Annotated in this window: 67 protein-coding genes; 57 read left to right on the top strand and 10 right to left on the bottom strand. The window is 40.6% G+C overall.

Annotated elements, in window-relative coordinates; translation table 11 throughout:
- Positions 1-1696: 1696 nt before the first annotated feature.
- Positions 1697-2908: an MFS transporter gene (locus tag D3H55_RS16940; RefSeq protein ID WP_119548503.1), complete on the bottom strand. Its 1212-nt coding sequence runs from the start codon at positions 2906-2908 to the stop codon at positions 1697-1699.
- A complete protein-coding gene (locus D3H55_RS16935) occupies positions 2905-3948 on the bottom strand; it encodes an ArsR/SmtB family transcription factor (RefSeq protein WP_119548502.1) in 1044 nt (347 codons plus the stop codon). Before D3H55_RS16935 ends, D3H55_RS16940 begins: the two co-directional genes overlap by 4 nt.
- Before the next feature lie 207 nt (positions 3949-4155).
- Between D3H55_RS16935 and D3H55_RS16930 the strand changes: the two genes are divergently transcribed.
- From D3H55_RS16930 to D3H55_RS16875, 11 genes are all read left to right on the top strand, one after another.
- The gene (locus D3H55_RS16930) at positions 4156-4713 is read left to right on the top strand and encodes a sigma-70 family RNA polymerase sigma factor (RefSeq protein ID WP_119548501.1); all 558 of its coding nucleotides are present in this window, start codon (positions 4156-4158) and stop codon (positions 4711-4713) included.
- The gene (locus D3H55_RS16925) at positions 4685-5380 is read left to right on the top strand and encodes a hypothetical protein (RefSeq protein WP_119548500.1); all 696 of its coding nucleotides are present in this window, start codon (positions 4685-4687) and stop codon (positions 5378-5380) included. Before D3H55_RS16930 ends, D3H55_RS16925 begins: the two co-directional genes overlap by 29 nt.
- Positions 5381-5392: 12 nt before the next feature.
- Positions 5393-6319, top strand: a complete 927-nt coding sequence (locus D3H55_RS16920; protein ID WP_119548499.1) for an ABC transporter permease subunit — start codon at positions 5393-5395, stop codon at positions 6317-6319.
- Between the two features lie 5 nt (positions 6320-6324).
- Positions 6325-7335, top strand: coding sequence for an ABC transporter permease subunit (locus D3H55_RS16915; protein WP_168413151.1), 1011 nt, complete (start codon positions 6325-6327; stop codon positions 7333-7335).
- Positions 7332-7811 carry a hypothetical protein gene (locus D3H55_RS16910; RefSeq protein ID WP_119548497.1) on the top strand — a complete coding sequence of 160 codons (480 nt, stop codon included), beginning with the start codon at positions 7332-7334 and terminating at the stop codon, positions 7809-7811. The genes D3H55_RS16915 and D3H55_RS16910 overlap by 4 nt, the downstream gene beginning before the upstream one ends.
- A gap of 127 nt (positions 7812-7938) precedes the next feature.
- Positions 7939-10092: a penicillin-binding protein gene (locus tag D3H55_RS16905; protein WP_119548496.1), complete on the top strand. Its 2154-nt coding sequence runs from the start codon at positions 7939-7941 to the stop codon at positions 10090-10092.
- Between the two features lie 304 nt (positions 10093-10396).
- A complete protein-coding gene (locus tag D3H55_RS16895; RefSeq protein ID WP_119548494.1) occupies positions 10397-11239 on the top strand; it encodes a GNAT family N-acetyltransferase in 843 nt (280 codons plus the stop codon).
- Between the two features lie 9 nt (positions 11240-11248).
- Complete coding sequence (locus tag D3H55_RS16890) at positions 11249-11887, top strand: DUF3108 domain-containing protein (RefSeq protein ID WP_168413150.1); 639 nt, start codon at positions 11249-11251, stop codon at positions 11885-11887.
- 248 nt (positions 11888-12135) lie between these two features.
- Positions 12136-12399 (top strand): hypothetical protein, encoded by a 264-nt coding sequence (locus tag D3H55_RS24440; protein ID WP_119548492.1) that lies wholly within the window; start codon positions 12136-12138, stop codon positions 12397-12399.
- 327 nt (positions 12400-12726) lie between these two features.
- The gene (locus tag D3H55_RS16880) at positions 12727-13440 is read left to right on the top strand and encodes a DUF2711 family protein (protein ID WP_119548491.1); all 714 of its coding nucleotides are present in this window, start codon (positions 12727-12729) and stop codon (positions 13438-13440) included.
- A 211-nt stretch (positions 13441-13651) separates the two neighbouring features.
- Positions 13652-14563, top strand: a complete 912-nt coding sequence (locus D3H55_RS16875) for a GNAT family N-acetyltransferase (RefSeq protein ID WP_119548490.1) — start codon at positions 13652-13654, stop codon at positions 14561-14563.
- Positions 14564-14583: 20 nt separating this feature from the next.
- Here the strand turns inward: D3H55_RS16875 and D3H55_RS16870 are convergent, their stop codons facing one another.
- Entirely contained in the window at positions 14584-14787 is a 204-nt protein-coding gene (locus D3H55_RS16870; RefSeq protein WP_119548489.1) for an ATPase, read from the bottom strand.
- A 472-nt stretch (positions 14788-15259) separates the two neighbouring features.
- Between D3H55_RS16870 and D3H55_RS16865 the strand changes: the two genes are divergently transcribed.
- Positions 15260-15772, top strand: a complete 513-nt coding sequence (locus D3H55_RS16865; RefSeq protein ID WP_119548488.1) for an SRPBCC domain-containing protein — start codon at positions 15260-15262, stop codon at positions 15770-15772.
- Between the two features lie 110 nt (positions 15773-15882).
- Here the strand turns inward: D3H55_RS16865 and D3H55_RS16860 are convergent, their stop codons facing one another.
- Complete coding sequence (locus tag D3H55_RS16860; protein ID WP_119548487.1) at positions 15883-16341, bottom strand: NUDIX hydrolase; 459 nt, start codon at positions 16339-16341, stop codon at positions 15883-15885.
- Between the two features lie 183 nt (positions 16342-16524).
- Between D3H55_RS16860 and D3H55_RS16855 the strand changes: the two genes are divergently transcribed.
- From D3H55_RS16855 to D3H55_RS16825, 7 genes are all read left to right on the top strand, one after another.
- Positions 16525-18105, top strand: coding sequence for a histidine kinase N-terminal 7TM domain-containing diguanylate cyclase (locus D3H55_RS16855; protein ID WP_119548486.1), 1581 nt, complete (start codon positions 16525-16527; stop codon positions 18103-18105).
- 498 nt (positions 18106-18603) lie between these two features.
- Positions 18604-19032 (top strand): YwqH-like family protein, encoded by a 429-nt coding sequence (locus D3H55_RS16850; protein WP_119548485.1) that lies wholly within the window; start codon positions 18604-18606, stop codon positions 19030-19032.
- Positions 19032-19331 (top strand): DUF5344 family protein, encoded by a 300-nt coding sequence (locus D3H55_RS16845; protein WP_119548484.1) that lies wholly within the window; start codon positions 19032-19034, stop codon positions 19329-19331. Before D3H55_RS16850 ends, D3H55_RS16845 begins: the two co-directional genes overlap by 1 nt.
- A gap of 20 nt (positions 19332-19351) precedes the next feature.
- Complete coding sequence (locus D3H55_RS16840) at positions 19352-21184, top strand: T7SS effector LXG polymorphic toxin (RefSeq protein ID WP_240628621.1); 1833 nt, start codon at positions 19352-19354, stop codon at positions 21182-21184.
- Positions 21185-21193: 9 nt separating this feature from the next.
- On the top strand, positions 21194-21823 hold the full coding sequence (locus D3H55_RS16835) for a hypothetical protein (RefSeq protein ID WP_119548483.1): 630 nt from the start codon (positions 21194-21196) through the stop codon (positions 21821-21823).
- A gap of 268 nt (positions 21824-22091) precedes the next feature.
- The gene (locus D3H55_RS16830; protein ID WP_119548482.1) at positions 22092-22481 is read left to right on the top strand and encodes a UCP033725 family protein; all 390 of its coding nucleotides are present in this window, start codon (positions 22092-22094) and stop codon (positions 22479-22481) included.
- Between the two features lie 300 nt (positions 22482-22781).
- Positions 22782-23192, top strand: coding sequence for a UCP033725 family protein (locus tag D3H55_RS16825; RefSeq protein ID WP_119548481.1), 411 nt, complete (start codon positions 22782-22784; stop codon positions 23190-23192).
- Positions 23193-23649: 457 nt separating this feature from the next.
- On the opposite strand, the gene istB is transcribed toward D3H55_RS16825, so the two are convergent.
- Together istB and istA are read right to left on the bottom strand one after the other, a co-directional pair.
- The gene (gene istB, locus D3H55_RS16820) at positions 23650-24414 is read right to left on the bottom strand and encodes an IS21-like element IS643 family helper ATPase IstB (RefSeq protein ID WP_119548521.1); all 765 of its coding nucleotides are present in this window, start codon (positions 24412-24414) and stop codon (positions 23650-23652) included.
- A complete protein-coding gene (gene istA / locus D3H55_RS16815) occupies positions 24414-25958 on the bottom strand; it encodes an IS21 family transposase (RefSeq protein WP_119548520.1) in 1545 nt (514 codons plus the stop codon). Before istA ends, istB begins: the two co-directional genes overlap by 1 nt.
- A 325-nt stretch (positions 25959-26283) precedes the next feature.
- On the opposite strand from istA, the gene D3H55_RS16810 reads away from it, so the two are divergent.
- From D3H55_RS16810 to D3H55_RS16670, 31 genes are all read left to right on the top strand, one after another.
- Complete coding sequence (locus D3H55_RS16810) at positions 26284-26628, top strand: hypothetical protein (protein WP_119548480.1); 345 nt, start codon at positions 26284-26286, stop codon at positions 26626-26628.
- 215 nt (positions 26629-26843) lie between these two features.
- Positions 26844-27632: an NUDIX domain-containing protein gene (locus tag D3H55_RS16805; protein ID WP_119548479.1), complete on the top strand. Its 789-nt coding sequence runs from the start codon at positions 26844-26846 to the stop codon at positions 27630-27632.
- 62 nt (positions 27633-27694) lie between these two features.
- Entirely contained in the window at positions 27695-28261 is a 567-nt protein-coding gene (locus tag D3H55_RS16800) for a cysteine hydrolase family protein (RefSeq protein WP_119548478.1), read from the top strand.
- 6 nt (positions 28262-28267) lie between these two features.
- The gene (gene pnuC, locus D3H55_RS16795) at positions 28268-28957 is read left to right on the top strand and encodes a nicotinamide riboside transporter PnuC (protein WP_119548477.1); all 690 of its coding nucleotides are present in this window, start codon (positions 28268-28270) and stop codon (positions 28955-28957) included.
- Positions 28954-29991, top strand: coding sequence for a multifunctional transcriptional regulator/nicotinamide-nucleotide adenylyltransferase/ribosylnicotinamide kinase NadR (gene nadR / locus D3H55_RS16790; RefSeq protein ID WP_119548476.1), 1038 nt, complete (start codon positions 28954-28956; stop codon positions 29989-29991). Before pnuC ends, nadR begins: the two co-directional genes overlap by 4 nt.
- A gap of 45 nt (positions 29992-30036) precedes the next feature.
- Entirely contained in the window at positions 30037-30348 is a 312-nt protein-coding gene (locus tag D3H55_RS16785; protein WP_168413149.1) for an Imm59 family immunity protein, read from the top strand.
- A 41-nt stretch (positions 30349-30389) separates the two neighbouring features.
- Positions 30390-30650, top strand: coding sequence for a hypothetical protein (locus tag D3H55_RS16780; RefSeq protein WP_119548474.1), 261 nt, complete (start codon positions 30390-30392; stop codon positions 30648-30650).
- A 74-nt stretch (positions 30651-30724) separates the two neighbouring features.
- The gene (locus tag D3H55_RS16775) at positions 30725-31060 is read left to right on the top strand and encodes a hypothetical protein (protein WP_240628620.1); all 336 of its coding nucleotides are present in this window, start codon (positions 30725-30727) and stop codon (positions 31058-31060) included.
- A gap of 94 nt (positions 31061-31154) precedes the next feature.
- Positions 31155-31793, top strand: coding sequence for a hypothetical protein (locus tag D3H55_RS25030; protein WP_240628619.1), 639 nt, complete (start codon positions 31155-31157; stop codon positions 31791-31793).
- Positions 31794-31835: 42 nt separating this feature from the next.
- Positions 31836-32213, top strand: coding sequence for a hypothetical protein (locus D3H55_RS16765; protein ID WP_168413148.1), 378 nt, complete (start codon positions 31836-31838; stop codon positions 32211-32213).
- A gap of 110 nt (positions 32214-32323) precedes the next feature.
- Positions 32324-32860, top strand: coding sequence for a hypothetical protein (locus D3H55_RS16760; RefSeq protein WP_119548472.1), 537 nt, complete (start codon positions 32324-32326; stop codon positions 32858-32860).
- Positions 32861-32900: 40 nt separating this feature from the next.
- Positions 32901-33323, top strand: a complete 423-nt coding sequence (locus tag D3H55_RS16755) for a UCP033725 family protein (RefSeq protein WP_119548471.1) — start codon at positions 32901-32903, stop codon at positions 33321-33323.
- Positions 33324-33366: 43 nt separating this feature from the next.
- The gene (locus D3H55_RS16750; RefSeq protein WP_119548470.1) at positions 33367-33972 is read left to right on the top strand and encodes a hypothetical protein; all 606 of its coding nucleotides are present in this window, start codon (positions 33367-33369) and stop codon (positions 33970-33972) included.
- A gap of 86 nt (positions 33973-34058) precedes the next feature.
- Positions 34059-34403 carry a hypothetical protein gene (locus D3H55_RS16745; protein WP_119548469.1) on the top strand — a complete coding sequence of 115 codons (345 nt, stop codon included), beginning with the start codon at positions 34059-34061 and terminating at the stop codon, positions 34401-34403.
- 78 nt (positions 34404-34481) lie between these two features.
- The gene (locus D3H55_RS16740; RefSeq protein ID WP_119548468.1) at positions 34482-34748 is read left to right on the top strand and encodes a hypothetical protein; all 267 of its coding nucleotides are present in this window, start codon (positions 34482-34484) and stop codon (positions 34746-34748) included.
- A 51-nt stretch (positions 34749-34799) separates the two neighbouring features.
- Positions 34800-35678: an aminoglycoside phosphotransferase family protein gene (locus D3H55_RS16735; RefSeq protein WP_119548467.1), complete on the top strand. Its 879-nt coding sequence runs from the start codon at positions 34800-34802 to the stop codon at positions 35676-35678.
- Positions 35679-35996: 318 nt separating this feature from the next.
- On the top strand, positions 35997-36653 hold the full coding sequence (locus tag D3H55_RS16730; RefSeq protein ID WP_119548466.1) for a hypothetical protein: 657 nt from the start codon (positions 35997-35999) through the stop codon (positions 36651-36653).
- Positions 36654-36748: 95 nt separating this feature from the next.
- Positions 36749-37915 (top strand): DUF418 domain-containing protein, encoded by a 1167-nt coding sequence (locus tag D3H55_RS16725; RefSeq protein ID WP_119548465.1) that lies wholly within the window; start codon positions 36749-36751, stop codon positions 37913-37915.
- A 66-nt stretch (positions 37916-37981) separates the two neighbouring features.
- Positions 37982-38542 (top strand): hypothetical protein, encoded by a 561-nt coding sequence (locus D3H55_RS16720; RefSeq protein WP_119548464.1) that lies wholly within the window; start codon positions 37982-37984, stop codon positions 38540-38542.
- Between the two features lie 65 nt (positions 38543-38607).
- The gene (locus D3H55_RS16715) at positions 38608-40020 is read left to right on the top strand and encodes a bifunctional metallophosphatase/5'-nucleotidase (RefSeq protein ID WP_168413147.1); all 1413 of its coding nucleotides are present in this window, start codon (positions 38608-38610) and stop codon (positions 40018-40020) included.
- Positions 40021-40090: 70 nt separating this feature from the next.
- Positions 40091-41095, top strand: a complete 1005-nt coding sequence (locus tag D3H55_RS16710; RefSeq protein ID WP_119548462.1) for a serine hydrolase domain-containing protein — start codon at positions 40091-40093, stop codon at positions 41093-41095.
- A gap of 345 nt (positions 41096-41440) precedes the next feature.
- Positions 41441-42652, top strand: a complete 1212-nt coding sequence (locus tag D3H55_RS16705) for an MFS transporter (RefSeq protein ID WP_168413146.1) — start codon at positions 41441-41443, stop codon at positions 42650-42652.
- A 116-nt stretch (positions 42653-42768) separates the two neighbouring features.
- Positions 42769-43137, top strand: coding sequence for a hypothetical protein (locus tag D3H55_RS16700; protein WP_119548460.1), 369 nt, complete (start codon positions 42769-42771; stop codon positions 43135-43137).
- Between the two features lie 28 nt (positions 43138-43165).
- Positions 43166-43492 carry a DUF3221 domain-containing protein gene (locus D3H55_RS16695; protein WP_119548459.1) on the top strand — a complete coding sequence of 109 codons (327 nt, stop codon included), beginning with the start codon at positions 43166-43168 and terminating at the stop codon, positions 43490-43492.
- A gap of 44 nt (positions 43493-43536) precedes the next feature.
- Positions 43537-43773, top strand: coding sequence for a hypothetical protein (locus D3H55_RS16690; RefSeq protein WP_168413145.1), 237 nt, complete (start codon positions 43537-43539; stop codon positions 43771-43773).
- 18 nt (positions 43774-43791) lie between these two features.
- Complete coding sequence (locus D3H55_RS16685; RefSeq protein ID WP_119548457.1) at positions 43792-44010, top strand: hypothetical protein; 219 nt, start codon at positions 43792-43794, stop codon at positions 44008-44010.
- Between the two features lie 15 nt (positions 44011-44025).
- Positions 44026-44190, top strand: a complete 165-nt coding sequence (locus D3H55_RS24435; RefSeq protein ID WP_168413144.1) for a hypothetical protein — start codon at positions 44026-44028, stop codon at positions 44188-44190.
- Positions 44191-44202: 12 nt separating this feature from the next.
- A complete protein-coding gene (locus D3H55_RS24430) occupies positions 44203-44358 on the top strand; it encodes a hypothetical protein (RefSeq protein ID WP_168413143.1) in 156 nt (51 codons plus the stop codon).
- Between the two features lie 28 nt (positions 44359-44386).
- A complete protein-coding gene (locus tag D3H55_RS16680; protein ID WP_119548456.1) occupies positions 44387-44893 on the top strand; it encodes a DUF1648 domain-containing protein in 507 nt (168 codons plus the stop codon).
- A gap of 19 nt (positions 44894-44912) precedes the next feature.
- Positions 44913-45176, top strand: a complete 264-nt coding sequence (locus tag D3H55_RS16675; protein WP_119548455.1) for a hypothetical protein — start codon at positions 44913-44915, stop codon at positions 45174-45176.
- Between the two features lie 89 nt (positions 45177-45265).
- Positions 45266-45790, top strand: a complete 525-nt coding sequence (locus D3H55_RS16670; protein WP_168413142.1) for a DUF421 domain-containing protein — start codon at positions 45266-45268, stop codon at positions 45788-45790.
- Positions 45791-45806: 16 nt separating this feature from the next.
- Here D3H55_RS16670 and D3H55_RS16665 read toward each other — a convergent pair whose 3' ends face one another.
- Positions 45807-46055, bottom strand: coding sequence for a hypothetical protein (locus D3H55_RS16665; protein ID WP_240628618.1), 249 nt, complete (start codon positions 46053-46055; stop codon positions 45807-45809).
- Between the two features lie 37 nt (positions 46056-46092).
- Positions 46093-46854 carry a phosphotransferase family protein gene (locus D3H55_RS16660; RefSeq protein WP_119548452.1) on the bottom strand — a complete coding sequence of 254 codons (762 nt, stop codon included), beginning with the start codon at positions 46852-46854 and terminating at the stop codon, positions 46093-46095.
- Between the two features lie 274 nt (positions 46855-47128).
- On the opposite strand from D3H55_RS16660, the gene helD reads away from it, so the two are divergent.
- Complete coding sequence (gene helD, locus D3H55_RS16655; protein ID WP_119548451.1) at positions 47129-49444, top strand: RNA polymerase recycling motor HelD; 2316 nt, start codon at positions 47129-47131, stop codon at positions 49442-49444.
- 179 nt (positions 49445-49623) lie between these two features.
- Here the strand turns inward: helD and D3H55_RS24425 are convergent, their stop codons facing one another.
- Both D3H55_RS24425 and D3H55_RS16645 read right to left on the bottom strand, forming a co-directional pair.
- Positions 49624-50199 carry a hypothetical protein gene (locus D3H55_RS24425; protein ID WP_168413141.1) on the bottom strand — a complete coding sequence of 192 codons (576 nt, stop codon included), beginning with the start codon at positions 50197-50199 and terminating at the stop codon, positions 49624-49626.
- Positions 50200-50389: 190 nt separating this feature from the next.
- A complete protein-coding gene (locus tag D3H55_RS16645; RefSeq protein WP_119548450.1) occupies positions 50390-50755 on the bottom strand; it encodes a hypothetical protein in 366 nt (121 codons plus the stop codon).
- A 96-nt stretch (positions 50756-50851) separates the two neighbouring features.
- Between D3H55_RS16645 and D3H55_RS16640 the strand changes: the two genes are divergently transcribed.
- From D3H55_RS16640 to D3H55_RS16620, 6 genes are all read left to right on the top strand, one after another.
- Positions 50852-51055, top strand: a complete 204-nt coding sequence (locus D3H55_RS16640) for a hypothetical protein (protein WP_119548449.1) — start codon at positions 50852-50854, stop codon at positions 51053-51055.
- A 190-nt stretch (positions 51056-51245) separates the two neighbouring features.
- Positions 51246-51932, top strand: a complete 687-nt coding sequence (locus tag D3H55_RS16635) for a response regulator transcription factor (protein WP_119548448.1) — start codon at positions 51246-51248, stop codon at positions 51930-51932.
- Position 51933: 1 nt separating this feature from the next.
- Positions 51934-52938: a sensor histidine kinase gene (locus D3H55_RS16630; protein WP_119548447.1), complete on the top strand. Its 1005-nt coding sequence runs from the start codon at positions 51934-51936 to the stop codon at positions 52936-52938.
- 113 nt (positions 52939-53051) lie between these two features.
- Positions 53052-53189, top strand: a complete 138-nt coding sequence (locus D3H55_RS24420; protein WP_168413140.1) for a hypothetical protein — start codon at positions 53052-53054, stop codon at positions 53187-53189.
- A 591-nt stretch (positions 53190-53780) separates the two neighbouring features.
- On the top strand, positions 53781-54464 hold the full coding sequence (locus D3H55_RS16625) for an ABC transporter ATP-binding protein (protein WP_119548446.1): 684 nt from the start codon (positions 53781-53783) through the stop codon (positions 54462-54464).
- On the top strand, positions 54461-57043 hold the full coding sequence (locus D3H55_RS16620) for an ABC transporter permease (protein ID WP_119548445.1): 2583 nt from the start codon (positions 54461-54463) through the stop codon (positions 57041-57043). Before D3H55_RS16625 ends, D3H55_RS16620 begins: the two co-directional genes overlap by 4 nt.
- The last annotated feature ends 24 nt before the right edge of the window (positions 57044-57067 follow it).

Genomic DNA, 57067 nt, shown 5'->3' with positions numbered 1-57067 from the left:
AAAGGGAGGTTTCAAGTTATAAAACACTATTTTAGCATTCATTTCCATATGGATTTTGATATGCTGGGATATAAATTGAGAGATTTTTAGAATACTAATTTAGTATATGGTGGTTTTTTGCAGCAGACCAGTTAATACCTTAGAGCGTTTAAGATGTCCAACAGATAGGCCTGGAACCTATAAGGTTAGTAATCACTTAATGTACCGTTATTGTGTGTGGTTTCAGGTTTTGTTGGCCAAAATAAAATTAATGGGCCAGGATCCACATGAATCCAGCATCAAACCGGCCTATTTAGACTCTAGTTGGGCCGGCAGCCCGGAGAATCCAGCATCCCACCGGCCTATTCATGCTCTATTTGGGGCAGGGTCCCGGAGAACCCAGCATCTCAACGGCCCATTTATGCCCTAATTGGGCCAGCATCCCCGAGAACCCAGCATCTCAACGGCCTATTTATGCTCTAATTGAGCCAAGATACCTCAGAACCCAGCATTGCACCGGCCCATTTACGCTCTAATTGGGCCTGCATTCAAGAGATGCCAGCAACTCAACGGACCATTTAAGTCCTAATTGGCCCAGCATCCAAGAGATGCCAGCAACTCAACGGACCATTTAAGCTCTAATTGGCCCAGCATCCAAGAGATGCCAGCAACTCAACGGCCCATTTATGCCCTAATTGGGCCAACATTCAAGAGAACCCAGCAACTCAACGGCCCATTTAAGCCCTAATTGGCCCAACATTCAAGAGAACCCAGCAACTCAACGGCCCATTTAAGCCCTAATTGAGCGAGCATTCAAGAGAACCCAGCAGATCAACGGCCCATTTATGCCCTAATTGGCCCAGCATCCAAGAGATGCCAGCAACTCAACGGCCCATTTAAGCCCTAATTGGGCCAACATTCAAGAGAACCCAGCAGCTCAATGGCCCATTTAAGCCCTAATTGGGCCAGCATCCAAGAGATGTCAGCAACACAACGGCCCATTTAAGCCCTGATTGGGCCGGCATCACAGAGAACCCAGCATCGCACCGGACCATTTAGGCTCTGATTGACCAAGCATTCCGTAGAATTCCTACCATCAAAGACTCGCACTCAAATCACTCAAAACTTTGTTATTCTTATATTTAATGAAGGGAGAAATGACGTTGAACCATCAAACCTTGCTTGGAAAAGTCCTTTTTTGGCTGGGATTTTTATTGTTTATATTTGGTTTTATCTTCAATTCATCTGTAGGAATTATAGAAGATGGACCGGAATTCTTCCCAACGATCTCTATTCCGGCTATTATTGCGGGAATCATTTTGATTGTACTTTCTAATTTCTTTAAAAAAAGGAATCGTATATAGGTAGTTGTCCTAAGATATTCACCGAATCTGCAACCAGCCATTTACATTCATTTGAATTGCAGAGCGTTAAACTTTTACACTGACTCTGAATCGGTGAGTTCCTGTACCTGCGATTCTGTTGGTTATTGTTTCATGTTTTGGCATTGTGCCTTGAGATCGTTGATTAACGTTTCATAAAGCCAGTTTACAAAATCACTCCAATCCATTTGAATCCTCCTCTCAAGTTATTTACTATTTCTATTTAGTATATGAATTCAGCTTAAGATAGGGAGGGCGTATCTGCCGAATCAATAGGAATATTGCTAGATTTAATAAACGGTCAGGCACAAACTTACTGTGCCTGACCGTTTTCGTTACCCTGCCTTCTTAAGCTGTTCTCGGGGCCGGGTGAAGGAGGAAAATAGATAATATAATCCAGGTATTGCGATGATCAGTCCAATCATCAAGTATGCCTGGCGTGTCGTAACCGGCAGAAGGGTTGAAGAGGCAAACAGGACTCCCAGAGGCATAGTAATTCTGATGAACAGGAGTCTGACGCTGCTTAGCTGGGTAAGACGGTCCCTTGGTGCTTCCCGCTGGAAAATTGCCGAATTTTGAGCATTGAAAAGCGGGAACAAGATCCCGCCAAACAATTCACAAAGCCAGGCAAGAGGGATGGAATGGACAAAGAAGAGCAGCACAAATGAGAAGCCGCCTCCTGCTAAGCCAAGATACATGGTATGAGGGTTCTTGGGAAGCCTGTTAAGCAAAAGCATGCCGAGAGCATACCCGACAGGAAAAGCTCCTGAAAAAATTGCGTATTCCCATGACTGCCCCTGAAGGTCTCTCCGAATGTAAGGGATACTCAGTACCAATGTAGTCCCAACAGCAAACTGTACGGTGGACGTCAATATCGTAAGCCGCATTAACTGAGGAAATTGAAAGAATGTTCTATAGCCTTCCCGCATTTCCTTCCACCAAAATTTCTTTGTCCATACGGCGGCCTCTTTCGTATTCGAAGGTGGAATTTGAGAGAGTGCAATGTAGCTTGCCAGAAACATAGCAGCTGAAATGCCGTAAATGAAAGGAAGCGGCATGAAGATGAGCAGCAGGGAGGTCACCCCGGGAGCAAGGAAGCTCATCAACCTGATGGTGCCGTCCAGCAGCCCATTGGCGTTTTCCAGTTCTTCATCCCTACATAACTGTGGAAGAAGCGAAAAGGATAGACTGGCATAAATAGGCTGCATCAAGCCCAAAAAGCATTGCAGTACAATCAATCCCAGGATAACTGCAGATTGAGAGCCCAGCAAATACCCCAACAAAGGCAGTAAATAGGAGAATGCCCGTATCAATTGAATGTTCTTTAACACTCTTTCCTTGATTACATGATTCAAAAAAGGGGCACTGATGCCTTGTAAGATTAGTGAAGGAAGAAAGTATACCAGCCATAGTGCACCCATCCACTCTTTGGATCCTGTCAGTTCAAAAAGCAGCAGGCCATTGATGATTCCTCCCGCTGCCCCGCCAAATTCAGAAACGATCTCTCCTGTCCAAAGAGCTTTAAAAGACCTGGAAAACTTCTTCATTCCTTAACATCCAGGAAATGAGTCAGCTTCTCAGAAAACGACTGAACCTGTTCAGGGTTTACTGAATAAATTCCTTTCTCCACGGAAACAAACCTGGCAGCTTTCAATAATGAAAGCTGATGGTGAAGACGTGTCTTAGAGGTTTTAAAGTGCATGCTTATATCCTGAAGGGACAGGGGTCCTTTCAATAGATGATAAAGTATCTTCAGCCTTAGTTCGTCTCCCAATGCTTTATGCCCGCGGACCAATTCGGCAGGAGGTTCACCAGGTTCTGTCAGGAACGCATCTTTAATTGGATAAAAAAACAGCTTCGTATCAAAAGTACGGTTTTCCAGGAGCCACGGCCGGTAGGAGACATGCGGAATCATTTTCACAGTCCACACGGAAGGCTCAGGAAGATATTTCACTCCGCCAGTCACCCGGTCAATTTCCTCAAATGGTTTTGAGAAATCAAGTGAACGATTCTGCTGCCCTTCAAATTCAAGAGCCCGCACCCATTTCTTCCAGCAGCCTTGCTGGCTGATCCAGCTGTGCCAGCCCTTTATAGTGCTTACGACAAGATCAGACATTTCCTTCTGGGAGTACTGGCCGAGTTTCTCAACATAGCCGCCAAAATATTCGTGATTGTCAAAAATAGCGGCATAGTCCTGAAATAATTCCTGCTTAGCATTCTCGGCAGCTGCATCTTTTCGAAGAGATTCATAATCTCTCCCTTTATAGGGCAGAAGGATTTCATAAAAGGAAGAAGGAGAAAGTGCAGCGAGCTTATTCGAAAATTCTTGAACGCTCTGTGCCTCAAACTCGTTCTGCAGCATAATCATCCCGTACCAGAAATTCGTCTTTTCTATTTCCTCAAGGAGAGTGACCAATGATTTCGGCATATCATCAGCGGCTGCAAGCCAGGTAGCATCCATCTCAAAAGTGTGCCGCAGTTCCCTGTGTGTATATCCTGCAATCCCCAGGATGACTTCCCAAATTGGGGACCATTGGACTTCCAAAGAAATGGATTCCACGGGAGCTTGCCCGGTAAGTCGTTTCATAACAAAAACCTCCTATGTATTTGCTGTCAACATTAATTCTAATATAGTTGAATTTAATATTCAATATTATTTGAATTATAAATTCTATACTGGTAACATTTCCAAAAACTGCAATAATTAATAGAGCAAAGGAATTTATAGAAAAATAAACAATTAAATTTTTTGAGTCGTCTAATAGATAGAAAGACTTGGGAGAGGAGGGGTGGAATGAGAGAGTGGTTTTCAACTCAGGAGGAATTCCTGGAATACCTATACGAACAGTTTAGCGATGACATCTACCGTTTGAATTTCACCTATGTGAAAAATAAGGAAGTTGCCGAAGATTTGGTACAGGAAGTCTTTATTAAATGCTACCGGAACTTTAACCAATTCAATGGGGACTCCAACTTAAAGACCTGGGTTTTCAGGATCGCCATTAATCAATGCAAGGATTATAGGAAAAGTGCTTATGCCAAATACGTTCTATTAAGCAGCAAGATATCCGAGCTAGCCTTAGGAAAGAATAAATCGCCTGAAGAAATAGTATTTGGTTCATACGAAAACACAGATTTGACTGAAAAAATCATGAAATTGCCTGAAAAGTATCGGGAAGTCTTGTTCCTGCATTACTTTCATCATCTAAAAATCAGGGAAATGGCAATCTCGCTTGGACTAAAAGATAACACCATTAAATCCAGAATGAAGAAAGCAAAGGAACTACTAAAAAAGATTTATTCTGAGGAAGGAGGCACGGCATATGGAGAGGGAACTAAATCAACTGGATAAAAAATCTTATTTGAATGATATGGCCATCAGCCCTTCAAGGAAGGAAGAAATGTTAAGGGAGATTAAAAAATCAAAGAATTCTCCCTTTAATCTTTACAAGCGGACCGCAGCTGGGCTTACTGGAGTCGCAGGCTTTCTGATCTTTATCGTATTTACTGCCGGCTTTCTACAGGATTCACCTCTTAACCAATTTTCGCAAAGCGAAAAGCAGACTTTGAATACCATTCATTTCAATAAACAATACCAGAGCCTTATCGGCCTTCCGAAAAAGGCTATCATAAGGGGAAGAAGCACACTTCCAGAAGGAACAGTCCTATTTGTGAAGGTGTACGAATCAAAAAAGTTTGATAAAACTATTGAAATAGAAAAAGCAATCATAAATGCCGATGGAAGTTATTCTGTTCTTCTGGATCGGGAAATCCCGGAGAGAGACTATTATCTGACCTTGGAATTATTACCGCACAAGCAAAACAAAGAGGTTAAGGAAATGATTGGAGACCATGGAATAAACCTTAAATACAGTACATGGATTGATGGTCTGGTTGATTACTATCATGAAGGTGAACTATTTAACGGCATCCGGATGTATGGAAAGATCTACGCGAATGATGAATGGACTGAGGGGCAAAAAACCTGGCTTGAGGATGATTTAGAAAACCTTGAATAGGAGAAGAAAACAATGAACTCTGGTACCAAAATTTCAAACTTTGATAAAAGAGACCGTTTAATCACCACGCTTCTTACTATGAGCAGAATATTCGCAGAAATAGTTATGACCATTCTGTTTATAATATTCATCATAGTTTTTGCCAAAACTTATTTTCTTCTATTTACCCCTCAATGGTTCTCGGTTTTCATCTATAGACTGAATGAATTGTTGATTCGGCTTATTCATTTTGAAGAAATCAGGATCCGGATTTCTGAATATAAAAACCTGGGGATTATGGAAGTGATCTTAGAACCATACCGATATACAGCTGTTTTAATTTCTTGCATCCTTTTTCTATCCATTTTGACTGGAGTCCTTTTGGCTTTCTTTGTTTCATTGCTGCCTGAAAGATGGCAGAGCATTGTACATAAGTTCATCTTTTTTATAGAATCCCTTCCGGATGTGGTCCTGATTTTTTCCATTCAGCTTTTCATCATCTGGGTCTACAAGAAATCTGCCGTCCTCTTGGTAAACCCCATAGGCGGGCCCGATGATGTGTATCTGCTGCCGATTCTTGTAACATCCATTCTTCCATCAGTGATCCTTTTTCAGATGACTGCAATGGCAATGGAAGAAGAAAGGAATAAAGCATATGTTGATTTTTCCTATTCCAAAGGACTCTCAAAGGGAGCAGTCTTGGCTTCTCATATTTTCAGGAACGTCTGTGTTACAGTCTTTTCAAAAATCCAATTTATTTTATGGTTCATCATTTCTAATCTGCTAATCATTGAAAACTTATTTAATATGAATGGGCTTTTCCGCTTCATTTACAAAAATCTTCATTCATCTGAGGTGCTGGCTGTGTGCCTGTTAATGATATTCCTGCCCTTATATTTCGCAGATTATATCGGCAAATGGGCGGCAAACAGGCTTGCAGGTGAAAGGAGTCTCTTATAGTCATGATGAAAAACAGAAAATTTTTGACAGGATTCACTTTCACAGCTCTTCTTCTACTTCTGAGTGTCTTGTATTCTATCTATCTGGATGCAATTCTGCCAAAGCCGCCGGAAATGATTTACGGAGAGAATCATATTCTATTGGACGCGCCGCCGTATCCTCCTGGTATACCGTTTATTTTCGGTGTAGACCGGTTTGGAGGAGATGTTTTCTGGATGGTGATCGATGGTGCTAAATATACGGTAACGATAGCAATGTCAGCTGCAATCTTAAGAGTTGCCTTCAGTGTCTTCGGAAGTATCTTTTATATCCTTTACCTGGGAAATCTCACTTTTATAATTGAATCCTTTATACGGGCCATCCGCTTCATTCCGGCAGTGATTTTGGCTATGATATTTTTCATATCTTCCAATACTCCAGATGTATCAGCAGGATGGTTGTTAGGGCAGCAGCTGATTATTTTGGTTTTCATAGGTGTGGTTCCACTTATGGGATTTCTAGGTGCTGAAGTACGAGTATTCATGGACAGTGACTTTATCTCCTGTTCAAGAACATTGGGGGCCAGTAAGTGGTGGTTGATAAAACATCATATACTAAAGCACCTCCAACCCAGGGCTTTTGTGTTATTTACACAGCAGGTCGTCCAGACACTATTACTGCTGGTGCATCTTGGTGTGTTTCAAATCCTGATTGGAAAAATAAAAGAAGTCACCAAATTCGATGGTCTTTATTCTGGAGAGAAGGTGACCATGTCGCTAACTAATGAATGGTCAGGATTAATTGGATTATCCTACCACGAATTGATGCTTGATAAATGGATCATCCTTGGGCCCTGTATAGGTTTTACGTTGACGATATATGCTTTCCGTTTAATGGGGAAAGGGTTGGAAGAGGTGCTGGCGGATTCTGCTAGTAGAGGAGTTAGAGTGAACAACTCAAGACAGTTAAACAAAGCACTTGCTCTAACGAAAGAACCTTTTGAACTGCTTTATAAAGAAAATAGGGGGAAAATATGAAGAAGATATTATTGTTTTTTTGTGTGGTAATGATTGGATTATCCGCCGGATGCAGTACTCCCAAGAAAGAGGTCCAGCTTGAGGGGCGCATTAAGACTGTGGGCAATCATGTCATCGTCAACGGTACCAGTTCACTCGAAGAAAACGCTGTTATCACTGTACAGCTGAAAGATATTGACTCACAGCAAGTAGAAAAGGAGACGGAAGTCAAAACGGACAAAGACGGCAACTATCAGGTTCAATTTGTGAGGGACCGGCTTGAAACACAATATGAGCTGAGTGTCGCTTTCAACCCTTCAGAACAAGACGAAGATATTAAAAAAATATATGGTGGAGAAGGGGAAAACATAGCTGCTTCCTCTATAGGATTCGATGAAGAATACCAGGGAATTAAGTTGTACGACCGGATCCTCCCTATCGGAGAAGGATCTGTCGGTCAGAAGACTAACCTGTCGGCTCAAATGCCAGAGTATTGAATTTGTTGTTGGCTGAAAAGTGTTTAAAACCAATTACAATCCCCGCAAAATTTCTCACATTATAGAATTAATTTCCTGAAAGTAGTAGACTAATGGTATAGGAAACTACTAGAAAAGGATGAGTATTATGAACGGGAGAAGAAAGGAAATAAGAATTGGTGCACTCGTTTTGTTCCTGACTTTTACAGCGGTCTTCCTCATTTTGTTTTCCCGGTTTACTTATATAGCCGTTTCGGGGGAAGTGGAGGGAGTCAACTTATCGGCCGAGGCATCGGAAAAATATTTGAAGAACAAAATCCTGGAGGCCGATAGAGGAACCATTTATGACAAAAATGGTGAAATCCTTGCGGAAGATTCATCAACTTTCAAATTGATTGCGATTCTTTCGGATACAGTCACGTCAGACCCCGATTCTCCACACCATGTGGTGGATAAGAAAAAAACCGCTTCGGTGCTTTCACAATACATAGATATGGAGCAAGGGGAAATTCTTGATCGTTTAAACAAAAAGGGCCCGTTCCAGGTCGAGTTTGGAACGGCAGGCAGAAATATTTCGCCTGTCACGAAAGAAAGTATTGAAAACGAGAAGCTGCCTGGTATCCTTTTTGAAACAGTAGCCAAGCGCACATATCCAAATGGGAACTTTGCCACCCACTTGGTCGGAATCTCCCAGCAAAAAGTTTCTGACGATGGAAAAGTCAAAAGCAATGGGATATTGGGCATAGAAAAAAGCTATAATGACCTGCTTGAAGGAAAAGATGGGAAAGTCGATTTTGAAAGTGACAAATGGGGCTATCTTCTTCCAGATTCGGATACCCATGTAAAAGAACCGAAGAACGGAAATGATATCTACCTGACGATTGATGAAAAAATCCAATCCTTTGTGGAAGAAGCATTGAATCATGTCACAGAGGTGTACCATCCTGTGAAGGCATTTGCGATAGTATCTGACCCGAAAACAGGGGAAATCCTTGCCGTGGCACAAAGACCATCCTTCAATCGAAATGTAACAGAAGGAGTAGAGAGCAGCTGGACGAATTTTACAATGCAAACTGCGTATGAACCGGGATCAACGATGAAGACCTTTTCTCTTGCCTCGGCAGTTGATGCAGGGGTCTTCAATCCCAATGCCACTTACAACTCCGGCGAATTCTTTGTTAAAGGAAACCCTCTTCCAATCAAAGACTGGAATGCCGGAGCAGGATGGGGTACCATCACTTACCTGCAGGGGGTGCAGCGCTCTTCGAACGTTGCCTTTGCAGAACTGCTTGATCAAATCGGCCAGGATAAGTACCGCGCTTATCTGGATCGTTTTGGTTTCGGGAAAAAAATCGGCTTGGAGTTAGAGAACGAATCCAGCGGCAGGATTCTTTATGACTATCCGATTGAACGCTACACCACGATATTCGGTCAAGGAACCACTGTCACTGCCATGCAGATGATACAAGCTGCCTCTGCAGTTGCAAATGACGGTAAGATGATGAAACCATATATGGTGGACAGGATTGTGGACGGCAGCAATGGAGAGATCGTCAAGCAGTCTGTCCCGACTTCCAGCGGGAATCCAATCAGCAAGGAATCCGCTAAAAAGACCAGGGAGTATCTTGAAACAACGGTGACATCCGATATAGGGACCGGCAAGCTGTTTGCCATCCCCGGCTATTCAGTCGCAGGGAAGTCCGGTACAGCACAGATTCCCAATCACGACGGAGCAGGATATATGGTCGGGCACGATAACTACCTGTTTTCATTTTTGGGTATGGCACCGGCTGACGACCCTAAGCTGGTGGTTTATGTAGGCATCCAGCAGCCTGATCTGGGAGGGAAATTAGGTTCCATTCCTGTTGCGGAAGTTTTCAACCCCGTCATGCAGAACAGCCTGAAGTATCTGAACATCGATACTGCGACTCCTGCTCAAAAGCTAAAGTCAATAGAAGTACCTGACTTGGAAGGCAAACCTGTTTCTGAAGCAGCAGCAACGCTGAAAGAAGCAGGGCTGAACCCGGTAATCATCGGCAACGGAAAAAAGGTAGCAGCACAGTCGTCTGCCGATGTGCTGCTGGAAAAAGAAAGAATCCTGCTGCTGACTGATGGCTCAGTAACTGTTCCAGATATGAAAGGCTGGTCGCTGAGGGATGTCCAAAAATTTGTCACGATGAGCGGCATTTCCATTGACATGAAAGGTGATGGCTATTTGACGAAACAAAGCCTCAAGCCTGGTTCTACAGTTGATGAGAAACAAACACTTACTGTTGAATTTGCTCCATTTGGAACTGAATAATAAATCAGCATGGCCAATCCGCTCCCGGGTTGGCCTTTTTTCTGAGGCTGTTTTTCGCAGTAATTATTGCTTTTGGAAAAATCTCAGGCGCCGGATTTTCCTCCTGCTTGCAAGGTTTTTCATTAAAAAGGGAAGCAGCTCTTATCTTTCTGATATACCAAGGTTTTTTCGGTGTATACCAGGAGATCTGATATGAAATAGATAGGGACAAAGTTTGCATAAACAGCCATTTTTAAAAAGGTGATTGTATATATTAGAATATTTTGAAATAATTGTAACTAACATGTCTTAAGGGGCGGAATGAATGATACGGAAATTGAAGGACGGAATAGATAAAGAAAGAGCAGCCGAAGTTGTTAATGAGTGGGGAACAGCGGAAGAGATAGGGAACATGGAAGAAGCAATAACGGGATCGCAGCCTTTTTTGGTATATGAACAGAATGGCTTAAAGGGATTAATTTTTTCCATACCAGATGAAAATGGAGAAGAGACGATATTCAGGATAAATCTATTCGTGGACCCTGCATCACGATTGCGAGGTAATGGTTCTAAATTATACAAAGAAATGGAGAAAGAAATTTCTAAAAGTAACCCTGACTTTGTAAGTGTTTACATAAATACTGAAATAGATAATCCAATCCCATTTGCTGAAAAAATGGGATTCAGTAAATGGTGGGGATCTCCTGAACTCATTTATAAGGGAGGAAGATTTCCTGAAGCAGATGTAAAGTTCGTAAAATATACGGAACGATTTTTCGAGGAGTTTGTTAAAGTTGTTCAGCATTCTTTCTATGAACTGCATGCAAAAAATGATTTGAAGCCCTATCTTGCTCCAGAAGATAGTGTGAAGAAATATAAATTAAATCGTAAAGAAAATGTTTACCTGATTCTGGATGGGGACAGAATCATTGCTTCAGTCACTACCGGAAAAGGTGAAGTGGATAACTTAATGGTCTCCCCGGAATACCAGGGAAAAGGGTATGGACGTAAAGCCCTTCAGTTTGCAATGAACAAGATGCTGGAAGAAGGATACGAAGAAATCCGCATTTGTTATGTAGAAGGCAACGAAGGAGCTGAAAAGCTCTACACTTCAATGGGGTTTCAACCATTGCACAATACCCAGGTGTATCGGAAGTTCCTGAAATGAACAGAGGAGTTGATCGAATTGATAACCTTAAGCGGGGAAGGATTAATTGAAACACAAGACAAGAAAGATATTTTCATTATCGAGAACGGATTGAAAAAAAGGGTTGGCTTCACGACTGAATCCCTACGGTTCATTCACTCAGATGGAAGGAATGCGATTGAAAGAATTCAACTATTGTCATCGGAGGTTTTAGGGAATCGGAAAGGGGTCACTGTGGTCGAAAAAGCCGCTTTTCAGCCGATATCGTTCACTGATTATGTTGATGAAATAATGAATCTAAAAGCGGAGTATAAGAATGGGATTGTAAATATAACAACCGAAGCTGGAGAAGTCTCCCGTTTTGATGCGACAGGATGTTTTGACAGTTTTTCAGTGGAACTCATTTTAAGGGCACTTCCTTTGGAGGCCGGATACTCTGCAGCATTCAAAGCTTTTAATGCGACAATAAAAGCCGTGGTTGAAATTAATTTAGAAGTATTACAATCAGAAAAAATACGTAAAAGCAAAGATGAACTTACTGATGCCTGGAAAGTGAAAACATGCTTTGGCGAAACTGTTCAATACTATTGGGTTGACCCTGTAAATAAAGAACTGCTTAAACAATCTTCTGATATCGGTAAGGGCGTAATATTGGAGTTTCGTCGGTGACTCGACTGAGAGATTTGAAAAGGAAACCCTTTAAAAAGATACTATTTCTGATAACTATTTTTCTAATCTTGCTATCTGCATCCTGCCAGCATGGGAAAGAAGATTCCGATACCTTTTCCGGTACCATCAGCAATGGCAAGCTGTTTGGCTATCACTATATTGTAATCTAGGAAGGCGAAGAATTTACATGGGAGGCAGGTTACAAAGACAGTTCACGCGTTATCCAGGAAACGCCAGCCAACCAAAACGTGTTAGATAGATTCCACTTTGCAGTTGAGGAAGGTAGATCGCAGCTGACAAAACTTGTTTTAGCCCTATCCTACTTATTAATCTCAGTTGCTATTGTAATCATTCTCTATATAAAAAAGATACAGTTATTGAAAGAAAGCGGCCCCTTCCTCGCTGTTTTCGCCGGGATTGCGATTTACATTGCGCTTGTGGCTTCTGTTAATCTAAACCATGCAATAGAGGATGTCAGGTATTTTTATGCTTTGTTGAATGGTGATGCATAATCCTGATAAGCACCCGGTTTATATTAACCTATTACAACTATAATGATGGAATAAGAGACAAACAATCATTTATAACTAAGATGATTTTTAAATGGTTTGATTAGCGGATAAACACCAGGTTATAGATAAGGGTTCGGTTTATAACAGGATGATTTACAGACAAACACCAGATTATAAGTATCCAACACATTGGTAATGCGGAAACCCAAGGAATAAACATTCCATTAGCTCTGCATATGGATACTGACATCATGATTAACATACATACCGAAGGAAATCGTTTAAATGCTGCTTCTAGCAGCACACTATGAAAGGGGGTAATGGTTTATGAAATTCTTCTATCCTCTTGGTGATGACTCTGAAAAAGACCCGTTGCTGAATGAACTGCCGGACCAATATAAGTTTGCAGCATCACTCTTCTTTCCTTTTGTTAAAATGCCTGATGGCTGGAAGTCCGAGGAAAGTTACGGCCATCATGCCTATTATCCAATTAGAGAGGATATCTTCAAGTACGGCAAGCCGATAGTATGGGAAGATTTAAGAAAGAAGTGCGGATTTTCCAGTATGGCGGAAATGTCGATTGCAGCGACAGCTCTATTGACAGGATGCATGGGTAGAGAGCTTTACCGGAGACCAGACTTGATGAATAGGTTGGAGAATGTGTTGGAAGAGGATGTGTATACTCCTTTTGAAGATAGTATCTCCATCCTTTTGATTGATGCTTTGATAAAGGTTTTGGTTTCTAAAGGTGCAAAAAGGCTGCGTTATCACACCCTTTATGATGAACAGGGGATTTGTGAGATAGAAGAAATCGATTTGGAAGCCAAATTGACCTTGTGTTCTGATCCCATTACGATTACCGATGAGAATGAGGATTTTGTATTGTCCTGTTTTTTCGATGAGTGGGCAGTCAAGTTCTTTGCAAAAGAAGACGCCACTAATGTCTTGGCTGAGAACGGCCTCGAAGGGATCATTTTCACTGATAAAACACCTATAGTGTGGGAAAATCACCCCTATCATGTAATAAAGAACACTACTTGAACCAAGTAGATCTTTAAAATGAATCCAAAAGAACCTCCCCTCAGTGGCTTTTACATTTAGACCTTGATCCTCAGATATTTCTGGTACCGTGCGAAAAAAGGGGCTATACAAGGACATTTGGAAGAAGGAAGGACTGTACGGGAAGGAGCGCATCTGGCTTAGAAATGTCGAGTCAGCACCGGTACTATACAATTATTGACCTTCAAAATACATGTTTAAACGAGGAGATCCAATGGCCATTACACATAGAAAATATAACAGTAGTGAAGATTATGAAAAGATCAGCAGGTTTTTGGTAGACTGCAACAGCTATTATGGAACCAGATTTGATGATAACCTGACTCTTTTTGAATTCCAGGCGGCGTTAGCTTCCGGTTTGGAGAGTCCACCTAAAAGCGTTGACGATATGCTGCAAAGGGTTATTCTTTGGTTTGATGGAGATCAACTGGTTGGCCTTCTTGAAGAAGGAGCGTTTTGTTTTGACCCTGAATACAGATTTCTCTTCAAAGAAGCTATAAGGATCAGAAAGGATATAAATCCTGATCACGAATGGGAAGTGTACGAGGGGGATGAAGACTTTGAGGCAGCCCTGGAGCAAAGTGGATATCAAAAAACAGGAGAGTATTGGGTCAGAAGGGACTTGAATCTAAAGGACGATATAGTTGAAGCCAACCTTCCCCATGGCTTTTTTTGTAAGAGTGTTCCGGATAGTAAAGAGCATGGTGAAGTCTATCAGGCTTATAAACTGTGTTATGGAATTCCATTCAATGAGGTTATCCTGAAGAATTTCTATGAAACTTCCACCTATAGAAAAGAGTTGGATTTAGTAGCGGTGGATGGGAATAATCATGTAGCGGCACTTTGCAGCGGAAGATATGACGAAGAGAGCAAACTCCTCACCATTGAGGCTGTGTCATGCTATCCTGATTTCCGGAACAGGGGGATCAGCAAAGCTTTATTGAGAGAACAATTGATGGCTGCCAAGGAACTTGGCGCCAATAGAGCGACAGTGTACACCGGAATGCCGGAAAAGTTCCCGGCACCGAATCAGCTTTATGAATCAGCAGGGTTTGACATGGTGGGGAAGCGGTTTGTTTGGAAACAGCAAACTTCTAAACTGTAAAACAAATGGTTTGAAAAAATTCAAGAAATTTTCTTCCTTTGCAAAGCTTTTTCAGATACAAACGATACTATAAATCCAACTATAATTGGGAAAAAAGCAACCTCAATATTAGAACGGCCTATCTTAAACATGAGATAAGGCAGATCAGCTAAGTAACCGAGCAGAAATAATGCTGCCATTGTCGCGACTCCAGCAGCCAGTGGAATCCAGGTGGTTTTCTTCATTGAAGCCCTCCAAATAAAATTTGTCCTAATGCTGCTTCATTGTTTTGAGTGATTATAAAGATACAAGAAGATCAACCTGAAGCTTAAAGGATGAATCCAGCCGATATCATTTATCAAGTGGGACTAAAATAAGAAAAGAATAACCAGAGAAAAAACTACTGAACTCTTTTACATGAAGTGCACACTAAACCCCGATTGTTCGTCTCCATTTTAGGAACGTTTTCTCGCAAGTCCATGCGTTCTCACGTTATTACGGAGCTGCAGCATAATCACTTCTTACTCTTCACCTCTTATTCTACAATCAATGACAGGTTGAGTCCATCTGGAAATGTGTGAAAATTGGATCACTTTTATTTACAGGCACGCTGATGGTTAAGTATAGTATAAGTAGGATTCAGAGGTTATCATCTTTTCAGTGTTCTTGTCAGCAGAATGATTAGTTCATCCTAATACTTTTTGGAGGATTAACAAGATGTCCAAAATGATTTCCAAAACAGACGGCAACATACTGATTTTGGAGCGTGAATTCAATGCACCCAAGGATTTGGTCTTTAACGCGTTTTCTAAGCCTGAACAACTTACCCAATGGTGGGGACCAAGTGGGTGGGTGCTGACCAGCTGCAGTCTGAATTTCACAGTTGATGGCACCTGGTATTATTGTACGAAATGCACAGATATCAACCAAGGTGATTTTTATGGAATCGAGTCATGGGGAATAGGGGTTTATACAGAGATCATCGAGGGTGAAAAGATAGTTTATACCGACTATTTCTCCAATGCCCATGGAAACGAATCCGATAAGATGCCTTCAACTAAAATAACGTTAACTTTTGAAGAAATCGGTGGAAAGACCAAATTGATCAACAGGGCAGAATATGGTTCAGCAGAAGCACTGAAAACCGTCCTGGAAATGGGAGTGGAGCAGGGGATCTCTGAGACTTGGGATCGTTTGGATAATCACCTGGATGCAATTCGCAAGCAATAAATAAGGAATAGAACAAAATTCAAACATGACTTTTTGAAATTAAATAGGGAAGGGGGCTATTGCCCCGTCCCTTATTTTCGTTGTCGTCCCAAACACTTATCTGCTTGCCACTAATAATAGTGGTTTGCTAAAAATTCATCTAATATGACTTTATGGCTTTTAACAATATTGGTTGGCAATTCGTCAGGATGAAAGAATTCGCACTGAATAGATTCAGTATGGTCAACTATTAATTCACCTTTAAAGTCTTCAGAATAGTAGGCAGCCGTAACTACATAAAACTCATCTCCATTTTCAGCTTTTATGTAGTTTTGGGGACCTGAATATACATTGATAAGCTTTAAGTTGTCTACACTAAGGCCCGTCTCTTCTAATACTTCTCGTTTAGCAGCGTCTTCAGTCGACTCCCCTAACTCCATTAATCCGCCCGTAATTCCCCATGAACCATGGGGAAACATTCGTTGCTGCAATAATAACCTGCCATCTTCGTCAATAATAATAGTCACCGAACCTGCAAATATCAAAGGTCTATGCCCTACAATCTCTCTTAAATCTTCTATATAGCCCACTGGATAATCCCCTTTCGCATAAAAGAATCATAGTAAACATAATACCATAAAAAGGAAATCCATCCTGTGATGATCACTTCACCAGAAATACTTTTTCATGGGTTATAGTAAAAATATGTAGTTATTTCCTTTCTGCCATTATATAATGAATTGAAAAAAATTCCTTCTATATGGGAGAACGATATGCCTGAAGAAATAGTTTTTTATATACTCCTGCTTGCCCTTGCCGGTTTGTTGAGCATAAGCCTAAGTATCTTTTCATACTTCAAACTCCGCGAGGCACCCGGCGGCAGGCAGTACGTGCTGGCCACATTGTTATCTGCAATCTTTGCCTTTACTTACATATTGGAACTTCTAAGCAGCAGCCTGGACGAAGCGAGGTTCTGGCTTGGCATTGAATACCTCGTGATGCCCTTCATCCCGGGATATCTCCTATGGATGTGTATGGAACTGGCCGGGATCAAATTAAGGCAGCGCCATCTATATGTGCTGTTCATCTTTCCGATCGTTACTGTATTTATGCATCATACCAACGGTCTTCATCATCTATATTACTCCTCCGTGGAATTGAGGACAGGTGTTCCGATCACTATTGTTGATTTGGAGTATGGGCCTTTTTTCTATGTCCACTCACTTTACTTGTTCCTATGCTTATCCATCAGTGTTGTGACTTTGTGTTTTCAACTGACTAAACCCCAGCTGCGATTCAGGTTGCAGGTCATTCTGATGATTGCAGGATTATTTGTTCCCGTTGCTGCCAATTACTTGTACCTGAATGAACTAAGCCCCTATGGAATTGACCTTGGACCTGTTTCCATGAGTGCTTCCTTCATTCTCCACGGCATCTCCCTGTTTTCCTATCAAATGTTCAACGTTTTGCCAATTGCGAGGGAAAAGGTTTTTGACAGTATGAGTGAAGGGGTAATCGTAGTGGATCATAATGGAGCGATTGTCGATTATAATCTTGCTATGAAGCTGATCCTCCCCCAATTACATCCGCTTATGATAGGGAAACCCATCCAGGCTGCAGTATCTATGAACAGCGGACTTGATATTCTATTAGACTCTGGAGTACCATGTGACTTTGAAAACGTGACAGGCACAGAGACAAAAAACTATCAAATACGCTTTTCTCCCGTCTTTCGAAAGGGCACCATATTAATAGGGAAAATCATTACCTTTACCGATATTACAGAAAGAGTGGCATTGCAGAACACGCTGAAGAAGCTTGCATCCTACGACGGCTTGACGCAGGTTTACAACAGGACGTACTTTCATGAAAAGGCCGAATCGAATCTGGGAACCGGAATCAACTCTATTATCCTATTTGATATCGACCATTTTAAAAAGGTGAACGATACGTACGGACATGAAATGGGGGACATTGTTCTCACCCAAATCGCTAAAACCGCAAAGAATCTTTTGAAACCGGATGATTTCATTGGCAGGTATGGGGGAGAGGAATTCATAGTCTTCCTTAAAGACAGAGAAGAAATAGATGCGTATCTCCTTGCCGATGTTATAAGGAAAGAAATCGCAGACAACCTTGTCACCAGTGACAATCATGTCATCCGTGTAACCTCGAGTTTTGGAGTTTCCTCTATTGAAAACAATTCCTCTTCAGCAAACGAGCGAATCAAAGAGGCAGCAGGCAGGGCGGATAAGGCATTATACACGGCCAAAAGAGAGGGACGTAACCGGGTGAAAACCTATAGAAGCAGCCTGGGGTCACTTCAAACGATGCAGGACTCCTTCCATCAATAAACAGAACCGTTAAGACGAGGTCTTGGCGGTTTTTTATTTTAGGCTGATGACTTAATAGAGCCGATACTTTGATGCCAGCCAGCCTAATTCCTTTCATTTACATACTCACTTCCTCGGCAGAAGTAAGTATGCAGGAAATGTTCACTCTTGGTCAAGCCCATAAAAAAGGCTTAACCTGCTTACGGGTAAATGTTATACATTATCTGTCACTCATAATGAAACTTTACAAACTCACAGATTGTCCAAATACATACTGTCCCTTATTTGCACTCAACTAATTAATATCACAAAAATACCTGAACAATTCCAAAGACTCATATATTTGCTAAAAGGTTTTACCTGAGCACGAATGCGGTATAAAAGAACGATGAAAAAATTCCTGTTTTTGTCATATCCTCTGTTCTGAATAGAAAGGGGACGAAAAGGGTGGTACTATATCAATAGAAATTGGAATTTAAAGGCTTTTAATTGGATTAATCTGTTAAGGGAGATGCCGATATGGGACTCTACAGTGAATTAAACAGCATTCAAAGCGTTATTCATTCCCGGTCGAGGGACATTCAGGAGAAGATATCACGGTTAAGGGAAGCAAAATACGCCATTATGAGCGAGCAAAGTCAACTTTTGAATGAAATAAAACAGATTCAGCAGCCAGAATTGCATACGAATTGGGTTGGTCCTAGATCGGATGACTATGATGCGGAACGGGAATCTGCCCTCCAGGCGATGAGAGAGATCGGACATGAAAACTATGATGAATATGTGAGTTCAATAGAATCAAAGATTCATTTGTTGGAAGCACAGCAGAGCGCAGTTTCCTTTTATGGGACACTGGCCAATGATGCTGAATATTTACTTTCCAAAGGTGAAGATTTTTATGAGCAGGTTTCTGATAAAATCAGTGACTTGAAAGGGAGGTTATTTTAATGAATGTCATTTCTGGTCCAGGAGGCGGTTCTGGACAGCAAATCAAACTGAACCATGCGGCCGTCATGGCGAAACTGAATGATGTCATCAACTCCCTTGAGCGGCTGCAGATGAACCCGCCTGCAGAGGGACAGCTTGGACGAAACAAGCTGGGTTATACAGATGCATGGATACAGCGTGAACAAAACATTCACCAATTGTTAAAAGAATATATCGCTGTAGTTGAAAAAAATGTTGAAGATACCAAGGCAAATGTAACCTCTTTAAAAGAACAAGATGAAGCGATAACGAGATCCTAACAGAAAGGCAGACGCGACCATTGAAAGTATATGAAGCCCCCACTTTACTCGACGCTATGTCCGCACGCCAAAGCGAATACGAGACATTAAGAGACCAACTTCTCACACTGAAAAATTCTTTTCAAGCGATTGTCGAACTCGATGATGAATTCCAGGGAAAAGGTGCCGATGCCATCAAAGGCTTCTATGGAGCTCAGATCGATGTGGTCGACATATGGATTCAACTAACTGAAAGCAACATCGCGTTTTTCAATGGCATTCATGGTGACGCTGAAGGACGCAACCTCAGCCGCGAAACGGTCGAGCTCCCATTCCTGGAAGAGAACCTTCACCAAAGTGAAAGACGTTCAGATCAAATGATCGATGCTCAGCAACAGGAGCTGCGAAATATTCTTGGCCGGATAAGAGATATCCATCCATTGAATGTCTTTTCGAGAGATCGTTTCGATTCTCATCTTGAACAAGCAAGAAGGAAGCGAGAGGATACACTTGACTCCGTGAATCGTTTTGATGAAGAATTAAAAAAGGAATACCAGCATTTAGAAAGCAGTGAGCAAATGATCACTGTGTTGATGAGGCAGTTAATGGAATCCTCCAAGCAAGGGAATCAAATATCACCGCTGTATTTCAACGCAGCTGCTTACTATTCCAGCGATGCCTATCAGCTCACCGACGATATCACCGCCCAAACAGATTCTTATTTGAAATTCAAGGAAGCACAACAGGAAGCAAGAGAACCCAAGCCGACCCCTGAAGAAGACGTGAATGAAAACCCCGTCATGGAATCGCTCAACAGCTTTAAGGAAATCGCACAGGATTTCTGGGGAGGGATGGAGAATAGAAACGAGAAGAAGTTTGACTCCATCTACGATTTCGGCAATTATGTAACCATCGGAGCTCTTGATGCTGGAAAAGACATGTGGAAGGGTATGGAAGACCGTGCAGACGTTGCCCTGGATTCCCCTTCGAACTTTATCAACTACCTGACGATGGGCGGTGTGGACCTCTTCAATGGAGCTGTAAATCCCGACGACCCCTTCTCAAAAGAACATTGGATGAACAGTTTTAGTCTGGGACTACTGGCTGTCGGCGGTGCCAAACCAGGACTCAAAGTAAAAGGACAAACGGCTGTCTCAGCAACTGCAAGACAGGCACTCCCTAAAGTCTCATTAAATCAGAGATGGAAGGAAATCCGGTTGGGATTGGATGATCTTTATAACCGACCTATGATGGCTACCGAAAATGGGATGCTGAAAGGTGGATTTGGAGAGCCTGGATTTAGTAAGTTTTCTGTTGAGAGGGAGGTTAAGGGTGAGGTAAGTGGAATAAAAGAAAATTTTGCTAATTCTAATAAATTGGATGTTAAAAAAGTAATTTCTGAAGCTGATAGAACTAAATTGTCTAGCTGGAAGTATCCCCCTGATGATGAACTTTATTTAAAGTACAAGGATACTTTTGATAATTCAAAGTACTATAACCAAGAAACAGGTGATATTAATTGGCCACCCAATAATGGATTTGATGGTGACCCAAAAGTTAGAGTTCTTGAAGAAGGTGAACTTATTGATCGATATGGAGCTCCTAGTGGCACTTTTCTGTCGCCTGCTGGAGTTGAGTTTGATAATAGAGCATTAGCGTTACACAGCGAAAATTCTCCCTATCATATTTATAAAGTATTGGAGCCATTTAAAGTTGAAGCAGGTAAAATCGCTCCATGGTTTGATAAACCTGGGGGTGGAACTCAATTTTTTACAGGTAATATAAAAGTTCTTGATCCTGATACCGGGAAAATGGTAGAAGCTACTGTTAGAAACTTAGAAAGACTTGGCTATATTCGGGATATAAGTCAGTGAGGTGACGAAGTGGATATTATTACAGCAGCAAAAATATTAAATAATACAGGTAAACAGGTAACAGTTGAAAAAGAAAAAATAATTGAAGTAACTCCTCCTTTTGAAAACTATCACTATCTAAGAAAAAAAGGTGAAGAGTGGGAATATGGCTTAATGCTTATCGAAAGACAAGAAATCTCTAATGAAGAAGTAATAAAGTCTTTTAAAAATGAAAGAGATGCAGCAAAATATTTTGTATTGGATAGTCTATCAGCCTTTTATTTTGCAAAAGATATTCGTCCATTTATGATGAAAAACGATTTTGATATTGGTGGACCGAAGTTTGACGAAACTAAGTTTAATGAAGCGGTATCTATTTTAGGAATTCCTTCGAATTGGTATTCTTTGAATGGAAAAACACTAAACGAAAATAGAATTATAGTAGAACCAGAAAATGAATATTTTAAAGTTAAGTTTACAGGAGAGAGCGGCAGAACAATCAGCTCTACTTTACCTGTCAGTAAAAAAAGAGCACTTTTCTTTGCCTTCAAAAAATTGTTTTTACTGCATTTGTTTAATAAGGAAGTCTATCAATTATTTAAAGAACATGGAGAGGGTCAGAATGTTACTGACGAGGACATTGAAATATTTTTACACTAAAAAAGTAGTATAAGAATAATGTTTTAAAACGAAAGACAGGTTTACAGTCTCGGGTGGAAAAAATTTATCACGCAATAATGTTAAAGCAGTCGAATCGCTTTATATGATCTTAAATCTGTACTGGGTGTAATTGGCCTCCTTTTATAAGGTATTCCTTCTGAAATTTGTTTTGAGGATTTCCTTTACTGGTGGCCATAATAGCTTGCTTATTTTGTCCCCCAACCTCAAATTTAAAAATCAGCAATATTCAGAAGGAATTTAATTACTTATGAAAAATAATACTTTTGCTATATTTAATGGAAAAGAATATTCTGCAGGAATCAAAGCCGACGGACGTATTATTTTACGTTCCCAAGATCCTAAAGACGAATTAAATGGGTTTATTGAAAAGTCATTTAACAACAAAAAAATTTATGTTAAGTATGTTAGCAGAAATGGAATTCAAGAAATGTATCACAAAACAATTAAGGCACACTATAAGGGGTATGTGTTTGAAGTTGTATACCAAAAAGATAATATAATATCCATTGTTACAATTGTTGGTGATTATAAAAAATGGGAAAATATAGGGATGAGCACAATTGACAAAGGTATATATCAAAAGTGGGTTAAAAAGGACGACGTCTTGATAGATATTGATAAAGAGAAGATTTTATAATTGAAGTAGTAGGATAAGAGGGATTGAGGAAAGGAATCCTCAATTATAAGGACTATACACTATAATAATTTAATAGAAAGTAAGCTTCTTTAAGCAGTTGAAATCTATTTTAGATCATTCACTGCTTTTTTATGTCTTCATTTCTCCAGTTATGCAAGCTTCATTTTACATAAATCAAAGTTGCAAAGATTCGAGTATGGGTGGACAACCATAATAAACGACCCGTGATGGCTACTGAGAATGGGGTGCTTAAAAATTGATTTGAAGAGCCTGGAAGGAGACGCTAGGGAGGGTAACTTTATGGAAAAGGGAACCTTTGCAAAATATAAAAATAAAACTTACAGAGTAACTAGTATAGAGGGAGATGTACTAAGATTAGTTAGTAAAGATCAAGAGGATTTGAAATATGGTTTTAAAGAAAAAGTATATCCTAGCTACTATAAGGATTCTGCTGACTTACCAAAGCTATTTGTCTATGAAATTAAGAAAGAAGAGGCAGATGAAATTTATGAAGTTGATTACAAAGCAAAATTCAATGGCAATGTGTTCAACTTAAGTTTCAATAAAACAGCCACACAATTAAGACTGGGAACTAGTAATGCAGAACTTGCAAAGGAAAATGGATTCGACCGAATGGATAAATACTACTATGATAAAGAAGTCAATCAGGATGAAATAGAAGTATTAGAAGTAATCAAAAATATTAATTAAAGTGAAGGGTTCACTGTCCCAATTATACATAGTGTTACTTTAATAAATCTTACCTTCTTAAAGCAGTTGGAATAAAATTTTAACGATTATTCAGCTGCTTTTTTTGTATATAAGGAGTAAAAAAATGTGAATGTTACCGACATGTATGAAATTAAAGTAGAGGAAGAACCTGCTTTTATAGAAGAACTTGGAAATTAAGATTTTTTGGTCGAGTTTGTGCAGCAGGTAAACTGCCTCTTTTGAAAAGTATGTTTCCCTTTGGGAGGGATAATGTGACAAGGAAAGAGTTTCTTGCAAAATATAAATCTAGCAAATTAAATCTTGGTGAGTATACCGTGGTTCTCGATGATATTACCGATGAAGCACTTGTAATGGGTTGTGCATTCGAAGATTGTTTATGGAAAGTGTATAAATGTAGACGTCAAGTTGAATTTTACACTTTTTGCTCGTTTCCTTTTTACACTTCTGCTGAAAAAACGCTCTTTCGATTTTTCATCCGGTGACTTTCCTCTTCTTCACTACCATGGATCACTTCCACACGATGAAGTAAGCGATCCAGAATCGCTGTGGTGATCCCTTGGTCTCCGATTAAATTGCCCCATTCATCTGGGCTCTTATTTGATGTCAGGATAATCGAACTTCGTTCGTATAAATGATTAATTAAATGGAAGAATAGATTTGCTTCTCTTTGATCCATGGCCATATACATTAAATCATCGATGATCACTAGGTCGGCATTTCTAATTCTCTTAAGCTGAACTTTAGATTTGTTAAGGTATTCTTCTGATTTTAGAAGCTGCACAAGTTCGCCCATTGTAGCGAAATATACATTGAATCCCCTATAAACAGCCTCAAGTCCGAGTCCAATTGCGATATACGTTTTTCCGATTCCAGGAGGACCTAAGAGAATGAGATTGTACTGTTGCTCAAGCCAGCTTAATTCCCGCAGTTGAGAAAGCTGACGAGCCGTCAGAACGTTTTGTCCCTTCAGCTCAAACTCATCTAATGACTTCACGAAAGGGAAGTGTGCCCATTTCATTCTTTTCTCTAGGCTTTTCGCTTCACGTTTTGCTAATTCATATCGAGTGATAGACTCTAAAAATTCCAAGTAGGTCCATGATGCTTTCTCAGCTTCGCGAAGAAGCTTTGGCAGCTCCTCCGCAGTCTCTGCCAGGCGTAGTTGACGGAATTGATCTTGTAACTCATGTACCGTTTTGTTCATCATGCTCCACCTCCTAGAATGCTAGTATAGGTATCTAGCGAACGGGTAGAGGCTTTGATATGAGACTGTTTAGGTGGACTCGTGTAAAAAGATTGTACTTTCTCAACCGGTTCATCTTGTAAAGCACAAAGGTGATGAGCGATATCGCGAAAATCATTCGCATTGTAAAGCTTTTCTGTCGTGCACTTTGTCAAAACAGTATCAATTAAACCCGGGTATTGTTGAATCACCTTATAAATAATCGCGAACTGGTCTCTCCGATACCTAGGGTATCTTTGACTAATCTCATCTAAATATGCAGCTGCCTGGATTTGATCTTTAAAGTGTGAGATGAGACGTTGCTTAAGCTCTTCCACACCTTTAGAGCGATCACGAGTATGGTGACGGTTTTGAATCAGCTTTCCTTTTTCAGAGCTGATTATATGCTCGGCAATTACTTCCCCATTTGCTTCTTTACGAATAACCAAGGTGTTGTAATCTTCTTGCTTTACTTCAATCCACACAAGATTCTCACTCATATTTTGATAAGTCCCGAGTGGGACGGAGTAACGATTTGACTTGTACCTGATTGTGTTGTCCTTGCTGACACTTCTTGTTATACTTTTGTTATTGGTACTTTCATATGAAAGTAACGAAGAGACTGGCTGTAAGTGTTGCTTTTCGAGGAGAAACACTTCTGCTGGTCTTTTTTTCGTTGTCTGGTGAACCTGATGGTTACCAGTACGCTCAAGCCACTGTCTTGCCCGTTCATTCCAATCTTCTATATCTCTAAACACACGACTATCAGCGAAGTTCCCTTTTATGTATTTCACTACATTTTCAATCATCCCTTTAGATTCTGGATCCCCCCTTCTACAAAGGTGAACTTTGAATTTACGCTCGTTTACATAGCTTTGAAACTCAGCTGTTAAAAGTAGTTGCCCTGCATTTTCACTAACTGAGATTAAATGATCCTGATCATAGACAATTTCTTCTGTTCGTCCTCCATAGAACTGGAATGCATTTTCGTGACAACGAATCGCATCTTTTGTGGTGAAGGGACTTGCTTGCCATTCCATAAATTTCTGACGTGAGTTAGCGAGTACAAAGGCAATAAAATACAGTTTAATTTCCTTGTTGTTTACTGTTTTCTGTTTTGTTTCTCCCCAGTCTACCTGGAGTTGTTTACCCATGGGTTGATCAGGAACTGCTTCGTATTGACGAACAATCAACTTTTTATCAATCTGATATACTTCTCGAATACCTCTCACATATGTTCTTACAGTACTATCGCCGACCACTAGGTCGGGATATCTTTCTAAAAGCCAATCTTGGATCTGAGCACTACTTAGGTGGGGATACTCTTCTAGCCAGGCCAATATCCAGTCCTTATAGTGATCTAGTATTTTTTTCTTTCCCAAGAGCTGTTCAGCATAGGCCTTGGCTTCATCGAATGTCATTTCCAAATACTTATAAACAGTCGGTCTTGAGATCTTAAGCTCTTTAGCAATTTGTGCTATTTTAAACTTTCTCTTATGTAATTCCTGAACCTTAATATATAACACTAACTTCTCCTCCAAAATCCTAACCTCCAGTAAAATAACATCACGATCTATTTTACTAAATTGGTAGGTTAATTGAGCAAAAGTGTAAAATCTTATCGAGCAAAAAGTGTCAACTTTATTCTAGCGTTTACAATAAAACCAAGAAACGGGGAGGTCATTACATAATTAAAGAATTTAAAAATGAAAATGAAGCATTTAACTATTTTTATGAATTACTCTTAAACAGACATAATTACTTGAATGGAATTAGTTAACATTAAGAAGTTGAATCTTATAACGCTCTTACTTTAGACGACCCTTGAAAAAGAGGAGGAAGGAATCTGGTATGCAGAATAAACACTCGGCAAAAGAAATAGCAAAAATAATCATAAAAAAACTAAAAGACAATTTTGATGAAAAAATAGGTTCATTTTCTGTTTACAATATAACTGATGAACCATATAGTATGTTTAATATTACCTTTGATGCTTATGAGTATTATTTTATCACCTTTAGTTACAACCGTGGAAGTATAGGATGCAGTATCACCCAAGGACAATACGGTATAGAATTAAAAAATAGCCAACAGTGGTATGATAAAGCAGATTTAGACATCTTTTGCAGAGAGCTCAAAGAGCAAATTGAATTGAGAATACCTGACAAATTTTTAGAATATAATGGTTGGAAATAGTCTTAATTTCCAATTAAACTCCTACTTAAGCAGTTGAAGACCTAATATTGGGTATTTCAGCTGCTTTTTTAATTTAATTTTCCTTAAAAACGGAATAATAACACTTGCACAATTACTAAATAGTGGGATAAAATAAAATCACAATTAACACTTTGCATATTGTTAAATAAAATGAATAAAAAAGAAATGACAACATACTAAATGAGGTGATAAGCATGAAGTATCAAAACGAAGAAGAGATGCTTCAACACTATGATTCAAAGGAGTATGTCACTCCGGACGGTTATACAGCAGACATTGCAGTCTTCACCATTGAACTGGCGTATAAGGAAGAATACAAACCACCCAAAGCTGAACTTAAATTGCTTTTGATCCAGAGGGCGAAGTCAGACAAAGACGGAGAACCACACATCCAAGGCGGCAAGTGGGCGCTCCCGGGTGGCTTTGTAAAACCGGATGAAACAGCATCGAAAGCAGCTGTCAGAGAGTTAAGTGAAGAAGCAAGCGTAAACAATATTAAACTGAAACATTTCGGTGTTTATGACACTCCAGGTAGAGATAAACGAGGATGGATTATCTCCAATGCGTTCTATGCCATCGTCACAAACGATTATCTCTATAAAAGGAAAGCGGCGGACGATGCAGAAAACGTTGGATTGTTCACGCTAAAGGAAATTGACCAGCTGGAATTAGCCTTCGACCATAAAATTATTATACATGATGCCTTCCAGATGATCCGAAAAGATTTGCTTCAAACCACAGTTGCAAAAGAGTTCCTGCCAAAGGAATTTACACTTTCTGAATTAAGAAGTGTTTTACTACTTGTCAGTGATGACCCGGGGATTGTAAATAATTCAGCTTTTGTCAGAGATGCACCAAAATATCCCTTTTTGGAAGAGGCGAGAAACCAAAAGGGTGAAATCAAAAAAACTAATAGGACAGCCAAACAAATGACAAGAATGTTTCGTTTTAAAGATTTTCAACCGATGCCAAGCATCTATTAATTTTTTTCGAAATAACAATTAACAGTTTGCAAATTATAACCTACAAATGAGGAGGAGTTAAAATGAGAAAAGCATTGGTAGTCATTGATTACACAAACGATTTTGTTCACGAAAAGGGAGCCCTTACCTGCGGTGAGCCGGGACAGGAAATTGAAGACTCTATCCTCGAGCTTATGGAAACATTCAGGAAGGAAAAAGAGTTCATCGTTCAGGCTGTGGACGTGCACACGCCAAACGATCCCTATCATCCGGAAACAAAGTTATTCCCCACTCATAACGTGAGAGATACCTGGGGGAGACAACTGTACGGAAAAGTGAAAGAACTTCATGAACAGATGGCCGAAGAAAATGAAGATGGTCAAATTTATTACATGGATAAGACCCGTTACAGTGCTTTTGCTTACACAGACCTTGAAGCAAAGTTAAGAGAAAGGGAGATAACCGAGATCCATTTAACTGGGGTTTGCACAGATATTTGCGTCCTGCACACTGCCATAGATGCTTACAACAAAGGATTCAGCATCGTCATTCACGAAAAGGCAGTGGCCAGCTTCAATGAACCCGCTCATCAGTTGGCATTGCAGCATTTTGAAAATGTTTTAAACGCAGTCATCATAAATGGAGAGTGATAACACATGTTGAAAGATTGGACATTATTTGAAAAAATCTGGCTCGGCTTATTTACTGCTGTGAATGTTTATTTGTTTTTTGCCTGGGATGATACCTTCCTGGGATTCGTTACCTCCATTTCAGGAATGCTTTGCGTTGTACTTGTTGCGAAAGGGAAAATAAGCAACTACTATTTTGGAATCGTTCAAACGGCGACGTACGCATATATCTCTTATGGATACGGATTGTACGGGGAGACGATGCTTAACGCACTGTTTTACTTCCCTGCACAGTTTGTAGGGCTTTATCTTTGGAGTAAACACAAAATGAAAGACGATATAAAAGGGGAGGATGTCCAAATAAAAAGCCTTTCTACCAAAGGATGGGCGTATACAATCGTTAGCTCCATCATCCTGGTGATTCTCTACGGCATTTTATTAAAAGCGTTAGGCGGAAAAAGCATCTGGATTGACTCTTCAACTACGATTCTATCAATCATCGCGCAAATATTGATGTTGAAGCGCATAACAGAACAGTGGCTATTCTGGATTGCTGTAAACATTTTATCTATCGCGCTTTGGATGACCGCATTGGTGACACAGGGCGGGAACGATCTTTCCATGCTGGTGATGTGGACGGCATTCCTAGTGAACAGCGTGTACGGATATGTCAACTGGAGGAAACTTTGGATCAAGCAAAAGGGGGAGACAAGATGAAAACAGTCGGATTTTTTGGCGGGAAATTCCTTCCGCTCCACCAAGGCCATGTCCTGGCGATCATCGAGGCTTCATCGACAGTTGATGAGTTGTACATTATCCTTTCTCGCAGTGAAGAAAGAGATAGGATAACATGTGAAAAAACACACTTCCCTTACATCACTGGAAGGGTGAGGTTACGATGGCTCCATCAGCTTACAAAAGACATGGAAAATGTTCATGTATTATCCATCGAGGATGATGGAGGGGAAGATGAATATGATTGGGAACTGGGTGCAAAGAAAATCAAGCAGGCGATTGGAAAACCGATTACTCACGTATTCAGTTCTGAAAAGGATTATGACCTCATCTTTCAGCAGCTTTACAAAAACTCAACACATGTTTTGATCGATCCGGATAGAATAATGATGCCTGTTTCTGCTACAAAAATACGAACTGAAGGGGTGTATGCTAATTGGGATTTCATACCGAAGGTCGTACAGCCATTCTTTGTAAAGAAGATTGTGATTATCGGTACGGAAAGCTGCGGGAAATCCACATTGACTCGTAACCTCGCCACTATTTACAATACAACCTTCGTGGAAGAATACGGACGGACGTTGTGCGAAGAAATTGGAGGATGTGATGAAATTATTTTGGAAGAAGATTTTCCGTTGATTGCCTATGGTCATAAAATGAAAGAGCACCAAGCACAGTCAGCGGCAAACAAAGTCATGTTCATCGACACAGAAGCAACAGTTACTCAATTCTACTCAGAGCTATATCTTGATCGCCAACAAAATGTAATTGATGAGATAGCAAAAACACAACAATACGATCTCTGCCTTTATCTGGAACCTGATGTTAAGTGGGTGAATGACGGATTAAGAGTACACGGAGAACCGGCAATTAGATCTGAAAATGACCAACGGCTGAAAGAATTGCTGAAACAGAATGGAACTCCCTATCAAATCATCACCGGCACCTATCAAGAAAAAATGAAAAAGGCTATGAATGCCGTGAATCGATTATTGGGATTCAGCCCGCTTGAATAAGTACAATAACAAAAAATATGGATTAAAAACTGCCTTTCCGTACTTATGGCAGCGCCTAGTAGGAGGGCAGTTCAAAGTCAAAAAAAGCAGTTATATAAAGGATCAATCAGGAATCTTCAAGAGTCCATGAGAATTATATGTGTTGAAAAGTTAAAAGATTATATTTTGAATGAAGTAAGGGAAAATAGAGAAAATGAAGTTGTCTTAAGGCAAGAGAATGATAAATGGATAGTTTATGTGACAGATGAAAGGGCTAGCAAGGTTACAAATTCACAAGGTACCTATGAGGATGAGGAAGAAGCATTGAATAATTTTATTAAAAGATTAAGAGCGGGCAAAATATTAAGGGAGCTATAAAATTTTCAGATTCTACTCCATAAATTAGGTTGGTGGGATGAATGACAAAACAGGAGTTCTTAAAGAAGGTAGAGTCAGAAAAATTAAATAAAGGTGAATATTCTATAATAATCGGCAAGCTATCTGATGCTGATGCTCCACTTGTATTAGGGTGTGTTTTTGACCAAAGGGTATGGAAAGTATATGAAACAAGAGCACGTGGTGGCCACTTCATTATTAAAGAACTTGACGATGAATCTGAGGCGTTTGATTACTTTTATAAAGTTGTCCTTAGTCAGCATAATAGACCTAACAACTATTAATCTTAAAATTCACACAGGATAAAATCACAACAAATATTGGGTATAACAGACTTATAGAAGTAGGAGGTTAATGAATGCAGCATACTGCTGAAACTATTGAAGATTTTATTATTGAGGAACTTAAGAAACGATTTCATGAAAAAGTCGAAAATTTTGTGATATCCAATAGCACTGATATTCCCTATACGATGACTAGTATCGTTTTTAAAATGTACAATTATTTTCATGTCAGGTTTAACTACGACAGAGGAAGCTTTGGGTGCTCTATTGTTAATGGAGAGTATGGGATCAGTATAGATTCTAGTGAAACATGGTTTGATCAAGCGGACTTTGATAAATTTTTCAGTGACCTGCAAAAACAAATAGAACTTAGAATACCCAATAAATTTTTGGAGCATCACGGTTGGTGATAAATACTCGGGCAGGGATTGGTTTCCTGACCGGATTGCTACAATTTAGCTTTTTTGATAGTTAAAAATAAATAGAAAAGATGAGGGATAACCATTGGAAAAGATACATCGTGGAGATGGTTTTGCGATTATTGAGAAAGATGGAGAATATCAAATTTCCTGGGCTCAAGGACCTTATAATCAGCCGGTATTTTATCCTATTTCTCAACAGAATATGAAAAAGGCATTCAAATCAGATCAGGATGCTTATGAAGTCATGATTTATGCAGAAACGGGACAATGGCCACCAGGTGTTGAGGAAGAAACTGAAATTAATAAAGGATTTCTTCAAAAATATCCTGAATTACTTTTAAAAATTCCTGAAAATCAGGAGTTATTGACGAAATCCGGATTGCAAAATAAAGGCTATGAAACAATAAAAAATGAGATTAAAAACGCTCTCAAAAAGCATTTTGATGATAGAATAAGCAGTTTCTCAGTTTTTGGTCAGACGGATATCCCTTACACAATGTTTAGTCTGCAATTTACTGCGTATAACTATTTTAATGTAATTTTAAATTACGATAGAGGTTCTTTTGGTTGTTCGATCGTCAATGGCGATGCAGGATTAGGTCTTAAGAATAGTCAGCAATGGTACGATGAAGCAGACTTAGATGTTTTTTGCAAAGAACTGAGAGAGCAACTTGAATTGAGGATCCCTGACAAATTTTTAGAATACCATGGTTGGAAATAGAGGGTACTATCCAAGAAAGGATTTTTGCAAAGATATATTGATATGGAGAGTAAAAAAATGATATTTATGAACGAAAATAAAACGTCATGGAAAGTACATAACAGAGAGGTTCATCTTAACCTGGTCAACGTTTTATGCGCTAAATATTTTGAAAATTCGGATGTAATGGCTTTTATAATTGAAAATGAGTCAAATAACCCAGAGAAGGTTTTAGGTTTTGATCGTAACGGTAATGAATTATTCGAGATTAATCAACCTGAAGGATACCACCTTATGTATCTTACGAGTCATCCTAAAGCAGAAGTTGCCGTGGTTTGCGGAGTAGTGAATATTGAAGAATCAAGCGAAAGTTGGTCGGATTTCTACTTCAGGGTGAATATACAGAAAGGAAAGTTAGAAAGGATTGGAATAGCCAGGTAGGTTTAAACGTTTTAGAATTCCAGCTGAACAGAAAACGAATGAGGCAGCGAAAAAGAAATCAAGTGTGTGGCGGTTTGAAGGAGAGGTACTATGGCAGTTAAAAATTTCAAGTGGGACAGCCAGAAACAGACAGTAAGTTGGACATATACGGCACTGTGATTAAAAACAACTATGAACATGCTTACTTTGCAACTATAAATGAAAATGAGGATTATGTCTTTGTTGAAGCAGGAGAAAATTATGAGCAGGAGCGAGTGTACTACATCTCTTTTGATGGAGACCAAATCTTTTCTTTTGATAAATTGACTGGCAACGTCAGCTGGTTAAATAGGAATAAGCAAATACAAATTAAATGCAAAAATGCTATTGGCGCTCATCGGTATAGTGAGCACAATATAATTATTGTTGTTAATCAAAATGGGATTTCTGCTACTAAACTAAATGGTTATGCATTGGATGGCACTTTGTTATTTGAAAAGGATTCTTCTGATGGTTTTGACTTTGTCTATTTAACTACATTTAGATCTTCCCCTTATATTGTTTATGATGGAGGAAAAGCTAATGCTGATTCATTCGGAAGAAGCTGGTGGAATTTTTCCATTGATCCCAGAAGCGGTAAATTGAATAAAGAACATCTTGCCTATTAAAGAAGTATGAACCAGCTTATGAGCTGTTAGAAAACAAGGAGTGATTAATATTAGGACCCTTGGAAAATTCGCATTATACGATCATAAAGAATACAGATTCCTTCCTCAATCTGATGGTTCTTTTGCTCTAATTTCTACCAATTCCAGCGACCTGCACAAAGGATTTAAGAAGATTGGGGAAATACATGAAAACAGGTATTTAAAAGAAGTTCATTTGGAAGAATTGAGCCTTGTTTTTCAAAAGAAAACCAGTGTAAGGTTTAAAGGAGACCTTTTTATTGGCTCAGCCGTAGAGGGTGATGAAATCATGCTTTACACACGGGATGTTTCTCTGGGGAAGAAGCACAATATGAAAATGAGAGACAAAGATGAGTACTATCAATATATAAATCTAAAAGACATAGAGGAAATAACTCAACAGTGGATTCCTATTCCTGACTATAACGTGAAGGAGAGGGATTAAAATTAAGCTATGAAAAAAGCTGCTTTATGAATGGAGGAGACCTTTGAATAAAGAACAGTTGCAGCAGATTTGCAGTGATTTAGGTATAAAACTCATTGTCGGAGAAACATTTATTAAAGAACAAGCGGGATACTATGAAAATTATAACCAACTAGAGGCTGATGACAATCAATGGTACTACTCGGAAATGGACTTCGAAGCCAGACCAGTTCCGGAAAAGAAAGATAGAAAAAAGTTTGATTCTCAAGAGGACTCGATTAAATATTTCTTTCTAATGACATTAAAAGAGTTCCACTTTAATAAAATTCATTTTCCGAATAATCCGATAAGAAAAATAAAAAGCCTGGACGAAATCAAAAAATTCTTCGATTATTTAGGGATAAACCAGGAGTGTTACAGCTTTGATAAAAAGATACCGCAATCCGTGTTGGCAAGTGTTTTAGATAATCAGATTGTAGTAAGTTATATTGATCAAAATAGAAATAAACAATTTTCTACCATCCCCTTTAATTATGATAAAGGTATATTCACCATGTACAAGCTGACATACTCTCTTCACCTTCTTAAAGCGTTGGAAAAGAAATTTATAGAAAACGGTGTATTAGAAAAAGAATTTACCGATGAGGATATAGAAATATTTATTAAGTAATATACAAAATGAGTAATTATTTTTAATTGATTTATGAACTTGTGCTGCTTCAACTTAACAAATCTAATAGTGAGGATAGAGAGTATATGGAAAATAACCCTACAGCTAAAGAAATAGCCAAAAGCATAGTAAGAAAAATCAAAGGATATTTTGGTAATAAAACTGGTTCATTTTCAATTTATGATTTAACTGATGATCCATATAGCATGTTTAACATTACCTTTGATGCTTATAATTATTTTTTTGTAACCTTCAGTTATAACCGAGGAAGTATAGGATGCAGCATTTCTCAAGGACAGTATGGGTTGGAGTTAAAAAATAGCCAACAATGGTATGATTCAGCAGATTGGGATATTTTTTTAAAAGAATTGCAAGATCAACTGGAATTAAGGATACCAGACAAGTTTTTAGAATCGACTGGCTGGAAGTGAGCAGAGGAAAGTCTGTCGTGTTTACCCTGTCATGAGTCGGTTACGGTGCATATTTTTGCGTTAGGTACAGGAGGAAATATGGATAAAACAACAGCAATGGAAATTATTAAAAATGAAAGTCTAGAGAATTACTGTTTCTTCTGTGAGGATATAAACAAGGAAGAAGCAGTTGTAATAACTGAAAATGATATTGAGTGGATAGTATTTACGAACGATGAAAGAGGAACGAAAATAAGTGAGAAAGTTTATAAAGAAGAAAGTAAAGCGCTAATGGATTTTATTGAAAGGTTAAGAGGGGGTAGAGCCTTGAGACAATATATTAATGGAAAAAGGGGGGTGGATTGAGACAAGAGAAAGCCTATCAAAATAATTAGTAAATAGCGGAGGTCCCTAGTAATGAATTTACAAGAAATGCTCGACATCATCAAACAGACTAATACAGATATCCATATAGACACCGTAAAGTCCTTCACCAACGGCTGGGACAATGATATATTGCTAGTTAATGATGAAGTTGTCTTTCGATTTCCTAAAACAAAAGAAACGGCATCAAAGGTGATGGCCGAGGCAGCATTAATCAAACAATTGATCCTTAAAAGACCCTTACTGCTTGTGCCGGAATATGAAATGGTATTACATGATGGAAATTTTATCGGTGTTAAGTACGATTACATAACGGGAGATTCTGGTCTTCAGCCTTCTTTTAATCGGCGAAATGCACGATTAATTGGCGACTTCCTCACCAAGCTTCACACTATCGATCCTTCTGCAATTAAGGACACCAATATCCGACCCGTCCACAACAAGAAGTATTGGGAAGAATTAAATGATTCCGTTGAGACATATATTTTTCCTCATATCTCACCCACAGAAAAGACAGCCGTTCAAAATCTGTTTTCGAACTTCTTTTCAGACTCAATATTTTCCACTCACCAAAGGGTTGCCATTCATGGAGATTTGACCACAGCAAATATGATATTCAACAAAGAAACCGGCCTTGTGAAAGGCATCATTGATTTTACCGATGCACAAGTGGGAGACCCTGCGTTCGACTTTGCCGGTCTTTACTGGGCACTCGGGCCTGTTTTCACAATGGAGGTCCTGTCTCACTATCATTCTGAAGATAAGGAGGCAATCTTTAATAGAGTGCAGAACTTTTATGGATTGCAGCCGGTTTTTCATGAACTGATTTATGCAATAAAATCTCAGCAATCAGTCAACTGGAACACTGCGTTGAATCGATTCTTGAAGTTATTGCCGGAAGAATTAAATTGACAGAAAATCGGGTGCTCAACACATTAAAATTCTATTTTTGAGGTGAATAAATGGGAATAATCATTACTTTTCCAGCCATCTGGGCTGGTGGTTTTTCTATAGCACGCATACTTAGCCCTTTCGGTAAGAATTTGTGGAAGAACGACTTGGCTATCACTTTTGGACGATCACTGATCATTACTTTATTAATCTTTATATTTAATTATTTCAATTTCTTACATTAGTCGTCATAATTCATCTATTTCCCTATAAAAAAAGGAATTTCATACCATCATTTAGAATTACTTTTAGATAAAGCATAAAAAGGGGAGAGAATTAATGGCTACTTGGGTTACTCATTTTAGGATTACAGAAGAATTGTTAAAAAGGGATCTCCCAGTTTCCAAGATCGAATTTTTGGTCGGAAATATCGGTCCTGATTGCAGGATTGTTGGTAAAGATGGCAAGCCAACTCCACCAAAAGAAGATACCCATTTTAAAGTTGATGGTAAAATTAATTCAAATTCCTTTTATCAGAAATACCTTACAGGTGGATTCCAACCATTATCCCAGAAGTTCTCCTATCTTTTAGGTTATTACATTCATTTGGTGACAGACGAAGAATGGCTGAAGCTGCTGGCCAGAAAGAAAAAGGAAAAGGTCTATCAGGAGATCCTGGACAGTCCTGATTACGCCCGTCTTGTTAAAAGAGATTGGTATGGGGTGGATTTTCTGTATTTGAAGAACCATCAGGACAATATCTTCTGGACAGATTTTCAGCAGATATCGAATTTTCCAGAATATCTTGATATATTTCCTAAAGGACAGACCCTTGCTCAAATCAAAAACATTACAGAGTTTTACCAAACGAGTACAATCTCTGATGAACATGAGTTTGTCTATCTAACCGAAGTTGAGGTCGATGAGTTTATCGAAAATACGGTTGGAGTCGTGCTGACTCTTTTAAATGAAAGATTTAACCTGCAGGCTGTTTAAAAAACCAGGCGGGACGCTGGACAGGTCTCTAGTTCAGTTTAAAATATTATTCCTGCTCCCCTAAAAAAGAGTGATGAAACTCCCGAGCCTCCATCATGATTTTACTTCTAAGGAGTGATGAAACATTGCAGGAGAAAGTCATCCAAGATCATATTCAGTTAGCTCCTAAAAGAAAATTAACCCCGGATCTTGAACGCGGGTTTATGCTGCTGTTCATTGCTCTCGCACATGCGAATCTATTTTTGTTTTCCGCAGATCGGGAAATCACGATGACCGACCAGATTTCTGTCTTTTTAAGGCAGCTGTTCATTGACAGCCGCGCATTCCCGTTATTTGCCATTCTCTTTGGATATGGACTTCACAAGTTATATGCCAGGCAGGAGATGAAAGAATCCCCTTGGAGGGAAACGAAAAAGATATTGAAGCGAAGAGGTGGATGGATGCTGGTCATCGGCTTTCTTCACGCATCCTTATTTTTCAAGGATATTATTGGTGTCTATGGATTTATTGCCCTTGTTTTTGCCGAACAGCTGCTTCGGTTGTCCAATCGAAAGATGATAGGATTGGCCGTAACCCTGCTGACGCTGGTAGGTATCATTGCTCCCTTCATGCCAAGAGGGTTCGAGACGCTGGCTGCTGCCGGTACAGCAGTAATGGAAAATCCTATTGAAGCCTCACTGATCCGCATGTTTGAATGGATTTTTTATACGCCTTTTCTAAGCTATCAATACATTCCCGGTGTGCTGATCGGGATTCTGATCGGCAGGTCCGGTTTTCTTGATAATCCGGAACTCCATAAGAAAACACTGGCTGGTATTGCAATGATTGGTTTATCTCTATCAATAGCCGGCGCCATTCCGTTAGCCATGAGATCCTCTCTTCTATGGAGTGTTGAGGGAGAAATAGCGGCAGCCGCAGCAAAAATCCTTCATATTACAACTGGATATGCAGGAGGGGCAGGATGGACAGCGCTTATAGGGTTGATAGTGGTCAGGCTTAATGGAAATCAAGGACGTTTCGTGCGATCCATCGCAGCTCTGGGACAACGCTCCCTGAGCTTCTACCTTTTTCAGTCCGTTATGTTTGTCCTTATCCTCGCTCCTTTTGCCGGAAGTCTTGGCGGGCACCTTGGCCAAATGGGAAGTGATATCATTGCTCTGCTGGTCTGGACCCTTTCCGTTCTTCTTGCAGCAGTGTTGGCCGGTAAATCCCTGAGAGGACCATTCGAGTCATTTTTGAGAAGGAAATCAAGGTTATCATAGGTGAAGCTGAGCAGGAAATAGGAGAAAGAGTCCGAATCCCGGACTTATTCTGACAAAATTCACAAAATGCCAGAAAACGAGTCCGAATCCCGGGCTCATTCGGACAAAAATCATAGAAATCCAGAAAAAGAGTCCGAATCCCGGACTGATTCGGACAAAAATCAAAGAATTCCAGAAAAAGAGTCCGAATCCCTGGCTTATTCGGACAAAAATCACAGAAATCCTGAAAACGAGTCCGAATCCCGGGCTCATTCGGACAAAAATCATAGAAATCCAGAAAAAGAGTCCGAATCCCGGACTGATTCGGACAAAAATCACAAAATGCCAGAAGAAGAGTCCGAATCCCTTGCTCATTCGGACAAAAATCATAGAAATCCAGAAAAAGAGTCCGAATCCCTGGCTTATTCGGACAAAAATCATAGAAATCCAGAAAACGAGTCCGAATCCCGGACTGATTCGGACAAAATTCACAAAATGCCAGAAAACGAGTCCGAATCCCGGACTTATTCGGACAAAATTCACAAAATGCCAGTAAAAGAGTCCGAATCGCAGGCTCATTCAGACAAAATTCACAGAATTCCAGAAAAAGAGTCCGAATCACGCTCTTATTCGGACAAAAATAACTAAACACCAAAAAAACTGTCCGAATTCAACAAGCAGCCAAACAAATTACATAAATGGGGGAAAAACATATGAACAAACAACTAACCATACTGCATACGAACGATCTTCACGCGAGCTATGACCAGGCTTTAAGACAGGCAGCATATATAAAAAAACGAGTCAGGGAGATGGAAGCGAACGGGGAGAGCTTCCTGCTGGTGGACGGCGGTGATCACATGGACATGAGTATCAATGAATGCCTGGCTACCGATGGCAGGATGCATCTGGAAATGCTGGCGGAAACGGGGTATCATGCCATGTCCGTCGGCAATAACGAGCTGCTGCGCTCAACACCTGAGTTGATCAGGAAACTCAGCCTTCAGTCAAGCGTGCCTTGGCTGCTGTCCAACCTTGTGGAGGGAGATGGATCCACCATTGGAGGGGTGAAGGAATCACTCATTCTCACTGCAGCCGACGGCACGAAAGTTGGACTTTTCGGCGCTACAGATCAATTCGAAGATCTATATGAGAACAAACATGGCTTTAAGAACCTGGATACACTGAAAACAATTGAGGAAATAACCGCCCGTTTAAAAGATGATGGAGCAGACCTGATCATTTTCCTATCCCATCTGGGGTTCGGAGCAGATCAGGAAATGGCCAAGGAAATCAGCGGCAGCGTGGATCTCATCATTGGAGCTCACTCTCACACGGTTTTGGAAACTCCTGTTATAGAGTCCGGCATTCCAATTGTACAGGCCGGTTCACACGGAATTTATGTTGGCGAATTGTCCTTACATCTCAAAGTCGACAACGAAGGCCGCCACACCATCGATTCCTGCGAGGGGAAATTAATTGAAATCTCTCCTGACTCTGAAGTGGATCCTGTCATGGAAGCGATTTTAGAAAAGGGCAGGAAGGAAACCGATCAATTTCTTTCAGAGGTTCTTTTTACAACCAGCGAGCCGCTTTCTCATGCCAATGTCATTCAACTTATGGCTGACAGCCTCCGTAACCGTTGGAACACAGAGATCGGGATCATGTATGGAGGAGGAGCAGTTTCTGGAATGGAAGCAGGCGATGTGACAAAAGGTTCTGTACTGAATACCTGCAAGAGCATGCATTCCCCGGTGCTGATGGAACTTCAGGGAAAAAATATCACCAAGTTGATCGAAGAAAGTTATAAGAATGAGATTACCTCAAAACCAGTGTATGGGAATGGATTCCGTCCGCATGGTATTCCGATTGGAACCTTGGCATTTTCCGGGGTGGAGTGGGAAGCTGAGGATGGCATTATAAGCAATATCAAAGTAAATGGTAAGGAGCTGGAAGAAAAGAGGCTTTACAAAATCGGTACCGGCTCCCCAATGCTGTATGAAGAAGTGTGCGGATATAGTGCAGTCAAAGAAAATACATTGATTGACCTGGGCAAAAATGAGATGGTCAAGGACGTCTTTTTGAACTACTTGAAAACCCTGCTGAATCCTTCAGTTTCAATTTAATGATTTGTAAGAGTTTGATCAGAGTGACTGGCTCTTAGCATGAAAAATAATAAATCAGCAGGTGAAGTAGATGAGTCAAACAGCTTACAGTGAACCATTCCGTGATTTAACGGAATATAGTAAAGAGGCAAAAGAGAGGATGAAGGCATCAGGGTCTGCGATACTCATTATGAAAGAGAATGAGATTATTCATGAATGGTATTCTGGCAGCCACCACTTTGAACAAGGGGCAAGGAAAATTGATGTCCACTCCCAATTTAACGTATATTCAACAAGGGTTACTTATATCGGTCTGGCAGCGGCCATATCTATGCATGAGGGATACCTGAAACTTGATGATAAGATCAGCAGCTACTTTCATGACCTGGATAAAAACGTCTTAGGGAATACGACAATCAGGCATCTTGTTACGAGGTGTACCGGTTTGAAAATTAAAGGGAACAGCGTCAAAAGGATTGCTGAACCAGGTACCCTGGTTGAAAGTAAACGACCGGATCTGCTTGCTGCCATCATTATGCAAACCACAGGAAAGACGGTCAATGAAATTATTTCAGAAAAAGTATTTTACCCACTAGGCTTTTCCCATAGTGAATGGGCGGCTGAAGGAAAAAACACTCTGGTCTGTGATATCCAATCACCTGGCACTTATCCAACAATACGAATTGGCTCAACTCTCGGTGATGATCGGAACTTATATGTGAACGCGAGAGAACTGGCGTTATGGGGTCAGTTGCATTTGCAAAAAGGGGAAGTAAATGGCAAACAGATACTTCCTAGAGCGGTATTCGATCTTGCTGTGAATATTCAGAGTCCGGCAGCATTAGACCGGACTCTGCCTAAGTTCGGCTTCTACTGGTGGATGAAGGATGGGATGGTTTCGTACTCAGGGGATGAATTAGGTGGGGAAGTGCCCGAAGGAAGCTATCAAATCCTTGGTGCTTCGGGTTGTGCCTGCCTAGTGATTCCAAAATATAATGCTGTGGCTGTCAGGATGTACAACAGTTTACACAATGATGGAAAGTACGATTATCTGCATGATATCCGGACCTTTGGAAACCTTGCAGTCAAGGGGTAAAATCTCAAGTGCCGGATTTTCCCCCAGTATTCCGAGGTTTTACTCTCGGAAAAGAAATAGCAGCTCTTTTATTTCCGGCTTACCAGTGTTTTTACGGCGATTGACCATATTAGTTGAAATTTATATTGAAAAGCAACAAAGTTTAAGAAAAGAGCCTTAACCTATAGAGGTTGAATGTTCAGAATTATTATGAAATAATTACCATATCAAGAACAGAAAGGAGAAGCAAGATGGTGCCATTAATCTATCTCAATCCATTCGATCATTAGAGCACTGTTAAGGTGTGGAAGCCTCCTTGATTGTTAATAGCAGACTTGTTATTTACACAATTGAAGGAGGAGCATGATGGACAAACAATTAACCATTTTATTAATAGGAAGAATTTTAACTAATTTTGCCGATAGTTTCTATATGATCGCCACCATTTGGTACGTAAAGACCTTAACCGATTCACCTTTATTGGTTGGTTTGACGAGCGCGATTGCCATCCTGCCGGTGACTATCCAATTTTTATACGGACCGATGATCGATCGGTTTTCTAAAAAAGCGATTCTCTACATGGCTATGTTCGGCCAGGGACTGCTGGTCACAGTGATTTCAATACTATACTATGCCGACTTTCTTTGGCTTCCTTTGTTATACATCATGATGTTCTTGGCTTTGTCACTATCAGAATGTTCTTACCCTGTTGAAAGTGCATTGATTGAGCGGCTTGCCCCGAGGGAAAAGCTGACGAAAGTAAATTCGATTTTCTCTTTTTCCTATCAGACTCTGGATATCATATGTGATGCGGTTTCCGGGATACTGATCGCCTTTGTCGGCCTTGGCGTGATATACATAAGCAATAGTCTGTTACTGATCATGATTGGCTTGATGTTTCTTATGTATCTTAAGGTCCCTAAATCAAATAAAGAAATGGAGAAATCAACATTAGGTTTTTTCAAGCAATATAGGGAAGATTTCAAAGATGGGTTTCTAGTAGTGAAATCCAGGCAAAGACTGTTAAGCATTGTTTTTGGTTTTGTGGTTATGAATCTGCTTGCCACCATGGGCTTGGCGATGCTTCCTGTCATCTCAGATACTTCAATGGAATATGGTTTCTGGCTGACAGCTATGTCGATTGGCACTTTGTCGGGAACGATTCTATCCAGTAAAGTCGAAAAGTTCCCGCTTAACCGTGTGCTGCCGGCCGTGGCTCTCTGGTCCGGCATATTCTGGCTGCTGACATTCCTATTCAATGAAACACAATTTGTTCCCTATGTGTTTTTTGCTCTTTCATGGCTGGGGATCGGCATTCTAAGCATCTTTATTCAAACCATGATCCAGGTGAACCTGCCGAGGGAACATGTGGGCATAGGCTTTGCATTCATTTCTTCACTGCTGGGTTCTCTCAGCCCTCTGGGTTACTTTCTTGGCGGTGTCATCGGGGAACAAACCTCGGGATTATTCTTACTAATGTTATCGGGAACCGGTTATATGTTTTTTACCGTTTACTTCCTGATGAACCCCAGGTTGAAGACAATCAAACAATCATTAAGTGTGAGTTTTGAAGATTGATTCCTTAACAGGACTTCCCGGATTGTCGGGAAGTCTTTTTTAGATTGAGTGAATTTTTGAAACCTTTTAACGATAAATCCGTATTTACAGGTATAACAGATTCAGAGAGGTGAACTATGGAACTGCAGTATAAGGAATCCCAGGATTACAAGCCGGAAACTCAAATCCAGGACCCCGCGAAAGCTGTATTAAATATTGCAGGTTTCTTTATATTTGGAGGTTTGCTGTTACAGAGCATTACGATGCCGGTTTCAATGGACAGTCAATTTCGACTCTACAGGATTGAGGATCTTATCATGACCGGGAAGGAATCCTTGAACTATTTTCTATTCTGTTTGATCTGCGGCATGGTATATTTCTTGCTTGTCCATATGTATTTTCACTCGGGGAACAGAAAAAAAGCCTTTTTCACCACCACCCTTTTGCTTGGATCGGCCAGTATCTATATGGTGTTTCACCTGATCCTTCACACTGCGTCACATTGATTTCTTCAGAAAATCAAGAGGTGATAATATGCACAGACACCTTATTGCACTATTGCTATCGATACCCCTGGCACCACTAATGACAGGTTGTTCAAATGAGGAAGAAATAATAGATACGGGTATATCCGACTCGAAAATCCTCCAGGGAAAGGTCCTGGAAGAAGAAACAAATGGACTATGGATTGAACCGGTAAATGAATTAGAAAAATGGGGAGACAAAGTAAGAGTGGGTTTCTCTGATGTACAAATGACCGCCGATGTTAATGAAGGGCAAATAATCAACATTTGGTATGACAACATTAGGGAATCAGATCCTCCACAGATTCATGCGCTTAAGATAGAAGTAGAGGATTAAAATTGTTCAAATTCAAAATGAAAGTATTGGAGTTATATATATATATGTTAAAAGACGGAACTAACAGAATGAGTGACGGAAAGAAATATTTGCTCACCGTTTCATTGTTAATTAATCTGGCTTTACTCGTTACATTGATTGTAAATCTCGCCAGCTACCACCTGACAGGCAAAGAATTGGATACACTTACATCAAGGTGTTATGAAAGCGGCGGCTCAGTCAAAATGGATGTAGAGGATTTAGCTGCAGGAAAATATGATTTTCAATGCATTAAGAAATAGATCATAAGGAGAACTTACATGGAACTGGAACCCTTGTATTTGATGAGTTTGTTTTCAGCAATCATAATCGTCATGACCGTTCACTCAATTATAAAGGTATTGAACATCGCCTTAAAACGGAAGGAGATATCCAGGCGGAAATACTGGCTATGGTTTGCTTCATCGATTGGTATTGGAGTCGTTACAGCCTCCCTTTTGCCATTTGGTTATCACAAAATAATTGAAATGATTCTGTAACAAGAGGATGGGTTCATGAAAAGGACTGTTATCAATGTGTGCTGCGCCCTTATGTTATTATCAAGTTCCACTGCCCTGGTTTTTCCTGAGAGCAGCCTGTCCCCAATTGCATTTGTAATCGGTTTTTTCAGTATGACTATTTATTCAATTGCTCTTTTCATAGAAGATGATGAAACATAAAGGAGAGGGATTATGAACGATTGGGTTATATTTATTGGAATTTTATGCCTTGCGGTAATAACCGAGTTTGCAGTGTTAACCTATACTAAAGACCCTAAGAGAAAAATCCTTTTTTCCACAGCCATCTGGGCGGGTGTCATGGTGATATTCATTTTACTTTGGATTTAGTCCATGGAGACTGGAAGGGGGAAGAAAAATGGCTGATTACTGGAAGAGACCAAAGATAAAAATTGCCAAGACGAAGGGTGAGTGGATATGGGATATCATCGGATACTCTTTATTTACCGGTGCAATCATTCTCTTAATCTTGAAATGGGGAGCACTACCTGAAGAAGTACCTGCTCATTATAATGCAAGGGGAGAGGTGGACCGCTGGGGTTCAAAATGGGAGCTTCTCACTTTACCGGGGATAGGTGCGTTCACGATCCTTTTGATGCAGGTTTTTGAAAAATACCCGGAAACTCATAACTATCCGCAAAGGATGAATGACTCCAATGTAAAAGAATTCTATCTTAACAGCCGGAAAATGATCAATATCATCAAAAATCTTAGCCTGATCCTTTTCGCATTGATCCTGTTTGAATCGGTTTCCATCGCTTTAGGTTGGGGGGATGGTTTCGGTAAATGGTTCCTGCCGCTGACCATAATCGGATTGGGGATTCCACTCATCGCCGGAATTTGGAAACAAAGAAACATCAAATAATATTTGCTGGAGGTGGGAAATGATAGAGGATATTTTATTCACATTGCTGATACCTGCGCTGATTGTCTCCGTGATTTTAATAATACACAAACGAAGGAAGGCTAACCTGACCGGATTCAAAACAGCATTGACGCCAATATGTTTTTTTCTTGTAGGGGTTACCAATCTTTCCGCCTATTGGTTTGATTTCATGGGTTTTCTGAGTTGGGGATTGTCTGTTGCGTTGTTCATTCTTGGGGCGTATTTCACCAAATATATGCCAGAACATAACGAACAGTCTTAAGCTCATGGTCAGGCGTTTCTGTTTACCTCCAGGACTGCAAGGGTATCAAACAATAAATAATGCAACTCTATTACAAAGGAAGTGCATCCATGCTTGATACCATGATTTTTGACGGCTGGAAAAGTATCTATCGTGCTTTCCTTCTGTGCCTGATGGCTTATCCTTTCCTCCTGTTGGTCTTGAGGGTGTTCGGCAAGCGTTCACTCACACAAGTGAACCTGTTCGATTTCATCATCACCATTACATATGGAGCCACCTTATCCAGCATCCTTACCAGCAGTACCGTCTCACTGGCTAAGGGTGCTGTCGTACTATTGATGTTGACGTTGCTGCAATTCATAATCGCGAAATCAACGTCAAGCTCAAAAACGCTGGCAGAAATGCTCAAAGCGCCTCCATCCTTTCTTTACTATGAGGGGCGCTTTTTAGAAAAAGAAATGCAGAAGCAGAGGCTTCGCAAGGATGATTTGAGGTCTAAAGTACGAAAAGAGGGAATGAGTTCTTTTGAAAAAGTCGAAGCCATCGTCCTTGAAGGGGATGGTTCGCTTTCTGTCATCAAAAAAGAAGAGGGAAGCTCCAAAGAAGCGTTGAAGGGTGTCCAAAGGAACAGCTGATGAAGCTGTTCTTTTTTCATGGAGCAGACCGGAAAAATTCATCAATGAAATCCATCAGCACAGCATAAAAAAACAAGCCTGCAGGCAGGAGGTTCCCAAACAGGGCAAACAGTCTTTTCAAGAGAGGTTCTTGGCTGAACATAGAAATGATGCTGACAGGAAAGGCAAGGAGCGAGAGGGAGATGAGCACTACAAAGATCCTTGCCGGAGTGATTATCATCAAAAGCAAGGAAAAAATGATGATTATTGCTAAAATATATGACACCTTCGTAAATATCTTTAAATTTTGCCGATCCATATAATCACCTGTCTTGTCGGGATGAACAGCCGTCCTTAACGATGGCAATCAGCCGGTCTTCATTCTCGGAAGATACGTTCTCTGAAAGTCTGGCACCCGCTATGATCGGCGCCCAGTCCAAAACTTCAGATCTCAAAATGCCGCTTCTTTTGCAGTAGAGCTTTAAGTATGATTCCGCGATATCCTGTGAAAGCTGAGAGTATAACAGATATGTTCTGTACACATCGGCTCGGAAATCTCCTGCACTCGCATCCACCCAATCCAGGATCACAGCACCTTCATCTTTCATAATCAAATTAAATAAATGAAAATCACCATGACATAGCCTGTTTTCATATGACATTGAATTCAATTTCTTATTCAAAAACAATTTCTGTTCAGGTTTCAATTGGTGAGCGTCGTTGATCTGGCGGTGTAATTTACCGGCCATTGGTTCAATTGAAGGGGAGATGATGCCATGGATCTTTTGCTGTATGTCGACCGAAATCTTAAGATAGTGTTCTTGATTTTCCGTATCTTCGAAGAACAGATCTCCCAGCGTCTTACCCTCGGCATATTCCATAATGATCGCTTGCTTTCCTTCAATTGTTGTAACATCCAAAATGGCTGGCACAGAAATACCGCATGAATGGACGAATCTTTGCTTTTCAGCTTCTTTTGATGCTTCGGTTTCAGGCAGGTGATCGTTGAAAAGTTTGATGATTTTATTATTGTTAAGAAAAATCTCCGCAGTATTTCCTCTTGCTATGGGATTGCCAAGTTTCATAGAATTCTCTCCCAGCCTTTTTGTCTATTTTATCACAGGCATAAGCACGGGGAGGAGACAGCCAACAAAATATTTCCATCAAAAAACGAGCAGCCCGAAAGTGGACCGCTCGTTAAATATATATTTTCCGTTGAAAAAGCAAGGCAAATGTGATAAATTAATACGGAAAGACTTATTTTTAGTTTGTTGAGTATTTTATCCCAATTTTAATTTTACAGCAAAACATTAAATAAGTCAATACTTTTGCACATATTTTTTTAGAGGAGTGGTTTGTTTGGCGAACGATACCCGGCTTGAGCAGAATCGACTGGATCATGTAACGGAAGTCATTACAGGGCAGATCGAAAAATTGGAAGATGAAACGGCAAAACGGCGAAATGAAGTCGTCAATATCCGTAGAAACTTCTGGGATGAAGTCAAGGTCAATACGGATACATTTGATGATTACCTTGAAACTATCATCAGCTTGAGGCAGCAGGCACAAGATTTATCCGTCAGCCAAAGCACCCACAGGCACGCATCCAAGAAATTATCAACGTTGAAGCGGATGAAAGATTCTCCATATTTCGGCAAAATTTCCTTTCTTGAAAAAGGGGAGGGCTTGCCCGATGAAATCTATATCGGAATCGCCACTCTTACAGACAAAACCGGCGAGAATTTTCTTGTGTATGATTGGCGGGCCCCGGTATCAAGTGTCTACTATGATTACGGTCCCGGGCCGGCAGAATATTCAACACCTGGAGGTACCGTCAAAGGCAGCCTGGAGAAAAAATGGCAGTACATCATCCGTAAAGGCGAACTTCTATCCATGTTTGATACAAGTCTGACCATTGGGGATGAAATCCTACAGAGAGTCCTCGGAAAAAGCACAGATAACCAAATGCATTCGATTGTAGCGACCATCCAGCGGGAGCAAAACGAAATTATCCGTCACGACCGGGGAAGGCTTTTGATTGTCCAAGGGGCAGCAGGCAGTGGAAAAACATCGGCCGCCATGCAGCGGATAGCTTATCTGCTTTATAAATACAGAGACAAACTGAATGCTGATCAAATCATATTATTTTCACCCAACACTATGTTCAACAGCTACGTTTCCAATGTACTCCCTGAACTTGGCGAAGAAAACATGCAGCAGGTAACCTTCCAGGAGTATTTAGATCACCGTTTGAGTAAATACTTCGATCTTGAAGGTCCCTATGACCAATTGGAATACGTATTGACTGCTGTGAACGAATCCTCATACAAAACCAGGTTGGAGGGTATTCACTACAAAGCTTCCACTGATTTTTTTGAGGCGATCAAGGATTATAGGCTCACTCTGGAAACAAAGGGAATGCTGTTCAAACGAATCAAATTCAGGGGCGAACCGCTTCTTACACCGGATCAGATAAGGGACCGTTTTTACAATCAAGACACTGAACTTAAATTTATAAACCGGCTGGAAAAACTGACCGAATGGGTCAACGAAAAAGTGGATGAAGCCGAAAGACGGGAACGTACAAAGCCCTGGGTAGAAGAAGAAATTGAATTGCTGAGCAATGAAGAGTATCACAAGGCAGTGAGCCATTTGCGGAAGACCAGCAAATCAACAGAAGAGGAATTCGTAGTCGATCACGAGGCGCTCGGCCGTTTGATCGTACACCAAAAGTTCAGAGGGCTTCGCAGGCGAATCGAAAACCTTGAGTTCATTAATATCAAAGGCATCTATAGGCAGCTCTTTGTGGACGGTAACCTTGAAAAAGCCTCAGAAACATCAGAGAACTGGTCGGGCGTCTGCCGTTCCACGGTCAACATGCTTGATGACGGGAAGATGCATTATGAGGATGCTGCACCCTATTTATTCTTACAAGAACTCATCCTTGGATTCCAAACCAATACCGCAATCAAACATATCATCATTGATGAAGCTCAGGATTACTCTCCTTTTCAATTTGAATTCCTGAAACGGCTGTTTCCTTATGCGAGGATGACCGTGCTGGGCGACTTCAACCAGGCAGTATTTGCTCATGCAAGCGAAAAAAATGACTTCAATATGCTGATGGACTTATACGGTCCCGGCCAAACGGATGTCATCAACCTAACCCGCAGCTACAGATCAACGAAACCAATCATCGACTTTACCAGCCAGCTTGTCAGAGGAACGATTACTCCTTTTGAAAGGGAAGGTAAAAAACCGATGTTGAAAACTCAATTCGACAGGAGCAGCCTGCATTCCGCAATCGAATCAGCGGTTGCCGACATGAGACTACAGGACTATAATACCATCGCGATTATCTGTAAATCTGCCGAAGAAAGCGAAAATGCCTTCAAGGACTTAAAAGAGAAAATCGACGGCCTCAAGCTTGTGAAAAGTGACTCGCTTCATTATGAACAAGGGGTTGTCGTCATACCGGCTTACTTGGCAAAAGGAATCGAGTTCGACGCAGTCGCCATTTATGATGCTTCCGCAAAGTCGTACAGCGAAGAATCTCTCAGAAAATTGTTTTACACAGCTTGCACCAGAGCAATGCACGAGCTCCAGTTGTTCAGCATCGGGGAACCCAGTCCATTCTTGAAGGATGTACCATCTGATTGCTTGATCAGGGAGTGAAGTGGAGACTCTTTGTTTAAACGTCGTGACGGGAATCCCATTCTTATTTGGACAGAATTCTTGGCTCAAAGCTAAATCTGTCCGAATTTCACCGGTTCTTGGACAAAAATCTGAATACCTAGCCATGTTTGTCCGAATCCCATCGTTATTCGGACAGATTTTCGAAATTCAAGCCCAGTTTATCCGAATTCCATCGTTATTCGGACAGAATTTTGAAATCCAAGCCCAGTTTGTCCGAATCCCACCGCTATTCGGACAGAATTCTGAAAACCCAGCCCAGTTTGTCCGAATCCCATCATGATTCGGACAGAATTTTGAAATCCAAGCCCAGTTTGTCCGAATCCCATCGTTATTCGGACAGAATTTTGAAAACCAAGCCCAGTTTGTCCGAATTCCATCGTTATTCGGACAGAATTCTGAAAACCAAGCCCAGTTTGTCCGAATCCCACCGTTATTCGGACAGAATTCTGAAAACCAACCCCAGTTTGTCCGAATCCCACCGTTATTCGGACAGAATTTTGAAATCCAAGCTCAGTTTGTCCGAATCCCATCGTTATTCGGACAGATTTTTGAAAAACACACCCAAAGTGTCCGAATCCCATCGTTATTTGGACAGAATTTTGACATCCCAGCCCAGTTTGTCCGAATCCCATCGTTATTCGGACAGAATTTTGAAATCCAAGCCCAGTTTGTCCGAATCCCACCGTTATTCGGACAGATTTTCGAAATTCAAGCCCAGTTTGTCCGAATTCCATCGTTATTCGGACAGAATTCTGAAAACCCAGCCCAGTTTGTCCGAATCCCACCTTTATTCGGACAAGAAATCGGAAAACTCAACCCATACAGTCCGAATCCCATTGCCATTCAAACAAAAAGGGGGAACCCCCCAAAAAAATCCTCACCTGAATCACCATCAAAAACGCCGTGGACATCCAGTCCACGGCGTCATTCTTGATACTTAATATATTCGAAGTTTGAGGTCGGGACCTCCTTGATCACATTCCCTTCTGCATCACGGTATATTTCAAACTCGCGATAAATCTCGACTATATGTCCGTCTTCCTCGAACTTCGCATCAAAAACATATTCCAGATCAGCAGGCAGAACTTCAGCATCGGTCAATTCAGCGGAGTCTCTGCCATCCGCCAATGCTTCTAAATCAGCAGGCATCAATACAGGTTCTGCAGGAGTTTCGGCTGCTTCTTCCGGCACGTAAGAATTTACTTCCTGCACATTGTCAACCAAACCGTTAAGGAGGAGGACTGCTCCTACCGAGAGAATGACTGCCGCACAAATTAAGAATTGTTTCATTTTTTTGCCCTCCAATCTTAGTCTATTTAAAAATATGTTTGTCCCTAAAAAACATGACTGAAATTTTCAAAAGGAGGGAAAAGGAAACCCAAATAAGTGTCAAGAGGAGGGAAAACAATCAAAAACTTTGCTGGATTCTTACTTTTTTGGGTCATTGGTGTCCTGGCAGCCATGATCATCTTAAGCTTGACTCGCAATGAGGCAGTAGATTGGATGATGTTCCTTGTTTTGAGTGCCAGCGGAATTATAGGGGCATTAATTTTCTATATATTCAAACGAAATAAAAAATCATCTATATGAGCTAAGCTCAGTTCACTTGGACTGAGCTTTTATTATTCCATCCAAATCCAGGTGATTCAGTCAAGTATGGAGCGGACCCGCATTTTCCCCGGACCCTGCACTGATTTATCTGTTTAGGAATCCCTATTTTGACGAATGCAGCTCTTATAAAATATGATAAAAGAAACAAAACGAGGTTAGGGTGTTCAATATGAAAGTTTTATTGGTAGAGGATGACCGGACCATCGCTGCCGGTTTGGAGTACTCCCTGCAGCAGGAAGAATATGAAACGATTCTATGTCATGATGCAGACTCTGCGAAACGAGTGATAAAGAATCAACTGGAAGAAATAGATTTATGTTTGTTCGATCTTTCCCTTCCGGATGGAAGCGGATACGAATTATGCGAGATGGTCAAGAAGCAAGGTGACAAACCGGTAATTTTTCTTACCGCCTTCGATGATGAGGTAAATGTGGTCATGGGTCTCGATATGGGAGCGGATGACTATATCACCAAGCCATTCAGGGTCCGTGAATTGATTTCAAGAATCAAATCCGTCATGAGGCGCTATCTTAAACATACACCTAAAGCAAAACCCTACATAGATATCGAAAATGTCAGGATCAACACACAGGAAGGCAAGGTTTATAAAAATGGGGAAGAAGTTCTTTTGACTGCATTGGAATACCGGCTGCTCCTGATCTTCGCCAATCATCAGGGACAGGTTTTAACCAGGGCACAGCTGCTGGAACGCATTTGGGATGTTGCCGGTGATTTTGTCAACGACAATACATTGACGGTTTACATTAAAAGACTGCGGGAAAAGCTTGAGGACCAGCCGCAAAGTCCAAGCATCATCAAGACTGTCCGCGGCCTTGGCTACAAGGCAGGTAATTGATATGTGGCGGAACCGCGAAATCCAATGGTTCATCTTCATACTGGTGTTAATAAGTACAGCGGCAACTATACTCTCTTCGATACTGTTTTCCTGGCCAGCGGCGATTATGGTACTGTTGGTCTGCTTTCTATTGGCGGGGGCCAGTTTGATTTTTACCCGGTGGAGGTACCATGAGCTTGAAAAACTTTCAGGTTATTTACGTAGGATTTCAAGCGGCGATTATGGTCTTGATATCCGTGATAACCATGAAGGAGAGCTGAGTATTTTAAAAAGCGACATTTACAAAGTGACATTGATGCTTTCGGAGCATCGCAGCAACCTGGAGAGGGACAAACATGCGTTAACAAATGCGATTTCAGATATTTCCCATCAGCTTAAAACTCCATTGACATCCATGATGGTCATGTCAGACCTGCTGAGTGATAATACTCTGGACGAATCCAAGAGGGAAGAGTTCACCCAAAATATCCGTGTGCAATTGGAAAGGATCGAATGGCTTGTTTCTTCTCTATTGAAATTGTCCAAGATTGATGCAGGCACCGTGGTTTTCAAGAAAGATGAGGTGTTCGTGAATGAACTGCTGCAAAGAGCCCTGCATCCCCTTCTGATTCCGATGGATATCAAAGAGCAGACAGTGGTATTGGAAGGGAATGAAGAAGTTTCTTTCACAGGTGATTTTCATTGGACGGCAGAAGCCCTGATCAATATCTTAAAAAACTGCGTGGAACATACACCGGATGGCGGAACAATCAGGATCAACTGTCATGAGAATCCCCTTTATACAGAAATCTCAATCAAGGATAACGGAAAAGGGATATCCAAAGAGGATCTTCCCTATATTTTCAGACGTTTTTATAAAGGGAAAAATGCAGGGGAAGACAGTGTCGGCATCGGCCTAGCAATGGCCTACAGCATCATTACCAGCCAGCAGGGAGATATCGAGGTCAGAAGCGGGAAAGAGAACGGAACTGAGTTTTTGATTAAGTTTTATAAAAAGAAAAGGTAAAGGCAGAAAGAGTATTGGATGTCACATGGTGATTGTACAAGGTGCTCCAAGCACATCAACTCTGAAAAAGTGACGCAAATCTGTCTTGAACTTCGATTTCAAGGACATCAACCATGAAAAAGTGTCGAAAATCTGCCTTGAACTTCGTTTTCAAGGACATCAACCCTGAAAAAGGGACGAAAATCTGTCTTGACTTCGATTTCAAGGACATCAACTCTGAAAAAGGGACACAAAACTGTCTTGAACCTTGATTTCAAGTACATCAACAATGAAAAAGGGACACAAAACTGTCTTGAACTTCGATTTCAAGGACATCAACCATGAAAAAGGGACGCAAATCTGTCTTGAACTTCGTTTTCAAGTACATCAACCATGAAAAAGTGACGCGAATCTGCCTTGAACAGGCATTTCAAGCACATCAACTCTGAAAAAGAGTCACAAATCTGTCTTGAACTTCGTTTTCAAGGACATCAACCCTGAAAAAGTGACGCAAATCTGTCTTGAACTTCGTTTTCAAGGACATCAACCATGAAAAAGAGTCACAAATCTGTCTTGAACCTCATTTTCAAGGACATCAACCTGGAAAAAGGGACACAAAACTGTCTTGAACTTCGTTTTCAAGGACATCAACCATGAAAAAGGGAAACAAATCTGTCTTGAACTTCGTTTTCAAGTACACGAACAACATCAAAACCGATAGAAACTGTCTTGAAACTATCGATTAAACCGCATTATTCGCTCGCCCCAACCCGAAAGTGACCAAACTGTCACTTTCACAGTCACTTTACAGTCATATTAGACAGATATACTGAGGTCAACATCGAAATTATGGAGGTAACGTTATGAGTATTTTACAAATTGAAAATCTGTCTAAGGTTTATGGCAAAGGGGAAACGGCGGTTAAAGCATTGAACGATGTCTCTTTTTCAGTGAAAAAAGGGGAGTTCGTAGCTATCATCGGGCCATCGGGATCAGGGAAGTCCACCCTTCTTCATATGCTTGGGGGTGTCGACCGCCCGTCCAGCGGCAAGGTCCTTATCGACAATACCGATATCTATCAATTGAATGAAACACAGCTGGCGATCTTCAGGAGAAGGCAGATAGGGCTGATCTACCAGTTCTATAACTTGATTCCCATCCTGACAGTTGAAGAGAACATCACTCTGCCAATGCTGCTTGATCAGCACAAGGTCGATGACAAGCAGTTCAAGGATATTGTTTCGGTTTTGGGTCTCGACAAACGGTTGAATCATCTTCCTAATCAACTTTCCGGCGGCCAACAGCAGCGTGTCTCGATCGGCAGGGCACTAATCAGTAATCCTGCAATCATTCTAGCTGATGAACCCACAGGTAATCTGGACAGCAAGAACAGCGGTGAAATCATCGAACTGTTAAAAATGTTCAACAAAACGTATAACCAGACACTGATTGTTATAACGCATGACGAGCGGATTGCCCTTCAGGCTGACCGGGTGATAGAAATCGATGACGGACGGATCAGCAAGGACGAGGTGATCCGGCCATGAACATCATCAACAAACTCACCCTTCGCCATATGAAAGAAAACAAAAGGAGGACCCTCGTCACCATAATCGGAGTCATCATTTCCGTTGCTATGGTGACCGCGGTCGCTACACTTGGAGTTTCATTCCTTGACTTGATGAAAAGACAAATCATGGTAAACGATGGGGAATGGCATGTTCAGTACAAGGATGTCAATTCCAGTCAAATCAATGCAATTTCAGAAGATCAAAACACCGAAAAAGTGTTTCTATCCAAAGACCTTGGCTATGCAGCCCTGCCTGAAATGGAAGATGAGGAAAAGCCTTATCTCTTTATAAAGGAATACAGCAGCCAAGGATTCGAACAGTTTCCTGTGAAACTGGCTGAGGGCCGGCTCCCGGAGGCAGAAAATGAAATCGTCATTTCCGATCATTTTATAGATGATTCTGACGTTTCTTATAAAATAGGCGATCAAATCAAGTTTGAAATAGGGGAGCGTTATACGAAAAGTGCCCCCGAGCCATTAGGGCAGAATGACCCCCTGCAGAGAGATGAAAATGGTTTAACGGAAGAACTGCAAGTTTCATCAACTGAAACCTACAAAGTAGTTGGTATCATTGAACGTCCCGAGTGGGAACCGCTGTGGTCACCCGGCTACACCTTGATCAGCTATATCGATAGTGATTCTTTGGGAGATAATGCATCAGTGGATGCAGTAGTGACGGTTAAAGACATTAAGGGTACAATCTTCAAGGACGCTGAAAAGCTGGCAGAAGAAAACGATATCGCGCAAGTAAGATTCAACAATGAATTACTCCGATTATATGGTGTCACCGATAATGATAATCTTAGAGTTACCCTGTTTTCATTGGCCGGCATTATCATGTCTGTGATCATAATAGGTTCCATTTCACTAATCTATAATGCATTTGCCATCAGTGTTTCTGAAAGGGCCAGGCATTTGGGGATGTTATCGAGTGTAGGTGCGACAAAGAAACAAAAGCGGAATTCAGTCTTTTTTGAAGGATCCGTCATTGGTTTAATCAGCATTCCGATCGGGATCATTGCAGGTATCCTTGGAATAGGTGCCACTTTCTTGTTCATTAATTCATTTATTGCAGAAGCATTGGGGACAACGGAAAAACTTGAGGTCGTTGTAACGCCATCATCCATCCTGATTGCCTGCACCATATCCATAGTGACAATTTTCATTTCTACTTTCATCCCGGCAAGGAAAGCATCGAAAATATCTGCGATTGATGCTATCAGGCAAACACAGGATATAAAGTTATCCCGCAGGAAAGTGAAAACCTCCAAGATGGTCAGGAAGATCTTTGGACTTGAAGCAGAAATTGGCTTGAAGAACGTGAAGCGTAATCGAAAAAGATACTATGCAACTCTTTTTTCCCTGGTCATCAGTATCATCCTTTTTCTTTCGGTCTCGTTTTTCACCGATAGTCTCGGCAGGTCGATTGAAATGTCTCAGGACCGGCTGGATTATGATATTATGGTTTCCGGCAATAAGGGCGATATATCTGAACTTAAATCTTTAACAACCTTAGACAACATAACCAGCCACAGTATCCAAAAGCAGGTCCAACTTACCTCCATGGTGGAAAAGGATAAATTCCCTGAAGAGCTCAATGACTTGATCAAGAGAGAAAACATTGAACTTGAAGACGGCAAATATCAATATTATGTGAATGTATATGGAATGGACTCATCAAGTTTTAAAGCTTTTGCCCAAAAGGCGGGAACAGAAGCTGAAAAGTTTGAGAAGGAAAACCTGACAGCCATTATTGTTGAAGACATTTCTTATCAAGACTATGAGTCATCCAAATTCATTGAGTCAAAATCCATCATTGCGGAACCTGGAGAAAAGCTCCAGCTGCTTAACACTAACTATGAAACAAATGAAACTAGCCCAGTGGGCGAAATAACTATAGGAGCATTAACGGACCAGTTACCAATCGGTGTGCACTCCACAGGAATAGGCGGAATGGATGTCATTGTTCCTATGGACACCTTCAATAATCTTCTCGATGTTTCAAACGATTCAATTGAGGCGGATTCCTTTTTGTACATGAATAGCACGGATCCGATGAAAACCCAGGAAGCCCTTGAAGAAGTTACACCTTCTTCGCTGTACATCTATAATGTATACCAGAATAGACAGCGCGAGGAACAGTTGGTCATGTTCATGTCAGTTTTCACATATGGTTTCATTGCCTTGATTTCGTTAATTTCCATCGCCAATATTTTTAACACGATTTCAACCAGCATTTCTCTTCGCAAAAAAGAATTCGCCATGCTGAAATCAGTTGGGATGACACCTAAAGGCTTTAATAAAATGATCAACTATGAGAGTGTTTTCTATGGAGTGAATGCACTGCTGTTTGGACTGCCGATCAGTTTCATCATTATGTATTTAATCCATCGATCGACCCGGGAAACATTTGAGTACGGATTTACGCTCCCATGGATGGACCTCCTATTTGTGATCATCGCCATATTTGTCATTGTCAGCTCGGCGATGCTGTATTCCATCTCGAAAATCAAGAAAGAGAACATTATCGAAGGTTTGAAACAGGATAATATTTAAAGAATTGAGAGGCTGGGACAAAAC

It is taken from the genome of Bacillus salacetis, assembly GCF_003581585.1.
Classification (GTDB): Bacteria; Bacillota; Bacilli; order Bacillales; family Bacillaceae_B; genus Rossellomorea; species Rossellomorea salacetis.
The sequence above is the reverse complement of the archived record's forward strand: the minus strand, read 5'-3'. Positions and strand labels throughout refer to the sequence as shown.

Coding starts and splice junctions, on each gene's coding strand:
- D3H55_RS16765 (WP_168413148.1), top strand. CDS start 31,836: ATGGAGAGTAAAAAAATGATATTTATGAACGAAAATAAAACGTCATGG.
- D3H55_RS16745 (WP_119548469.1), top strand. CDS start 34,059: ATGGAAAATAACCCTACAGCTAAAGAAATAGCCAAAAGCATAGTAAGA.
- D3H55_RS16845 (WP_119548484.1), top strand. CDS start 19,032: ATGAATGTCATTTCTGGTCCAGGAGGCGGTTCTGGACAGCAAATCAAA.
- D3H55_RS16710 (WP_119548462.1), top strand. CDS start 40,091: ATGAGTCAAACAGCTTACAGTGAACCATTCCGTGATTTAACGGAATAT.
- D3H55_RS16895 (WP_119548494.1), top strand. CDS start 10,397: ATGATACGGAAATTGAAGGACGGAATAGATAAAGAAAGAGCAGCCGAA.
- istB (WP_119548521.1), bottom strand. CDS start 24,414: ATGAACAAAACGGTACATGAGTTACAAGATCAATTCCGTCAACTACGC.
- D3H55_RS16870 (WP_119548489.1), bottom strand. CDS start 14,787: ATGAAGAAAACCACCTGGATTCCACTGGCTGCTGGAGTCGCGACAATG.
- nadR (WP_119548476.1), top strand. CDS start 28,954: ATGAAAACAGTCGGATTTTTTGGCGGGAAATTCCTTCCGCTCCACCAA.
- D3H55_RS16720 (WP_119548464.1), top strand. CDS start 37,982: ATGCCAGAAAACGAGTCCGAATCCCGGGCTCATTCGGACAAAAATCAT.
- D3H55_RS16935 (WP_119548502.1), bottom strand. CDS start 3,948: ATGAAACGACTTACCGGGCAAGCTCCCGTGGAATCCATTTCTTTGGAA.
- D3H55_RS16905 (WP_119548496.1), top strand. CDS start 7,939: ATGAACGGGAGAAGAAAGGAAATAAGAATTGGTGCACTCGTTTTGTTC.
- D3H55_RS16670 (WP_168413142.1), top strand. CDS start 45,266: ATGCTTGATACCATGATTTTTGACGGCTGGAAAAGTATCTATCGTGCT.
- D3H55_RS16700 (WP_119548460.1), top strand. CDS start 42,769: ATGGAACTGCAGTATAAGGAATCCCAGGATTACAAGCCGGAAACTCAA.
- D3H55_RS16725 (WP_119548465.1), top strand. CDS start 36,749: ATGATTTTACTTCTAAGGAGTGATGAAACATTGCAGGAGAAAGTCATC.
- D3H55_RS16705 (WP_168413146.1), top strand. CDS start 41,441: ATGGACAAACAATTAACCATTTTATTAATAGGAAGAATTTTAACTAAT.
- D3H55_RS16810 (WP_119548480.1), top strand. CDS start 26,284: ATGCAGAATAAACACTCGGCAAAAGAAATAGCAAAAATAATCATAAAA.
- D3H55_RS16695 (WP_119548459.1), top strand. CDS start 43,166: ATGCACAGACACCTTATTGCACTATTGCTATCGATACCCCTGGCACCA.
- D3H55_RS16805 (WP_119548479.1), top strand. CDS start 26,844: ATGAAGTATCAAAACGAAGAAGAGATGCTTCAACACTATGATTCAAAG.
- D3H55_RS16800 (WP_119548478.1), top strand. CDS start 27,695: ATGAGAAAAGCATTGGTAGTCATTGATTACACAAACGATTTTGTTCAC.
- D3H55_RS16925 (WP_119548500.1), top strand. CDS start 4,685: ATGGAGAGGGAACTAAATCAACTGGATAAAAAATCTTATTTGAATGAT.
- D3H55_RS16645 (WP_119548450.1), bottom strand. CDS start 50,755: ATGAAACAATTCTTAATTTGTGCGGCAGTCATTCTCTCGGTAGGAGCA.
- D3H55_RS16910 (WP_119548497.1), top strand. CDS start 7,332: ATGAAGAAGATATTATTGTTTTTTTGTGTGGTAATGATTGGATTATCC.
- D3H55_RS16680 (WP_119548456.1), top strand. CDS start 44,387: ATGGCTGATTACTGGAAGAGACCAAAGATAAAAATTGCCAAGACGAAG.
- pnuC (WP_119548477.1), top strand. CDS start 28,268: ATGTTGAAAGATTGGACATTATTTGAAAAAATCTGGCTCGGCTTATTT.
- D3H55_RS16635 (WP_119548448.1), top strand. CDS start 51,246: ATGAAAGTTTTATTGGTAGAGGATGACCGGACCATCGCTGCCGGTTTG.
- D3H55_RS16660 (WP_119548452.1), bottom strand. CDS start 46,854: ATGAAACTTGGCAATCCCATAGCAAGAGGAAATACTGCGGAGATTTTT.
- D3H55_RS16930 (WP_119548501.1), top strand. CDS start 4,156: ATGAGAGAGTGGTTTTCAACTCAGGAGGAATTCCTGGAATACCTATAC.
- D3H55_RS16685 (WP_119548457.1), top strand. CDS start 43,792: ATGGAACTGGAACCCTTGTATTTGATGAGTTTGTTTTCAGCAATCATA.
- D3H55_RS16625 (WP_119548446.1), top strand. CDS start 53,781: ATGAGTATTTTACAAATTGAAAATCTGTCTAAGGTTTATGGCAAAGGG.
- D3H55_RS16850 (WP_119548485.1), top strand. CDS start 18,604: ATGGGACTCTACAGTGAATTAAACAGCATTCAAAGCGTTATTCATTCC.
- D3H55_RS24420 (WP_168413140.1), top strand. CDS start 53,052: ATGAAAAAGTGTCGAAAATCTGCCTTGAACTTCGTTTTCAAGGACATC.
- D3H55_RS24430 (WP_168413143.1), top strand. CDS start 44,203: ATGAACGATTGGGTTATATTTATTGGAATTTTATGCCTTGCGGTAATA.
- D3H55_RS24435 (WP_168413144.1), top strand. CDS start 44,026: ATGAAAAGGACTGTTATCAATGTGTGCTGCGCCCTTATGTTATTATCA.
- D3H55_RS16780 (WP_119548474.1), top strand. CDS start 30,390: ATGACAAAACAGGAGTTCTTAAAGAAGGTAGAGTCAGAAAAATTAAAT.
- D3H55_RS16775 (WP_240628620.1), top strand. CDS start 30,725: ATGCAGCATACTGCTGAAACTATTGAAGATTTTATTATTGAGGAACTT.
- D3H55_RS16940 (WP_119548503.1), bottom strand. CDS start 2,908: ATGAAGAAGTTTTCCAGGTCTTTTAAAGCTCTTTGGACAGGAGAGATC.
- D3H55_RS16740 (WP_119548468.1), top strand. CDS start 34,482: ATGGATAAAACAACAGCAATGGAAATTATTAAAAATGAAAGTCTAGAG.
- D3H55_RS24425 (WP_168413141.1), bottom strand. CDS start 50,199: ATGGAATTCGGACAAACTGGGCTTGAATTTCGAAAATCTGTCCGAATA.
- D3H55_RS16865 (WP_119548488.1), top strand. CDS start 15,260: ATGTCCAAAATGATTTCCAAAACAGACGGCAACATACTGATTTTGGAG.
- D3H55_RS16830 (WP_119548482.1), top strand. CDS start 22,092: ATGAAAAATAATACTTTTGCTATATTTAATGGAAAAGAATATTCTGCA.
- D3H55_RS16675 (WP_119548455.1), top strand. CDS start 44,913: ATGATAGAGGATATTTTATTCACATTGCTGATACCTGCGCTGATTGTC.
- D3H55_RS16855 (WP_119548486.1), top strand. CDS start 16,525: ATGCCTGAAGAAATAGTTTTTTATATACTCCTGCTTGCCCTTGCCGGT.
- D3H55_RS16875 (WP_119548490.1), top strand. CDS start 13,652: ATGTTTAAACGAGGAGATCCAATGGCCATTACACATAGAAAATATAAC.
- D3H55_RS16715 (WP_168413147.1), top strand. CDS start 38,608: ATGAACAAACAACTAACCATACTGCATACGAACGATCTTCACGCGAGC.
- D3H55_RS16735 (WP_119548467.1), top strand. CDS start 34,800: ATGAATTTACAAGAAATGCTCGACATCATCAAACAGACTAATACAGAT.
- D3H55_RS16630 (WP_119548447.1), top strand. CDS start 51,934: ATGTGGCGGAACCGCGAAATCCAATGGTTCATCTTCATACTGGTGTTA.
- D3H55_RS16785 (WP_168413149.1), top strand. CDS start 30,037: ATGGCAGCGCCTAGTAGGAGGGCAGTTCAAAGTCAAAAAAAGCAGTTA.
- D3H55_RS16690 (WP_168413145.1), top strand. CDS start 43,537: ATGTTAAAAGACGGAACTAACAGAATGAGTGACGGAAAGAAATATTTG.
- D3H55_RS16730 (WP_119548466.1), top strand. CDS start 35,997: ATGGCTACTTGGGTTACTCATTTTAGGATTACAGAAGAATTGTTAAAA.
- D3H55_RS16825 (WP_119548481.1), top strand. CDS start 22,782: ATGGAAAAGGGAACCTTTGCAAAATATAAAAATAAAACTTACAGAGTA.
- D3H55_RS16920 (WP_119548499.1), top strand. CDS start 5,393: ATGAACTCTGGTACCAAAATTTCAAACTTTGATAAAAGAGACCGTTTA.
- D3H55_RS16915 (WP_168413151.1), top strand. CDS start 6,325: ATGAAAAACAGAAAATTTTTGACAGGATTCACTTTCACAGCTCTTCTT.
- D3H55_RS16880 (WP_119548491.1), top strand. CDS start 12,727: ATGAAATTCTTCTATCCTCTTGGTGATGACTCTGAAAAAGACCCGTTG.
- D3H55_RS16620 (WP_119548445.1), top strand. CDS start 54,461: ATGAACATCATCAACAAACTCACCCTTCGCCATATGAAAGAAAACAAA.